The sequence below is a fragment of the Polaromonas aquatica genome, from assembly GCF_042659145.1.
In the GTDB taxonomy this organism is placed as follows: domain Bacteria; phylum Pseudomonadota; class Gammaproteobacteria; order Burkholderiales; family Burkholderiaceae_C; genus Polaromonas; species Polaromonas aquatica.
The window spans coordinates 219,936-276,443 of the sequence record NZ_JBHSRS010000018.1 but is presented as its reverse complement, the minus strand read 5'-3'; the positions used below and the strand labels follow the sequence as shown (position 1 = coordinate 276,443).

General features: G+C 61.4%; 52 protein-coding genes (2 of these 52 running past the window's edge). 39 read left to right on the top strand and 13 right to left on the bottom strand.

All coding sequences use genetic code 11. From position 1 onward, the window contains the following. The 3 genes in view from ACFQND_RS09745 to ACFQND_RS09735 are tightly spaced (at most 57 nt apart) and all read right to left on the bottom strand, a layout consistent with a single transcriptional unit that may run on beyond the window. Positions 1-63, bottom strand: the 5' portion of a protein-coding gene (locus ACFQND_RS09745; RefSeq protein WP_371437132.1) for an ABC transporter permease. It extends 777 nt beyond the left edge of the window; only the first 63 of its 840 coding nucleotides appear in the window; the start codon lies at positions 61-63; its stop codon lies beyond the left edge, outside the window. Further along, positions 60-1,103, bottom strand: coding sequence for an ABC transporter substrate-binding protein (locus ACFQND_RS09740; protein WP_371437131.1), 1,044 nt, complete (start codon positions 1,101-1,103; stop codon positions 60-62). Before ACFQND_RS09740 ends, ACFQND_RS09745 begins: the two co-directional genes overlap by 4 nt. Before the next feature lie 57 nt (positions 1,104-1,160). Beyond that, positions 1,161-1,634: a DUF3830 family protein gene (locus ACFQND_RS09735; RefSeq protein ID WP_371437130.1), complete on the bottom strand. Its 474-nt coding sequence runs from the start codon at positions 1,632-1,634 to the stop codon at positions 1,161-1,163. A 157-nt stretch (positions 1,635-1,791) separates the two neighbouring features. On the opposite strand from ACFQND_RS09735, the gene ACFQND_RS09730 reads away from it, so the two are divergent. Next, positions 1,792-2,712, top strand: a complete 921-nt coding sequence (locus tag ACFQND_RS09730) for a LysR family transcriptional regulator (RefSeq protein WP_371437129.1) — start codon at positions 1,792-1,794, stop codon at positions 2,710-2,712. A gap of 48 nt (positions 2,713-2,760) precedes the next feature. Here the strand turns inward: ACFQND_RS09730 and uvrA are convergent, their stop codons facing one another. After that, positions 2,761-5,760: an excinuclease ABC subunit UvrA gene (gene uvrA, locus ACFQND_RS09725; RefSeq protein WP_371437380.1), complete on the bottom strand. Its 3,000-nt coding sequence runs from the start codon at positions 5,758-5,760 to the stop codon at positions 2,761-2,763. A gap of 289 nt (positions 5,761-6,049) precedes the next feature. Between uvrA and ACFQND_RS09720 the strand changes: the two genes are divergently transcribed. From ACFQND_RS09720 to ACFQND_RS09660, 13 genes are all read left to right on the top strand, one after another. Then, positions 6,050-7,279 (top strand): MFS transporter, encoded by a 1,230-nt coding sequence (locus ACFQND_RS09720; protein WP_371437128.1) that lies wholly within the window; start codon positions 6,050-6,052, stop codon positions 7,277-7,279. A gap of 26 nt (positions 7,280-7,305) precedes the next feature. After that, positions 7,306-7,812, top strand: a complete 507-nt coding sequence (gene ssb / locus ACFQND_RS09715) for a single-stranded DNA-binding protein (RefSeq protein WP_371437127.1) — start codon at positions 7,306-7,308, stop codon at positions 7,810-7,812. 208 nt (positions 7,813-8,020) lie between these two features. Further along, positions 8,021-8,707 carry a GntR family transcriptional regulator gene (locus ACFQND_RS09710; protein ID WP_371437126.1) on the top strand — a complete coding sequence of 229 codons (687 nt, stop codon included), beginning with the start codon at positions 8,021-8,023 and terminating at the stop codon, positions 8,705-8,707. 227 nt (positions 8,708-8,934) lie between these two features. Next, the gene (locus ACFQND_RS09705; protein WP_371437125.1) at positions 8,935-9,873 is read left to right on the top strand and encodes a fumarylacetoacetate hydrolase family protein; all 939 of its coding nucleotides are present in this window, start codon (positions 8,935-8,937) and stop codon (positions 9,871-9,873) included. A 55-nt stretch (positions 9,874-9,928) separates the two neighbouring features. After that, positions 9,929-10,951 carry an ABC transporter substrate-binding protein gene (locus ACFQND_RS09700; protein WP_371437124.1) on the top strand — a complete coding sequence of 341 codons (1,023 nt, stop codon included), beginning with the start codon at positions 9,929-9,931 and terminating at the stop codon, positions 10,949-10,951. A 10-nt stretch (positions 10,952-10,961) separates the two neighbouring features. Next, on the top strand, positions 10,962-11,537 hold the full coding sequence (locus ACFQND_RS09695; RefSeq protein WP_371437123.1) for a VOC family protein: 576 nt from the start codon (positions 10,962-10,964) through the stop codon (positions 11,535-11,537). Positions 11,538-11,588: 51 nt separating this feature from the next. After that, on the top strand, positions 11,589-12,356 hold the full coding sequence (locus ACFQND_RS09690) for an ABC transporter permease (RefSeq protein WP_371437122.1): 768 nt from the start codon (positions 11,589-11,591) through the stop codon (positions 12,354-12,356). Between the two features lie 44 nt (positions 12,357-12,400). Further along, the gene (locus ACFQND_RS09685) at positions 12,401-12,802 is read left to right on the top strand and encodes a VOC family protein (protein ID WP_371437121.1); all 402 of its coding nucleotides are present in this window, start codon (positions 12,401-12,403) and stop codon (positions 12,800-12,802) included. Between the two features lie 11 nt (positions 12,803-12,813). After that, a complete protein-coding gene (locus ACFQND_RS09680) occupies positions 12,814-13,605 on the top strand; it encodes an ABC transporter ATP-binding protein (protein ID WP_371437379.1) in 792 nt (263 codons plus the stop codon). Between the two features lie 31 nt (positions 13,606-13,636). Beyond that, the gene (gene dapA, locus ACFQND_RS09675) at positions 13,637-14,536 is read left to right on the top strand and encodes a 4-hydroxy-tetrahydrodipicolinate synthase (protein WP_371437120.1); all 900 of its coding nucleotides are present in this window, start codon (positions 13,637-13,639) and stop codon (positions 14,534-14,536) included. Between the two features lie 9 nt (positions 14,537-14,545). After that, positions 14,546-15,418 (top strand): alpha/beta hydrolase, encoded by an 873-nt coding sequence (locus ACFQND_RS09670; RefSeq protein ID WP_371437119.1) that lies wholly within the window; start codon positions 14,546-14,548, stop codon positions 15,416-15,418. 108 nt (positions 15,419-15,526) lie between these two features. Then, the gene (locus ACFQND_RS09665) at positions 15,527-16,264 is read left to right on the top strand and encodes a sulfite exporter TauE/SafE family protein (RefSeq protein ID WP_371437378.1); all 738 of its coding nucleotides are present in this window, start codon (positions 15,527-15,529) and stop codon (positions 16,262-16,264) included. Positions 16,265-16,567: 303 nt separating this feature from the next. Beyond that, positions 16,568-17,977 carry a MipA/OmpV family protein gene (locus ACFQND_RS09660; RefSeq protein ID WP_371437118.1) on the top strand — a complete coding sequence of 470 codons (1,410 nt, stop codon included), beginning with the start codon at positions 16,568-16,570 and terminating at the stop codon, positions 17,975-17,977. A gap of 89 nt (positions 17,978-18,066) precedes the next feature. Here ACFQND_RS09660 and mnmA read toward each other — a convergent pair whose 3' ends face one another. From mnmA to ACFQND_RS09645, 3 genes are all read right to left on the bottom strand, one after another. Next, positions 18,067-19,308, bottom strand: coding sequence for a tRNA 2-thiouridine(34) synthase MnmA (gene mnmA, locus ACFQND_RS09655; protein WP_371437117.1), 1,242 nt, complete (start codon positions 19,306-19,308; stop codon positions 18,067-18,069). Positions 19,309-19,391: 83 nt separating this feature from the next. Beyond that, complete coding sequence (locus tag ACFQND_RS09650) at positions 19,392-19,898, bottom strand: NUDIX hydrolase (RefSeq protein ID WP_371437116.1); 507 nt, start codon at positions 19,896-19,898, stop codon at positions 19,392-19,394. Continuing rightward, positions 19,895-20,914, bottom strand: a complete 1,020-nt coding sequence (locus tag ACFQND_RS09645) for a LysR substrate-binding domain-containing protein (protein WP_371437115.1) — start codon at positions 20,912-20,914, stop codon at positions 19,895-19,897. Before ACFQND_RS09645 ends, ACFQND_RS09650 begins: the two co-directional genes overlap by 4 nt. Positions 20,915-21,054: 140 nt before the next feature. On the opposite strand from ACFQND_RS09645, the gene ACFQND_RS09640 reads away from it, so the two are divergent. From ACFQND_RS09640 to ACFQND_RS09615, 6 genes are all read left to right on the top strand, one after another. Continuing rightward, positions 21,055-22,569: a CoA-acylating methylmalonate-semialdehyde dehydrogenase gene (locus ACFQND_RS09640; RefSeq protein ID WP_371437114.1), complete on the top strand. Its 1,515-nt coding sequence runs from the start codon at positions 21,055-21,057 to the stop codon at positions 22,567-22,569. Between the two features lie 219 nt (positions 22,570-22,788). Then, complete coding sequence (locus ACFQND_RS09635; RefSeq protein WP_377413263.1) at positions 22,789-23,904, top strand: Re/Si-specific NAD(P)(+) transhydrogenase subunit alpha; 1,116 nt, start codon at positions 22,789-22,791, stop codon at positions 23,902-23,904. Between the two features lie 86 nt (positions 23,905-23,990). Further along, positions 23,991-24,320 carry an NAD(P) transhydrogenase subunit alpha gene (locus tag ACFQND_RS09630; RefSeq protein ID WP_377413261.1) on the top strand — a complete coding sequence of 110 codons (330 nt, stop codon included), beginning with the start codon at positions 23,991-23,993 and terminating at the stop codon, positions 24,318-24,320. Then, a complete protein-coding gene (locus ACFQND_RS09625) occupies positions 24,317-25,792 on the top strand; it encodes an NAD(P)(+) transhydrogenase (Re/Si-specific) subunit beta (protein ID WP_377413258.1) in 1,476 nt (491 codons plus the stop codon). The genes ACFQND_RS09630 and ACFQND_RS09625 overlap by 4 nt, the downstream gene beginning before the upstream one ends. 243 nt (positions 25,793-26,035) lie before the next feature. Beyond that, the gene (locus ACFQND_RS09620; RefSeq protein ID WP_371438871.1) at positions 26,036-27,724 is read left to right on the top strand and encodes a long-chain-fatty-acid--CoA ligase; all 1,689 of its coding nucleotides are present in this window, start codon (positions 26,036-26,038) and stop codon (positions 27,722-27,724) included. 114 nt (positions 27,725-27,838) lie between these two features. Next, entirely contained in the window at positions 27,839-28,609 is a 771-nt protein-coding gene (locus ACFQND_RS09615; protein WP_371439159.1) for a 5'-methylthioadenosine/adenosylhomocysteine nucleosidase, read from the top strand. Between the two features lie 73 nt (positions 28,610-28,682). On the opposite strand, the gene corA is transcribed toward ACFQND_RS09615, so the two are convergent. Both corA and ACFQND_RS09605 read right to left on the bottom strand, forming a co-directional pair. After that, positions 28,683-29,669 (bottom strand): magnesium/cobalt transporter CorA, encoded by a 987-nt coding sequence (corA, locus tag ACFQND_RS09610; protein ID WP_371439150.1) that lies wholly within the window; start codon positions 29,667-29,669, stop codon positions 28,683-28,685. Between the two features lie 239 nt (positions 29,670-29,908). Next, positions 29,909-31,144 (bottom strand): patatin-like phospholipase family protein, encoded by a 1,236-nt coding sequence (locus ACFQND_RS09605; protein ID WP_371439149.1) that lies wholly within the window; start codon positions 31,142-31,144, stop codon positions 29,909-29,911. Positions 31,145-31,353: 209 nt separating this feature from the next. Here ACFQND_RS09605 and hpf point away from each other — a divergent pair, with 209 nt between their 5' ends. The 3 genes from hpf to hprK all read left to right on the top strand — a co-directional run bounded on the left by hpf (position 31,354) and on the right by hprK (position 33,311). Beyond that, complete coding sequence (gene hpf, locus ACFQND_RS09600; RefSeq protein ID WP_371439148.1) at positions 31,354-31,695, top strand: ribosome hibernation-promoting factor, HPF/YfiA family; 342 nt, start codon at positions 31,354-31,356, stop codon at positions 31,693-31,695. Between the two features lie 152 nt (positions 31,696-31,847). Next, positions 31,848-32,321 carry a PTS sugar transporter subunit IIA gene (locus tag ACFQND_RS09595; protein ID WP_371439147.1) on the top strand — a complete coding sequence of 158 codons (474 nt, stop codon included), beginning with the start codon at positions 31,848-31,850 and terminating at the stop codon, positions 32,319-32,321. A 39-nt stretch (positions 32,322-32,360) separates the two neighbouring features. Beyond that, complete coding sequence (hprK, locus tag ACFQND_RS09590; RefSeq protein ID WP_371439146.1) at positions 32,361-33,311, top strand: HPr(Ser) kinase/phosphatase; 951 nt, start codon at positions 32,361-32,363, stop codon at positions 33,309-33,311. Positions 33,312-33,543: 232 nt separating this feature from the next. Here hprK and fur read toward each other — a convergent pair whose 3' ends face one another. After that, entirely contained in the window at positions 33,544-33,996 is a 453-nt protein-coding gene (gene fur, locus ACFQND_RS09585) for a ferric iron uptake transcriptional regulator (protein ID WP_371439145.1), read from the bottom strand. 123 nt (positions 33,997-34,119) lie between these two features. Here fur and ACFQND_RS09580 point away from each other — a divergent pair, with 123 nt between their 5' ends. The 6 genes from ACFQND_RS09580 to ACFQND_RS09555 all read left to right on the top strand — a co-directional run bounded on the left by ACFQND_RS09580 (position 34,120) and on the right by ACFQND_RS09555 (position 40,064). Then, positions 34,120-34,704 (top strand): outer membrane protein assembly factor BamE, encoded by a 585-nt coding sequence (locus ACFQND_RS09580; RefSeq protein WP_371439144.1) that lies wholly within the window; start codon positions 34,120-34,122, stop codon positions 34,702-34,704. 20 nt (positions 34,705-34,724) lie between these two features. Beyond that, on the top strand, positions 34,725-35,531 hold the full coding sequence (gene dapB, locus ACFQND_RS09575) for a 4-hydroxy-tetrahydrodipicolinate reductase (protein WP_371439143.1): 807 nt from the start codon (positions 34,725-34,727) through the stop codon (positions 35,529-35,531). Between the two features lie 7 nt (positions 35,532-35,538). Further along, the gene (locus ACFQND_RS09570; protein ID WP_371439142.1) at positions 35,539-36,276 is read left to right on the top strand and encodes a MotA/TolQ/ExbB proton channel family protein; all 738 of its coding nucleotides are present in this window, start codon (positions 35,539-35,541) and stop codon (positions 36,274-36,276) included. Between the two features lie 2 nt (positions 36,277-36,278). Further along, positions 36,279-36,728 (top strand): ExbD/TolR family protein, encoded by a 450-nt coding sequence (locus ACFQND_RS09565; protein ID WP_371439141.1) that lies wholly within the window; start codon positions 36,279-36,281, stop codon positions 36,726-36,728. 117 nt (positions 36,729-36,845) lie between these two features. Further along, on the top strand, positions 36,846-39,524 hold the full coding sequence (gene leuS, locus ACFQND_RS09560; protein WP_377413249.1) for a leucine--tRNA ligase: 2,679 nt from the start codon (positions 36,846-36,848) through the stop codon (positions 39,522-39,524). A 33-nt stretch (positions 39,525-39,557) separates the two neighbouring features. Then, a complete protein-coding gene (locus tag ACFQND_RS09555; RefSeq protein WP_371439139.1) occupies positions 39,558-40,064 on the top strand; it encodes an LPS-assembly lipoprotein LptE in 507 nt (168 codons plus the stop codon). 44 nt (positions 40,065-40,108) lie between these two features. Here the strand turns inward: ACFQND_RS09555 and rocF are convergent, their stop codons facing one another. Next, the gene (gene rocF / locus ACFQND_RS09550) at positions 40,109-41,032 is read right to left on the bottom strand and encodes an arginase (protein WP_371439138.1); all 924 of its coding nucleotides are present in this window, start codon (positions 41,030-41,032) and stop codon (positions 40,109-40,111) included. Then, on the bottom strand, positions 41,029-42,102 hold the full coding sequence (locus ACFQND_RS09545; protein WP_371439137.1) for an ornithine cyclodeaminase: 1,074 nt from the start codon (positions 42,100-42,102) through the stop codon (positions 41,029-41,031). Before ACFQND_RS09545 ends, rocF begins: the two co-directional genes overlap by 4 nt. A gap of 177 nt (positions 42,103-42,279) precedes the next feature. Here ACFQND_RS09545 and ACFQND_RS09540 point away from each other — a divergent pair, with 177 nt between their 5' ends. From ACFQND_RS09540 to ACFQND_RS09505, 8 genes are all read left to right on the top strand, one after another. Further along, a complete protein-coding gene (locus ACFQND_RS09540) occupies positions 42,280-42,702 on the top strand; it encodes an Lrp/AsnC family transcriptional regulator (RefSeq protein ID WP_371439136.1) in 423 nt (140 codons plus the stop codon). A gap of 120 nt (positions 42,703-42,822) precedes the next feature. Beyond that, positions 42,823-43,011, top strand: a complete 189-nt coding sequence (locus ACFQND_RS09535; protein ID WP_371439135.1) for a hypothetical protein — start codon at positions 42,823-42,825, stop codon at positions 43,009-43,011. Between the two features lie 87 nt (positions 43,012-43,098). Further along, positions 43,099-44,196: a DNA polymerase III subunit delta gene (gene holA / locus ACFQND_RS09530; RefSeq protein ID WP_371439134.1), complete on the top strand. Its 1,098-nt coding sequence runs from the start codon at positions 43,099-43,101 to the stop codon at positions 44,194-44,196. Further along, positions 44,154-46,292: an acyltransferase family protein gene (locus tag ACFQND_RS09525; RefSeq protein ID WP_371439133.1), complete on the top strand. Its 2,139-nt coding sequence runs from the start codon at positions 44,154-44,156 to the stop codon at positions 46,290-46,292. The genes holA and ACFQND_RS09525 overlap by 43 nt, the downstream gene beginning before the upstream one ends. Next, positions 46,293-47,579 (top strand): glutamate-5-semialdehyde dehydrogenase, encoded by a 1,287-nt coding sequence (locus tag ACFQND_RS09520; RefSeq protein WP_371439132.1) that lies wholly within the window; start codon positions 46,293-46,295, stop codon positions 47,577-47,579. 161 nt (positions 47,580-47,740) lie between these two features. After that, positions 47,741-49,036 carry a glutamate--cysteine ligase gene (gene gshA / locus ACFQND_RS09515; RefSeq protein ID WP_371439131.1) on the top strand — a complete coding sequence of 432 codons (1,296 nt, stop codon included), beginning with the start codon at positions 47,741-47,743 and terminating at the stop codon, positions 49,034-49,036. A 262-nt stretch (positions 49,037-49,298) separates the two neighbouring features. After that, on the top strand, positions 49,299-51,167 hold the full coding sequence (locus ACFQND_RS09510; protein WP_371439130.1) for a potassium transporter Kup: 1,869 nt from the start codon (positions 49,299-49,301) through the stop codon (positions 51,165-51,167). Positions 51,168-51,462: 295 nt separating this feature from the next. Then, on the top strand, positions 51,463-53,364 hold the full coding sequence (locus ACFQND_RS09505) for a potassium transporter Kup (protein ID WP_449301352.1): 1,902 nt from the start codon (positions 51,463-51,465) through the stop codon (positions 53,362-53,364). Positions 53,365-53,605: 241 nt separating this feature from the next. Here ACFQND_RS09505 and ACFQND_RS09500 read toward each other — a convergent pair whose 3' ends face one another. Beyond that, on the bottom strand, positions 53,606-54,871 hold the full coding sequence (locus ACFQND_RS09500; protein ID WP_371439128.1) for a zinc-binding metallopeptidase family protein: 1,266 nt from the start codon (positions 54,869-54,871) through the stop codon (positions 53,606-53,608). A gap of 262 nt (positions 54,872-55,133) precedes the next feature. On the opposite strand from ACFQND_RS09500, the gene ACFQND_RS09495 reads away from it, so the two are divergent. Both ACFQND_RS09495 and ACFQND_RS09490 read left to right on the top strand, forming a co-directional pair. Further along, positions 55,134-55,325 carry a 4-oxalocrotonate tautomerase gene (locus ACFQND_RS09495; protein ID WP_371439127.1) on the top strand — a complete coding sequence of 64 codons (192 nt, stop codon included), beginning with the start codon at positions 55,134-55,136 and terminating at the stop codon, positions 55,323-55,325. Between the two features lie 53 nt (positions 55,326-55,378). Beyond that, on the top strand, positions 55,379-56,508 hold the 5' portion of the coding sequence (locus ACFQND_RS09490; protein WP_377413243.1) for a DHA2 family efflux MFS transporter permease subunit. 346 nt of this gene lie beyond the right edge of the window; the window shows 1,130 of its 1,476 coding nt (coding positions 1-1,130); it begins with the start codon at positions 55,379-55,381; its stop codon lies beyond the right edge, outside the window.

The following is a 56,508-nucleotide window of genomic DNA, read 5'->3' as shown; positions in this document are numbered from 1 at the left end:
AAGGCCCGGGAGAGCGAGCAATGCATTCTCAGTCCGGTCGCCCATGGCCCATTTCACACTCATTTTTTAGCGATGGTCTTGTTCCACTTTTCCACCCAGGCCGAGCGGTTGGCCTCTATGGTCGGTGCGTCAAAACGCAGCAGGCCCTTCACGCCGCTGGCGCCATAGGCCACGCCGGCAGCCACGTCAGCAGGCAGGACGGCCTTGGCATTGGTGGGCGAGTAACGCAGTTCGGTGGCAAAGCATTGCTGGGCATTTTTCGACAGCGACATGTCGATGAACTTGAGTGCCAGGGCCTGGTTGGGGCGCTTGGCGACGAGGTTGGTCGTGATGTAGCTTGCCGGCGTTCCCTCGGCGCCCTGGGTGAACTTGACCGGCAGGTTGGCCTTGGTCAGGGTATAGGCATAGTCCGATGCGTAGGCTGCAAGCCAGGCGGCGTTCTGTGCAAACTCCTGCTGGATTTCCGGCGAGGTGGACACGATGGTCGCGCCGCCGTCCAGCAGTTTCTTGACGGCATTCAGGCCGGGCTGGATGTTGCTGAGGTCGCCGCCTTCTACCTTGTTCAGCATGAGGAAGCCCAGCATGCCGTAGCCGTTGGAGATGTCGGTCAGGACCAGGTGCGGGGTGAGCTTGGGGTTCATCAGCTCTTTCCAGCTCGCAGGCGGTGTGCGCATGCTGTTCTGGTTGTAGATCATGCCAATGGCCGCAACAGAATAGGCGGGCCCTTCACCCTTGGCCAGGCCGGCCTTGGCGAAATCATAAAGATCAGCCGCGTTGACCAGCTTTTTGGGGTCGACCGGCGACAGCAGGCCTTCCGCAGCGGCAACGATTTCCTGGCCGCCCGAGAAGTTGATGACGTCGAATTGCGGCGCGTTTTTCTGGGCGCGGAGTTGGGCGAAGGCATCTGCCGAGTAGGCGGTGACCACCTGCACATGGGCGCCGGTTTCTTTTTCGAAGGGCGTGATGACGCACTTGCGGTGCGCCGTCTCATAGGCGCCACCGAATGAATTGATCCTCAACGTGTTGTCCTGTGCTGCGGCATGTCCTGCTGCAAGACACAGTGCAACTGCGGCGAAACTCACTGGATTCAGATGGCGCTTCATGATTTATTTCCTTCTCATTGCGTGGGTGGGGTGGCCGGGTAACCGGCCGGGTAAAGATTAGAGGCGACCGATTTCCACGGTTTTGACGCCTTCCTTGCGGATCAGGCGGCATTGTTCGGCCACGGCGTCGAGGCCTTCGGTCATGCGTCCGAAGTAGGTGCACGGAATCCAGCCGGTGGGGCCGAAGGTGCGGCCGCCGACGCCGTAGAACAGGCCGATTTCCCAGAATTCGCTGGGGTCTATCTTGAAGAAGTTCTTGGGCTGGTAAAACCAGAGGAGCTCGCCGACTTCCGGGATAACCGTCTGGTTTTCAGGGGGCAAGGCCTTGGGGTCGAAGTTTCGCGCTTCTTCCGGCAGGCCCATCATGATTTCGGGGCCGGAGAACATGGCGTGCGATGCAGGCCACTGGATGGGCTTTTCAAGCGCGCCCCACAAGGCGGCACAGGTCTCGGGTGCAGCGTCCCAGTACATCGTGATGGTGCCCTGCACGTTGGCGTCTACAAACTTCAAATACAGCTTTTTATCGGTCATGTTAAGGTCAGGCGGGTTGTAACTGCAGTCAGTTTATAGACTCCAAATTCTCATGCAATTTTCAATCTGCATATCGGCGATAAAATATATTTATTGCTCTATGGCCTGACACAAACAGCTGTCCAGCTTCCTGAATCACCCCTGCACGAGAACGTCAATGCGGCTTTTGGATATGACCACGTTTGCCGTTCTTGTGCGGAACCGGCATTTCGGCCGGACTGCGGAAGAAATGAACACGACCCAACCGGCCGTGTCATCCCGCCTTGCCGCCATGGAGGCCGAGCTGGGCTGCCGCCTCATCCACAGGGCCGGCAGCGAGTTCCGCCTCACACCCGAAGGGGAGCAGGTCCTGGTCGCTTTTCAGGGCGTCCTGCGCAGCATGGACCTGCTGAAGGCCAGCCTTAAAAACCCGCAGCATGAGGCGAACGTGGTTGTGCGCATAGGCGCCATAGACTCCGTGATCGCAACCTGGATGCCGGACATGGTCGAGTCATTGCACCTGCGCATGCCCAATCTCAAGGTGGAGCTGACGGTCGAGAGCACCAAGCGCCTGATCTACGGAATGAACAAGGGTGAGTTCGACCTGATATTCGCGGTGGACCCGGCTATAGGTGACGGGTTCCGAAGCTTTGTCAGTTGCGTCTGGCAAATGATCTGGGCGGCTTCGCCAAAGATAGTGGACCCGGACCGCATCCACAGCGTGGACGAGCTGGCAAACATGCCCATCATCACCTTTCCAAAGAACACGCCGCCCTACCGGCAGATTGCGCCGTATTTCCAGGACGAACAGGTGCTGGCATCCAAACTCACCAGTTCCAATTCGCTGTTTGCGATCATCAAGATGTGCATGGACGGGCTCGGTGTTGCCGCGATTCCAAGTGTGGTGATCGAGCGCGAACTGGGCTCCGGGCTGCTCAACCCGATGCAGGTGGCAAAACGGTTTCCACCCCTGCCCATCATCGCGACCTACCAGTCCTCGACAGAGCAGGAGATCATCCTGCGGGTGGTTTCCCAGGCGCAGGAAAGTGCCCGCAAATTTTGCGGCCGCGTGAATCCTTCCACGGCCTGGCTGGCTTGAGAACCGGCCTGTTTACGAGCCCCGCATGGGCCGCGATCTACCCGTGAGCTATAGCAGCCGTTGCAGGTAACGCCCGGTGTGGCTGTCCGGATTGGCCGCAATGGCCTCCGGCGTGCCCACGCCCACCACCGTGCCACCACCTGCGCCGCCCTCGGGCCCCATGTCTATCAGCCAGTCGGCGGTCTTGATGACGTCGAGGTTGTGCTCGATCACCACAATCGTGTTGCCCGCATCGCGCAGCTGGTGCAGCACCTTGAGCAGCAGGTCGATGTCGGCAAAGTGCAGGCCGGTGGTCGGCTCGTCAAGGATGTAGAGCGTGCGGCCTGTATCGCGTTTGGACAGTTCGAGTGCGAGCTTGACACGCTGCGCCTCACCGCCCGACAGCGTGGTGGCCGCCTGGCCCAGCTTGATGTAACTCAGGCCCACATCCAGCAAGGTGTGCAGCTTGCGCGCAATGTTGGGCACGGCCTTGAAAAACTCGGCTGCCGCTTCAACCGTGAGGTCGAGGATTTGTGCGATGTTTTTGCCCTTGTACTGCACTTCCAGGGTTTCGCGGTTGTAGCGCATGCCCTTGCAGACGTCGCAAGGCACATACACGTCGGGCAGGAAGTGCATTTCAACCTTCACCACGCCGTCGCCCTGGCAGGCTTCGCAGCGGCCGCCGGCCACGTTAAAGCTGAAGCGCCCCGCGCCGTAACCGCGTTCACGCGCGGTGTTCATCTCTGCCAGCAGTTCGCGGATAGGCGTGAACAGGCCGGTGTAGGTGGCCGGGTTGCTGCGCGGCGTGCGGCCAATCGGTGACTGGTCCACGTTGATGACCTTGTCGAAGTGCTCTATGCCTTCAATGCTTTCATGCGCTGCGGGCTCTTCATGCGCGCGGTAGATCGTGCGTGCCACGGCAGCGTACAAGGTGTCGTTGACCAGCGTGGATTTGCCCGAACCCGAAACGCCGGTCACGCAGGTCAGCAGGCCCACCGGAAACTCCACGCTCACACCCTTGAGGTTGTGGCCGGTGGCATTGATGACGCGCAGAGCCTGCATGTCGCCCAGCGTCGCCTGGTGCACCGCTTCGCGCGCGGCGCGGCGCTCGGCGGCCGGGCTTTGCGGAAAGCGCGAAACCTTTTTTTTCTCGGTGCTTTCCATGGCCTTCACGGTTGGCAGCCAGGGCGTGCGGTGTTTGGGCACGGCAATCTTCAGGGTCTGCGCCAGGTATTTCCCTGTCAGCGAATCGGGGTTGTCCCGGACCTCTTCGAAGGTGCCCTGCGCCATCACGCGGCCGCCATGGATGCCGGCACCCGGCCCCATGTCGATCACATGGTCTGCGGCGCGGATCATGTCTTCGTCATGCTCGACCACCAGCACGCTGTTGCCGATGTCGCGCAAATGCTTGAGCGTGCCTATCAGCCTGTCGTTGTCACGCTGGTGCAGGCCTATGCTGGGTTCGTCGAGCACGTACATCACACCCGTCAGGCCCGAGCCGATTTGGGAGGCGAGCCGGATGCGCTGCGACTCGCCGCCGGAGAGTGTCTCGGCGCTGCGGTCCAGGCTCAGGTAATTCAGGCCCACGTCGTTGAGGAATTTCAGGCGCAGGCCGATTTCACGCACCACCTTGTCGGCAATCTCGGCCTTGGCGCCGCGCATCTGCAAGGCCGTGAAATAGGCAAAACTTTCGCGCAGCGTGATGTGGCTGATTTCGTAAATCGCCTTGCGCTCGCTGCTGCCGTCTACCCCGGGCGCACTCACCAGGTACACATGCCGCGCTTCCTTGCGCAGCCGCGTGCCGCCGCAGTCGGGGCAGGGCTGCACGCTGCGGTAGCGGGCGAGTTCCTCGCGTACGGCGGCGGAGTCGGTCTCGCGGTAACGGCGCTCAAAGTTGGTGATCACGCCTTCGAAAGGGTGTTTTTTATTGACCTTTTTGCCAGCGGAGTTGCCGGACTCCATGATGTAGCTGAACCTGATCTCTTCATCACCCGAGCCGTGCAGCACCACCTGCTGCACGTTTTCAGGCAGGTTCTCAAACGCCGTGTCGATATCAAACTGGTAGTGTTTGGCCAGGCTTTCGAGCATGGAGAAGTAATAACCATTGCGCCTGTCCCAGCCCTTGACGGCGCCGCTGGCCAGGCTCAGGGACGGGAAGGCCACGACGCGCGCCGGGTCAAAAAACTCCCGGTGGCCCAGGCCGTCGCAGCTCGGGCAGGCGCCCACTGGCGAGTTGAAGGAAAACAGGCGCGGTTCCATCTCGCTGAGCGAGTAGGTGCACACCGGGCAGGAGAATTTGGCGCTGAAGAGGTGTTCCTTGCCGGTATCCATCTCCAGTGCAATGGCCTTGCTGTCCGCCAGCCGCAGCGCGGCTTCAAAACTTTCGGCCAGCCGCTGCTGCATGTCGCCGCGCACCTTGATGCGGTCGATCACCACATCGATGTTGTGCTTCTCTGTTTTCTTGAGCTTGGGCAGGTCGTCAAACTCATAGGCTGTGCCGTCAACACGAAAACGCACATAACCCTGGGCCTGCATCTCGGCAAACACATCGACAAACTCGCCCTTGCGGTCACGCGCGACGGGGGCAAGAATCATCAGCCTGGTGTCTTCGGGCAGGGCCAGCACGGCATCGACCATTTCGCTGACGCTTTGCGCCTGCAGCGGCAGATCATGCTCGGGGCAATAAGGCGTGCCGGCGCGGGCAAACAAGAGGCGCAGGTAGTCGTGGATTTCGGTGACCGTGCCGACGGTGGAACGCGGGTTGTGGCTGGTGGCTTTCTGCTCGATGGAGATCGCCGGCGACAGGCCTTCGATCACGTCCACATCGGGTTTGTCCATCAGCTGCAGGAACTGCCGGGCATAGGTGGACAGGCTTTCGACATAACGGCGCTGCCCCTCGGCATACAGGGTGTCAAAGGCCAGCGATGACTTGCCCGAACCGCTCAGGCCGGTGATGACGACCAGCTGGTTGCGCGGAATGTCCAGGTCGATATTCTTGAGGTTGTGCGTGCGTGCCCCGCGTATGCTGATGCGCTGGGCTGCGAGCAGCTTGGCTCCCACGCTTTTCACGGCGTGCAGGTCGCTGCCCTTGCCATCGGAAGGATAGACCGAACCTGCCCGGGGCGGCTCGTCGCTGCGTTCGTTGGCAAGGTATTTGCTGTCGTCAGGAGAGTTCAATGGAGTACAGGCGCCGCAAAACTCTCCATCATAGACCGAAGCACCGTTTCAAGCACAATAGATGCTTGCGCAGCGCCCGGATGACCGGTTTTGCCCCAAGTTGGCGGGTCTGCCTCCATTTTTAGACCCTTTTAGCCCTTCATACCTCTTGACTGCGCCTTCCGCCCCCCTGTCGTTCCCCATGACCGCCACCGAGCGGCGCGCCAGCGCTTCCCTGGCCTCGATTTTTGCCCTGCGCATGCTGGGGCTGTTCCTGGTGTTGCCCGTGTTTGCGCTTGAAGCAGCGAAATACCCAGGGGGCGATGATCCCGCCCGGGTCGGCCTGGCGATGGGTATTTACGGCCTGACCCAGGGCATCCTGCAAATCCCTTTTGGCATCGCCTCGGACTGGTGGGGCCGCAAGCGCGTGATGATTGCCGGCCTGCTCATGTTCGCGCTGGGCAGTTTTGTCGCCGCCTGGGCGCCCGACCTGAACTGGCTGGTCGCCGGCCGTTCGCTGCAGGGCGCGGGCGCTATTTCGGCCGCAGTAACGGCGATGCTGGCAGACCTTACCCGTGACGAGGTGCGCACCAAGTCCATGGCGCTGGTGGGCGGCAGCATTGCGCTGATGTTCGCGTTGTCTCTTGTGCTGGCGCCCATGCTGGCGGCATATATAGGCCTGCACGGCCTGTTTGCGTTGACTGGTTCGCTGGCACTGGCTGCCATCGCGGCCGTTGTTTACTGGGTGCCGCCCGAGCCGCTGGTGCACAAGGACCGCCCGCGTGGCAGCGTGGCCGAGGTGCTGAAGGACCCCGCCCTGCTGAGGCTGGATTTCGGAGTGTTCATGCTGCATGCCGTGCAACTGGCCATGTGGGTGGCGATTCCCGCTTTGCTGGTAGGGGCCGGGCTGGACAAATCGCGGCACTGGCAGGTGTACCTGCCCGCCGTGCTGCTGTCCTTTGGGGTGATGGGCATGACGCTGTTCCCGCTGGAAAAACGCGGTTACCTGCGTGCGGTGTTCCTGGGCGCCATTGGCATGATTTTCCTGGTGCAGCTCGGCCTGCTGTGGACGAGCAGCCTGGCTTCGCCCAGCCTGGGACTGCTGGGCGCGCTGCTGTTTTTGTTTTTTTGCGGCTTTAATGTGCTGGAGGCCACCCAGCCCAGCCTGGCTTCGCGCGTGGCGCCGGCGCATGCCCGCGGCGCGGCACTCGGGGTCTACAACACGCTGCAGTCGCTGGGGTTTTTTGCCGGCGGCGCGGCGGGAGGCTGGATCATCAAGACGCACGGTGCGCAGGGTCTCTTTATGACCTGCGGCGGCCTGATGCTCTTGTGGCTGCTGGTCGCCTGGCCCATGAGGGCGCCGGGCCGGCATGCCGCGCAAAGCCGTCCCGAGATGAATGGTGCCGCCCGGGCACACACAGTTAAACTGTGAAGCTGTAAAGATTAGGAGAACACGTCATGGCCTCAGTCAACAAAGTCATCATCGTCGGCAATCTGGGCCGCGACCCCGAAACCCGGTCATTCCCGAATGGTGACCAGGTGGCCAACGTCACCATCGCCACGACCGACCGCTACAAGGACAAGGCCAGCGGCGAGATGAAGGAAATCACCGAATGGCACCGCGTCAGCTTTTTCGGCCGCCTGGCCGAGATTGCCGGGCAGTACCTGCGCAAGGGTTCGCAGGTCTATGTCGAGGGCAGCCTGCGCACCCGCAAGTGGACCGACAAGGACGGCATTGAAAAATACAGCACCGAAATCCGTGCCGACTCCATGCAGATGCTGGGCAGCCGCCAGGGCATGGGCGGTGGTGGCTCCGGTGGTGACGATGGCGGTGGCTACGACGCCCCACCAAGCCGCGCTGCTGCTGCGCCCCGCGCCCCTGCTGCCGCCCCAAGGCAGGCGCCCGCAGCCCCGGCCAAGGCCGCCAGCGGGTTTGACGACATGGATGACGATATTCCCTTTTAAATACGAAAAAGCAGCTTCTGCTTGTCAGTCTCTGGGTTCGTAGCCATAACGGCTACGAGCTCTTTTTTTGCCTGTCAGTGGCACCAGCGGTCTCGATCAGTGATTGAATCGTATGGGATAATTTGTTTTTGTCGACAATTCGACGCCAATCTAAGGCTGTTGGGGCGGGTTGAATGCTCTCAATAGCTTATGCCTTGAGGGAATTGCAATGGAAAGCGAAGCCGGAAAGACGTTGTCGCAAACGATCTCGGATTGTCTGGCCGAAGAAATTGTGCTGCGCCGCCTGAAGCCGGGCGAGCGGATGGATGAGCAATCCATTGCTACCCGCTTTGGCGTTTCGCGCAGCCCGGTAAGGGACGCGTTGCGCCAGCTGGCATCGACCAAACTGGTTGAGTACCTCCCGCGCAGGGGGTTTTCGGTTGCCGCCGTCAAGTCTTCCGATCTGGACGGACTGTTTGAGGTATCCGGTGAAATCGAGGCGCTTTGTGCCAAGCTGTGCGCGCTGCGGGCGGCGCCGTCGGAGCGCAAGCGTATCGAGTTTGTCCACCGGCAGGCTTCTCATGCAGTATCGGAGGGGGATGCCAAGGCATATGCCGCACTTAATGAAGAGTTTCATGCGCTCATCTACGCGGGTGCCCGAAACAAGACGCTTCAGGAGCTGGCGCTGAGCTTGCGGCAACGGCTGGCGCCATTTCGCTCGCGTGGCTTTTTTGTGTCCGAGAACCGCATGCAGCACTCCCACGGTGAGCATGATGCGCTGGTTGTAGCGCTACTGGCGCACGATGGTGCTGCAGCTGCGCAGGCCATGCACAACCATGCGGCCAATTCGGCAATGAATGTGTTGCAGCATTTCGATGCGGATACCCAGGGATCCGCTTCTGGCACGGCGGCTTAGCAGTCAGAACCGGGCCAACTAGGCGAGGGGTTTTTGCGCACGGCGCATCCATCCCCTTGGCCGGGTTTCGCGTGAACCGGCCCATTTCCCTTTCTCCAGCCATTCAGGGTAATCCCTTGCCATCTTCTTGAGTTTTATATTTTAAAATTGCACACAATTATTGAATAGTGAGTGCAAATTAATTTGCACCACAAGTTTTGCCCAATTAATAAATAGGAGTCATGGAAATGTCCTGGATCGCACTTGCCACCTATCGCCGGGCAGACCGGCTTGCCACCGCGCTGGTGATTGACAACCAGCTCTACGACCTGGATGCTGCCTTGGCCGCAGGTCTGCCAGCTGTCCGGCCTGAATGGGCTGCGGGCGGGATTGAAGCCATGCTCAAGGACTGGGGACGTGCCCAGGCATGGCTCAAGACGGCTACGCCGGTGGCCGCCTCGCTGGCCGCTTCGGGTGCCGTCAAGCCGGTGGAAAACGGCCGTTCCAGCGTGGCTGCCCCTTATGTGCCGCAGCGCATGTTTTGCGCCGCGTCCAACTACGCCTCGCACGCCAACGAAATGGGCACGGTGCTGGCGGCCAAATCGCAGAGCAAGCCGTATATGTTTTTGAAGTTGTCCAACACCGTCATCGGAGACGGTGAGGTCATCCAGATGCCGCCCGAGACCAGCAAGCTGGACTGGGAAGTGGAGCTGGCCGCGGTCATCGGCAAGCGTTGCCGCCGCATTTCGGTGGACGATGCGCTGGATGCCGTGGCCTGCTACACCATCGTCAACGACATTTCTGCGCGCGACCTCAATGTCCGCAGCGACTATCCCTTCAAGCACGACTGGTTCCAGGGCAAATGCCATGACACCTTCGCGCCCATCGGCCCCTGGCTTGTGCCGGCCTGGCAGATTCCCGATCCGCAGGCGGTGCAGTTGCGCCTGGATGTGAACGGTGAGCCCATGCAGGAGGACAGCACGGCCAACATGATCTGGACCTTGCGCGAGCAAATCGCCTATCTCTCGACCATCGTCACGCTGGAGCCGGGCGACGTGGTCGCCACCGGCACGCCCACCGGCGTGGGCATGGGGCGGGGTGTTTACCTCAAGGCCGGCGACCGGGTTGTCGCCAGCATCCATGGCATTGGAAGCCTCTCGAACCAGGTGCAAGCAGAGCGCGTCTAAGCGCCCGCACCGGTTCAATTTCCGCGCACGACACACAACAACGTATGGAGACAACATGCATATTTCCGCGACAAAGCTTAGTGCCTCCCTGTGGGGCATAACCCGGCATTTCACCCTGGCTGCTGCCGTGCTGCTGGCCAGCGCCAGCGCCGCCATCGCACAGGACAAGGTCACTTACAACATGGCCTGGTTGCCGCAAGGCAGTTCGGTCGGCGTGATTGTTGCGCAGGAACGCGGTTTTTTTCGCGAACTGGGGCTGGACGCCAGCATCGTACGTGGTTACGGCGGTAACCGGACCGCCAATGAGCTGGACCAGGGTCAGTTCGAGTTCGGTTATGTCGACCCGATCAGCCTGGTGCTCAATCGTGCCAACGGCGGCAAGATACGCATGGTGGGCGCCATCAATACTCGCTGGCCGGCCGGCATCTGCTTCAACACCAAGCGTCACCAGCCCAGGAGCCCTGCCGACATGAAGGGCCTGGTGCTGGGCGGCGGTTCGGCCTCCCCGGTACACAACGTGGTGCCGGCCTGGCTGGAACAGAACGGCCAGCCCAAGGACAGCATACGGCTGCTGCGCATGGACCCGGCGGTGGTGGATGCCGCGCTCATCGAAGGCAAGATCGATCTGGCCGAATGCTGGCGCGCCAGCAATCGTGCGGTTACGCAAAAGCAGGCCAACGCGGCCGGCGTGTCCCTGGGCTGGATAGAGTACAGCGACTTCGGCCTGGATGCTTATGGCAGCGGCTTCGCCACCAGCGAAGACGTCATCAAGAAGCGGCCCGACGTGGTGAGGAAATTCCTGCGCGCTTCCTACCGCGGTTATGAGTTTGCCATTGCCAACCCCGAACAGGCCGCCGACATCATGCTCAAGGCTTTCCCCAACACGGACCGCGCCGTGGCGCTGGCGCAGATCAAGGACATGGGCGACCTGCTGATAGATTCGCAAGCAAAGGACAAGGGCCTTGGCTTTTTGCGCGAAGACCGCATGCGCGCCACTGTGCAGTTTGTCGACAAGGCTTTTGGCCTGAATGGCAAGGTCAAGCCGCAAGACGCCTATACCAACGAGCTGCTGAAGTAACGGAGGCGTGATGGCCAATCGTCCCCGTCCACAACGCTTGGGCCATGTCGTGCTCAATGTGCGAGACCTGCAGGCCTCGGTGCGCTTTTACACCGACATCGTTGGTTTGCAGCTGTCCGACTACATAGAAGACCAGATGGCCTTTCTGCGTTGCGGGCAGGATCATCATGATCTGGCGCTGGCGCAGATACCGGCAGACGGCGCGCAGCGCAGTGCCACCTATGTGCCGGGCCGGCCCGGGCTGGAGCACTTTGCCTACCAGCTCGGCTCGCTGGCCGAGATCGAGGCCGCGGCGCACTACCTGCAGGAAAAGGGGGTGGAGATCGTGCGCGGCATAGGCAAACACGGGCCGGGCGAAAACCTGTTCCTGGTGTTCAAGGATCCCGACGGCAACTACTGCGAGTTCTATGCCGAGATGGTGCAGGTGACGCCGGCACAACCTTACACACCGCGTGTCTGGAAGAACGATCTTGCGGCGTTCGATCAGTGGCATTTCGAAAAATTCGTGGTGCCGCCACCTGAGTGGGGTCCTGCCCGGCAGGACGATGCGAAGCGCACCGACGGCCAGGCCGGCGCTCAGGAATAAAACAGAAAAACAAACCGGGCCGACAAGACGGCCTTGAACCAGGAGACAAACTTGCAACAATCTTTCTCGCGCTCCGAGTCGTGGCGGCGCTTCACCGACCCGGCCCTTCTGTTTCTGCTGCTGGCCCTGCTGTGGGAGAAGGCGGTCGATGTCTTTGGCATCAAACGCTACCTGCTGCCACCGCTGTCGCAAGTGCTGGACAGCATGTGGACCAACCGCGCCAACCTGTTGCTGCAGTCATGGATCACGACCCAGGAGGTGCTGGCCGGCTTTGTGCTCGCCGTTGTGGGTGGCGTGGTGCTGGGGCTGGCCATACATGCCTTGCCGGTAGTACGGCGCACGCTGTACCCGCTGATTGTCGTGTTCCAGGGTCTGCCCAAGATTGCACTGGCGCCGCTGATGGTGATCTGGTTTGGTTATGGCGACACCTCCAAGGTGCTGATGGCCTTTTTGTTTGCCTTCTTCCCGGTGGTGATTGCCACTATGGGCGGGTTGGCGGGGACGCCTGCACACCTGATAGAACACTTTCGCGCGATCCGGGCACCGGCCTGGGTCACCTTCCGGCGCCTGCATGTGCCCTCGGCCCTGCCTTCCATCATGGACGGCTGCAAGTCGGCCATGCCGCTGGCGGTGATAGGCGCCATCGTCGGTGAATTCGTCGGCTCCGAGCATGGCCTGGGCCACCTGATCCTGGAAGCCAATGCCAATGCACGCACCGACTACCTGTTTGCCGCGCTGGTGGCCATATCCCTGGTTGCCGGCCTGCTGTATGTACTGGTCGAGCTCGCGGCCAAGCGCGTCTGGTGGCGAGGCTTGTAGCCCTTTCTTATCCCCCTGTTTATTTATCTGAGGAAACACACACCATGGCCAAACTACGTCATATCGCCCTTGCCGTTCCCGATCCTGAAAAGGCTGCCAGGTTCTACAGCGAGGTGTTCGGCCTCACCATCGTCGAACCCACGCACTCGCCGATTGCCTCGGGCGTTTACCTGTCCGACGGCACCATCTGCCTGGCGCTGCTGAACTACAAGACCGACGAGGCCGCGGGCCTGGAGCGCGGCAAGAACTGGGTCGGCACGCACCATTTTGGCTTCTGGGTCGATGACCTGGACGAGCAGCGCAAGCTGATCGAGGCCAACGGCGGCACCTTCTTCATGGACTTGCCGCATGACAAGAAAAGCCTGTATTACGAGATGAAGTTTCGCGACCTCGACGGCGTGGTGTTCGACATCTCCGAAGGCGGCTGGGTGGGAGCCAAAAAGTGAAAACCGGGGCCATGGACGGCGCTGCGTCAGCAGCGCTTACGCTGGACACCGCGATCAGCGTCAGCCGGGTCGGCAAGACTTTTAGCGCCCGCCACAGTGTGCGGGCGCTGGAGCAGGTGGATTTCACGGTGCAGCGCGGCGAGTTCGTCTCCATCCTGGGCCCCAGCGGCTGCGGCAAGAGTACCCTGCTGCGCATGGTGGCCGGGCTGATCCAGCCCGATAGCGGCGGCGAGGTGCATGTGCTCAAGCACCTGCAGACGCAGATGTCCGACGACGTGGGCGTGGTCTTCCAGACCCACAACATGTTGCCCTGGGAGACGGTGGAGGCCAATATCCGCCTCGCGGCCGAGGTGCGCAAGCTGCCCAAAAAAGACATCGACGAGCGCGTCGAGGCCTTGCTGCCCCTGCTCAAGCTGGAGAAGTTCCGCCACAACTACCCGCACGAACTTTCTGGCGGCATGCGCCAGCGTGCGGCGCTCGGCCAGATCCTGGTGATGCGCCCCAAGGTGCTGTTGCTGGACGAACCATTTGGCGCACTCGATGCCCTCACGCGCGACCAGCTCAACGTGGAGCTGCTGCGCCTGTGGCAGGAGATGCGGCAGACGGTGCTGCTGATCACGCACAGCATTTCTGAGGCGGTGTTCCTCTCGGACCGGGTACTGGTGATGTCGGAGCGGCCCGGTCGCATCATCGAAGACATGCGCATAGACCTGCCGCGTCCGCGCGACCCGCGCAAGACCAAGGAAGCGGTCGAGTTCGGCCACTACGTGGCGCAGCTGGGCCACCTGATGGGTGTCGACTGAGACACCCGCTGATTCATTTTTCGGAGTTCACTTGACTACTACATCCAAATTCCACGGGGTCGTGCCGGCCATGGCCACGCCCTTTACTGCAGACCACAAGCTCGACGAGGCGCGCGTCGGCGAGCTGATTGAAAGTTACATTCAGGCCGGCGTGCATGGCATCTCTGTGGCCGGCAGCCAGGGCGAGTTTTTCGCGCTGGACACGGCCGAGCATATCCGTTTGCTGGAGCTGTCCATGCGCGCCATTGACGGCCGTGTGCCGCTGTACGCCGGCACCGGCGGTACCAGCACGCGCCAGGCCATCGCGCTCACGCAGGCGGCCGAGGCCATGGGGGCCGACCTGGCGCTGGTCATCACACCTTACTTTGTGCAGCCCACGCAGGACGAACTGGTCGCCCATTACACGGCCGTGGCCAGGGCCACAAAGCTGCCGGTGATGCTTTACAACAATCCGCCGCGCACCAGCGTCAATGTTCTGCCCACCACCCTGGTGCGCTGCATGAACGCCGCCGACAACATCGTCGGCGTGAAGGATTCGGGCGGTGACCTGACCCAGTCCATAGAGTACCTGCTGACGGCGCCGCGTCCGGCACTGTTGTTCTCCGGCCGCGACACGATTGCGCTGTCCATGATGTTCCACGGTGCGCAGGGCACGATCTCGCCGGCTGCCAATGTCTTTCCCGAGCTGATGGTGCAGATGTACGACGCGCTGCGCGCCGGCAACCATGCCGAGGCGCTGCGCCTGTCCAATGTCTTTGCGCCGCTGCGCGCGGCCTGGGCCTGGGGCTCCTTCCCGGTTGTCATCAAGGAGGCGATGGCGCTGGCCGGCCGCAGCGCCGGCCCAACGCGCGCGCCCATCGCCGCGCTGAGCGAAAAAGTGCGCGCCGACCTGGCGGCCGTGGTGAACCAGATCGCAACCGCAAAACGCTAGGGTCCGGTCATGCATGCAGACGACGCGCTGGCGCAAGGCGAGCGGTATTACAACGCGCGCCTTGCCGTCGCGAATTACCGGGACATCTTTGCGCGCTGGGCGCACGACTCGGCTGTGCTGCGCGCGGCGGTGCCGTGCCGGCTTGATCTGCCCTATGGCACACAGGCCATGGAAACGCTCGACCTCTTCCTGCCGGCAGGCCGCCCGCGCGGCACGCTGATGTACATCCACGGCGGCTACTGGCGCTCGCTTGACAAGTCGGACGCCTCGATCGTCGCGCCGCCCTTCACCGCAGCCGGTTATGCGGTGGCGGTCGTGAACTATGCGCTGTGCCCGGCGGTGTCGGTGGAAACCATCGTCGATCAGGTGCGGCGGGCCGCCGCCTGGCTGCACGGCCACAGCGCCGACTGGGGCGCGCCGCCCGAGCGCCTGTTTGCCTGCGGGCATTCAGCCGGCGGTCACCTTGCCGCGATGCTGCTGGCAACCGACTGGCCAGCGCTTCAGCCCGGTTTGCCGGCCAGGACCATTGCGGGCACTGTCTGCGTGAGCGCGCTATACGACCTGCGCCCCTTGTTGCAAGTGCCCTCGGTGCTGGAGGCCACGCGCTTCACGCCCGAGAGTGCGGCCGCACTGAGTCCGGCGCTGCACCGTCCGCTCACCAAAGCGCCGCTGCTCACTGCCGTGGGCCTGGACGAAAATCCCGGCTTTCACGAGCAGTTCCTGGCCATCAGCCGGAGCTGGCACGGGGTTCATGCCGGCCATGTGGCCTGCCCAGGGCGCGACCACTTCACAATACTGGACGAATTGACGCACAACGATGGCGCGATCGCCCTGGCGGCCCTGCGCCTGATGCAGTCCCAGCATGCGACACTCTTGCAGTGATTTCAGAAAACACCCTTGATACCCTTTTCGCGATGCCCGTTCGCATAACGAGCAGCACCTCCGGCTGGCTTATGACGAAGCCTGTCGACCCGTCTAGCGCCCGCCATGCTGTTTGATACGATTTTGCTGCTGGTCGCGGCCTTTGTCGCTGGCGCCCTCAATGCGGTCGCGGGCGGCGGCAGCTTCCTGACGCTGCCAGCGCTGGTGCTGACCGGCATTCCCCCGGTCGTCGCCAACGCCACCGGTACGGTGGCCCTGCTGCCAGGCTATCTGTCGGGCGCCTGGGGTTTTCGCCACGATACGCAAGCGCCCCCCGGGCTGTCGATGCGTGCCTTGCTGGGCTTGTCGTTGCTGGGCGGCGGCCTGGGCGCCGCCTTGCTGCTGGTCACGCCGGATGTGACCTTTCGCCGGGTCGTGCCCTGGTTGCTGCTGCTGGCCACCGCGCTGTTCGCCTTTGGCCCGCAGATCACGCAGTCGCTAAAAGGCAGGGCTGGCAATCCGCTGGCGAGGGGCCTGAGCGTGCTGGCCGTCACCATCTATGGCGGCTACTTCAATGGCGGCCTGGGCATTCTGCTGCTGGCCTTGTTTGGCCTGCTCGGCCAGTCCGACCTGCATGCCATGAACGGGCTGAAAAATCGCGTCTCCGCCTTGCTCACCGTCATCGCGGCAGGACTGTATGCATGGGGTGGGCTGGTCGCCTGGCGCGAAGCCACCATCATGATGGGGGCAGCCCTGCTGGGTGGCTTCCTGGGCGCGCGTGGCGCACGGCGGCTGCCGGCGATGTGGCTGCGCCGGGGCATTGTGGCGACCGGGCTGACCATGAGCGCGCTGTTTTTTCTGCAATAGCGCGGCTTGCCCGCGGGAAGTGCTTTTTACATTTCGCTATCTATTTGGTAGCTGATGGTGAAAGTGGAGTGCCCGGGACAACGGGTTTTCATCTTTGAAATGCCGGTGTGGCGGGTATGCCATATTGCACACCTGAGTGCAGAGCGGCACCATGTGAATGTTTTTTCTTACAAACATGGCGCAAAGCACGGTATTTTCCTAGTTAGCATACAAACTCCCTGGGTGTCCGTGCTGCTGGGGAAAATAATCATCTTGCTGTGGCCCTGAAAAAGCTCCAAAAAGCTCTTAATCGATAGATCAATAATGAAAAGTCTCCTGCCTCTCCGTTTCCTGCTGTGCGCGACTGTGTTGCTGGCTGGTTCATTTGCAATGGCTCCCGCGCATGCGGACAGCGGCACCGAACCGCTGGCCGATATCCTGAATGCACCGGACAGTGCCGGCCTGGGTTTTGTCACGCGCATGGAGGCCTCGCCCTATAGGGACGGTGGCGTGCGTTACGACCTGCTGCCCCTGTACCTGTACGAGGGCGAGCGCCTGTTTTTGCATGCCAACCGCGCCGGTGTCAAGTTGTTCAATGAGGGCGGGCGCAACGATGGGCAGCGGCTGGACCTGTTTGTAGAGCAGCGGCTGGAGGGCTTTCCGGTGAACAACCCGCCGGCCAGCCTGGCCGGCATGGCTGCGCGTGATTCCGGGCTCGATATGGGGCTGTCTTACCAGTACCGCCAGCCGTGGGGAACACTCAAGGCTGAATATGTCCACGACATAGGGCAGACCTACAAAGGCGGCGAAACCCGCCTGGGTTATTCCTACGACTGGCGTTCCGGCCCATGGACCTTGCGGCCCAACCTGACGGTTTCTTTTCGTGATGCCAAGCTCAACAATTATTACTACGGCGTCCTGCCAGGCGAAGCGACGGCCACGCGTCCGGCTTATGCGCCCGGCTGGGGCATCAGCACCTCGGTGGGCCTGTATGGCTCCTATGACATGTCGCAGCGCTGGCGCCTGCTGGCGGGTGTCTCGGCAACGGTGCTGGGCAATTCGGCGAAAGATAGTCCCATCGTGCAAAAGCGGGTGTTACCGGCCGTTTATGTGGGCGCGGTGTACGACTTTGGCGGCCATAAACGCGAGTGGGCGGAAAAGGATTCCCCGACCTATTTCAAGCTGATGTACGGCAAGGCTGCGGAACCCAGTTGCCACCTGGCGAAGATCATCACCGCACGCTGTTTTTCCACGGCCAGCAGCAACGCCACCTACATCAGCGGCATTCAGGTGGGCAAGCCCTTTATCCAGAACCTCAACGGCTGGCCGCTGGACTTTGTGGGTTATGTAGGCCTGACGAACCACGATGACCGCGGATTGCAGACCAATGGCGTCCAGCTGGATGTGTTCATGAAAGCCATCTACTCGGGCTTCCCCTGGAGCCACCGGGTCAAGACCCGGCTGGGCCTGGGTGTGGGCCTGTCAGCCGCACAACGTGTGCCTTACACCGAGGTGTCCAGCCAGGCCGGCAAAACAACCTCGCGCCTGCTGAATTACCTGGACCCGACGATTGACGTCAGCCTGGGTGACCTGTTTGGCTCACGTGCGCTCAAGGAGACCTATATCGGCTTTGGCGTGTCGCACCGTTCCGGCATTTTTGGCGCTTCGCGCCTGCTGGGCAATGTCAACGGCGGTTCCAACTACCTTTACACCTATATCGAGACGGCACTTTGACGGCATTCGTGTGCTATTAATAAAGTAGCTGGTTGCGCACATACTGATTGGGCTACAGGCCTTTTTATGCCCTAAAACAGCCCAAAAAATCATTTGGGCATGTTTTGCACATTGCTGCTGGCAATCACGCCACCACCCAGGCAGATGTCGCCGTCATAAAGCACGGCGGACTGCCCCGGTGTCACTGCCCACTGCGCCTGCGTGAAGGCCAGTTCGCAATCCGTTGCGGTAGCGCTGCGCAATTCGCAGGCTGCATCCGCCTGCCGGTAGCGGGTCTTGGCGGCCATCATGCCGGGCGTGGGCGCGCTGCCTGCCACCCAGCTGCAGTCCTGCGCGTGGAGCACGGTGGACTGCAGCCACGGGTGGTCGTGGCCCTGCACCACCCACAAGGTGTTGGTTTCCATGTCCTTGCGCGCCACAAACCAGGGTTCGTGTTCGCCCACGCCGCGCTGGCCGCGCGCCTGCGCTGCCTTGAGGTCCGCGCCTTTGGCTTTCACGCCGCCTATGCCCAGCCCCGAGCGCTGGCCCAGGGTGTAAAAGGACAGGCCCACATGCTCGCCCAGCACACGGCCCTTGTCGCTTTTGATGGGGCCGGGTGCCTTGGCGATGTAGCGGTTCAAAAAGTCGCGGAAAGGCCGCTCGCCGATAAAACAGATGCCGGTGGAGTCTTTTTTCCTGGCATTGGGCAGGCCGATCTCATCGGCAATGCGCCGCACTTCGGTCTTGCGCAGCTCGCCGACCGGAAACAGCGTTTTTGACAGTTGCGCCTGGTTCAGTCGGTGCAAAAAGTAGCTCTGGTCCTTGGCCGGGTCCAGGCCCTTGAGCAGTTGATACTGCCAATCGGAAGGGTGGGCACCATCGCGCGCGGTCGCGTGCGATTCATCAAGATGGCCAAGGGCCATGGAGCCAGGAGAAGCCGCAACGCGGCGAACCCTGGCGTAATGGCCGGTGGCGATTTTTTCGGCGCCCAGCCGCATGGCGTGGTCCAGGAAGGCCTTGAACTTGATCTCGGCGTTACACAAAATGTCCGGGTTGGGCGTGCGGCCGGCCTGGTATTCGCGCAGGAACTCGGCGAACACGCGGTCCTTGTAATCGGCGGCAAAGTTGACGTGTTCTATCTCGATGCCGATCACGTCAGCCACGGCGGCCGCGTCCACGAAGTCGATGTTGGACGAACAGAACTCGCTGTCGTCGTCATCTTCCCAGTTCTTCATGAAGATGCCTATGACCTCGTGGCCCTGCTGTTTGAGCAGGTGCGCCGTGACCGCAGAGTCCACGCCGCCGCTCAAACCCACCACTACCCGCTGTTTAGCCTTTGATACTTCCGCCATGGGGCAATTATCCCCGGGGACGCAATACGGCGTGGCTGTGCGGGTTTTTCGTGCTGCCCCCGTTGTGCGAGCGCAGCCAGCCATCAAGGTTGTAGCAGGACGGAGGGGTCGGTGGTGATCAGTTCCAGCGGATAGCGCCGTCCGGCCAGGTAGTCTTCCATGCAGGTCAGCAGCAGCGGGCTGCGGTGTCTGTCGACACAGGCCCGGATTTCATCAGCCGTCAGCCATACCGTACGCACGATGCCAACGTCCAGTGCCCGGCCTTCGACCTGCTCGCCCAGTTCGCCGCAAAACGCAAAACGGAGATAGGTGATGTCCGTTGGCTCAGCCTGCCCCGGCGTGACCTGATCAAAGCGGGAGAGGTAGACGCCCACAAGCGCCGTGGGGGTGAAGTGAAAGGCGGCTTCTTCCAGTGTTTCGCGCGCGCAGGCCTGCACCGGGCTCTCGCCGGGGTCGAGGTGGCCGGCCGGGTTGTTGAGCTTCAGGCCATCGCGGGTTTCCTCTTCGATAAGCAGGAATTTCCGGACGCCGTTGAAATCGCGTTCAATCACCGCAGCAGCCGTGACGCTGGGTTTCCATCGTGTGTTCATGGCGTGATTATCCGTGCCGTTCTTGACCGGCTTGTGACTCCCTGGCTGGGCTGCCCGGTGCCGCCGAATCCCTGCGCAAAGCTTGCGCGCAGGTGTTCCACAAAACACTGGACTGCCTTGGGCACCTGTGGCGCCCAGGGGCGCAGGGCGTAAATACGCTCGCCAAAAAATCCCTGCACCTGCCAGTCGGGCAGCACCTGTACCAGTTTTGCGTGCTTTTCGCGGGCCGGTGGAAGACTGAAGTCGGGCAGCAGGCCTATGCCCAGGCCTGCGAGAAGCGCATCACGCAGCACTTCGCTGTTATTGGCCTTGAAGATGCCGTTGATGTTGACGCCCACTCTTTCATCTGGCTTGCGTTTGCCGGCTCGTGAGGCGCCCGTGTTGCGTGCGAATGTCCAGCTGCTGACATGGCCGCCGCCAAGGTAAAGCAGGCAGTCATGCGACGCCAGGTCGGACGGGTGCTCAGGCACACCGCGCCGCTTCAGGTAGTCAGGGCTGGCCATCAGGACCGAGCGTGTTTCGCACAGCGCCCAGGCAACGTGCGTTTCCGGCGGTGTGCTGGTATGGCGTATGGCCAGGTCAAACCCTTCGTTGGCCAGGTTCACAAAACGGTCCGTTAGTTCCAGTTCGATGTTGATTTCCGGAAAACGCTGGAGGAACGCCGCCACGCAGGGCGCCAGGTGTTGCCGTCCCAGTGCAACCGGGGCCGTCACGCGTATCAGGCCGCGTGGCGTGCCGACCAGGTCCCGCGCGGCGCTATAACTTTCGCTGATCCGCTCAAATGCCGGCTGCATGTCATTGACCATTTGCTGCCCGGCTTCTGTCAGGCCGACGGAGCGTGTGGTGCGGCGTACCAGCGAGACGCCCGCGGACCGTTCCAGCTCGCTGATGCGCATGCTGGCCGAAGCCTTGGAAACACCCAGGCGGCGCGCGGTTTCGGTAAAACTTTTTGTGCCGGCCAGCACCGTCAGGAGGTGCAGGTCGGCCACAAGCGATGAGAGCTGGTCGGAGGACATATGTGTTTGTATTGTTCAGATATATGAACAATGTAATCACAAAACGGGGGATTATCAAATCGGGTTCGAGGTCCTAGACTCGAGGCCGAGCAGAATTTTTGTCTGCAACAGCCGCAAACCATCCCACCAAAGGACCGTACATGTCTTCACCCTTCGCAACGATTGGCCACTACCTGAACGGGCGTGCCACCTTGCCCGCAGGCCGCAGCCAGGAAGTTTTTAACCCGGCCACGGGCGCCGTTTCCGGCCATGTTGCGCTGGCCAGCGCCGCCGACGTGGATGCCGCAGTGGCTTCGGCGCAAGCAGCATTTCCGGCATGGAGTGACCTGCCGCCGCTGCGTCGCGCGCGTGTCATGTTCAAGTTCCTGGAGCTGCTCAACGCCAACAAGGACAGGCTGGCCCACATGATCACGGCCGAGCACGGCAAGGTATTCACCGACGCACAGGGCGAAGTAGCGCGCGGCATTGACATTGTGGAGTTTGCCTGCGGCATTCCGCAATTGCTCAAGGGCGACTTCACCGACCAGGTCTCCACCGGCATCGACAACTGGACCCTGCGCCAGCCGCTCGGCGTGGTGGCCGGCATCACACCCTTCAACTTTCCAGTGATGGTGCCGATGTGGATGTTCCCGGTGGCGATTGCGGCAGGCAACTGCTTTGTGCTCAAGCCCAGCCCGATTGACCCCAGCCCCAGCCTGTTCATGGCGGAGTTGCTCAAGCAGGCCGGTTTGCCCGATGGCGTTTTCAACGTGGTGCAGGGCGACAAGGAGGCGGTGGATGCCCTGCTGGTGCACCCGGACGTCAAGGCTGTGTCCTTTGTCGGCTCCACACCTATCGCCAACTACATCTACGAGACCGGCGCTCACCACGGCAAACGTGTGCAGGCCCTGGGCGGTGCGAAGAACCACATGGTGGTCATGCCCGATGCCGACCTGGAGCAGGCGGTTGATGCGCTGATCGGTGCGGGCTATGGTTCGGCTGGCGAGCGCTGCATGGCGATCTCGGTGGCCGTGCTGGTGGGCGATGTGGCGGACAAACTGGTCCCCATGCTGGAGGCCCGCGCCAAAACGCTGGTCATCAAGAACGGCGTGAACCTGGATGCCGAAATGGGCCCCATCGTGACGGCCGCCGCGCACCAGCGTATCACCGGCTACATAGACACAGGTGTGAAAGAAGGCGCAAAGTTGCTGGTGGACGGCCGCACATTCACCGGTGCGGATGCCGGTGCCGGTTGCGACAAGGGCTTCTGGATGGGTGGTACGCTGTTTGACCATGTCACACCCGACATGCGCATCTACAAGGAAGAGATCTTTGGCCCGGTGCTGGGTTGCGTGCGTGTGAAGGATTTTGCCGAGGCCGTGAACCTCATCAATGCCCACGAGTTCGGCAACGGCGTGAGCTGCTTTACCCGTGACGGCCATGTGGCGCGCGAATTCTCGCGCCGCATCCAGGTCGGCATGGTCGGCATCAATGTGCCGATTCCGGTGCCCATGGCCTGGCATGGTTTTGGCGGCTGGAAGAAAAGCCTGTTTGGCGACATGCATGCCTACGGCGAAGAAGGCGTGCGTTTTTATACCAAGCAAAAGTCCATCATGCAGCGCTGGCCCGAGAGCATTGGCAAGGGTGCAGAGTTTGTAATGCCGACCGCCAAATAGTTTTCGTTGAGCCTTCGGGTTATCCCTAGGTTGCTGACCCTGCGCCCCGCTGCCTTCTGGCACGCGGGGCGCAGTGCCTTATTGGTATGAAAAACGATAGACTGCCGTGCCCAGATTTTTCAAAAATCTCATGTAAGCTTCACGACAGCTATAAATCTGCGTGCAAGCGCACGCAGATGATGTAGATCCGCTAAAAACTAATACATTGAGGAGAGACCCATGCTGATTGGGGTACCCGCCGAAATTACGGCAGGAGAAACACGCGTAGCGATCACGCCGGAGACGGCCAAAAAGCTCAAGGCCCAGGGCCACACAATACGTGTGCAATCCGGTGCCGGTGTTGCAGCCAGCGTTCCCGACGAGGCCTACATCGCAGTGGGTGCAGAGATCACCGACGCGGCAGGTGCTTACGCGAGCGACATCGTGCTCAAGGTCCGCTGCCCGCTGGACAGCGAAATGGCACACGCCAGGGCAGGCGGCGTGATGGTCGGCATGTTGAACCCCTTTGACGCGGCCGGCCTGCAGCGCCTGGCTGCGGCACAGCTCACCTCCTTTGCGCTGGAAGCCGCACCGCGCACCAGCCGCGCGCAAAGCATGGACGTCTTGTCCTCGCAAGCCAATATCGCCGGCTACAAGGCCGTGATGATGGCCGCTGAAAAATACCAGCGCTTTTTCCCCATGCTGATGACCGCCGCCGGCACGGTCAAGGCCGCGCGTGTCGTGATCCTGGGCGTCGGCGTGGCCGGCCTGCAGGCGATTGCCACGGCCAAGCGCCTGGGCGCCGTGATTGAAGCCAGCGACGTTCGTCCCAGCGTGAAAGAGCAGGTCGAATCCCTGGGCGGAAAATTCATCGACGTGCCTTATGAAACCGACGAAGAGCGCGAAGCCGCTGTCGGCGTGGGCGGTTATGCCAAGCCCATGCCGCCAAGCTGGCTGGAGCGCCAGAAAGCCGAAGTGGCCAAGCGTGTGGCGCAAGCCGACGTGGTGATCACCACGGCCTTGATTCCTGGCCGCGCCGCGCCCGTGCTGGTCACCGAAGACATGGTCAAGTCCATGAAACCCGGCAGCGTGATTGTTGACCTGGCCGCGCCGCAGGGCGGCAACTGCCCGCTGACAGAGCCCGGCAAAACCGTGGTCAAGCACGGTGTCACCCTGATCGGCGAGACCAACGTGCCGGCACTGGTTGCCGCCGATGCCAGCGCGCTGTATGCGCGCAACCTGCTCGACTTCCTCAAGCTCATCATCACCAAGGAAGGCGCGCTGAATATCGACATGGCAGACGATATCGTGGCGGCCTGCCTGATGACGCAGGCCGGTGAAGTACGGCGCAAGTAGCGCGAACAGCCCCTGGCTGCTGTAGTCAAAACAAACCCATAAATTATTCAGGGCCGGCGGCAGCGCCGCCTCAATAGGAGAAGACCATGGATGCAGTGTCACCCACCATCATCAACCTGATTATTTTTGTCCTCGCCATTTACGTGGGCTACCACGTGGTGTGGACAGTCACACCCGCCTTGCACACGCCGCTGATGGCGGTGACCAACGCGATTTCCGCCATCGTCATCGTGGGCGCCATGCTGGCCGCCGCGCTGACCGAAACGCCGCTGGGCAGAACCATGGGCGTGCTGGCCGTGGCGCTGGCGGCCGTGAACGTCTTCGGTGGTTTCCTGGTGACGCGCCGGATGCTGGAAATGTTCCGGAAAAAAGAGAAAAAGGCGCCGGCCGCAGCTGATGCAGGAGCCGCGAAATGAGCATGAACATCGTCACGCTGCTGTACCTGGTGGCTTCCGTTTTCTTCATCCAGGCACTCAAGGGCCTGTCGCATCCCACCACCTCCTTGCGCGGCAACCTGTTCGGCATGGCCGGCATGACGATTGCCGTGCTGACCACGGGCGCGCTGATCGTCGAGCTTTCGGGCGGCAAGTCTCTGGGCATGGTCTATGTGCTGGGCGCGCTGGTCGTCGGCGGCGGCATAGGCACGCTGATGGCCAAGCGTGTGGAAATGACCAAGATGCCCGAGCTGGTCGCCTTCATGCACAGCATGATCGGCCTGGCCGCCGTCTTCATCGCCGTCGCCGCCGTGGCTGAACCTTGGGCCTTCGGCATCACGCCGCCGCCCCAGCCCGTGATGGTGGCCGCCGGTGCTGCGCTGGTGCAGGTACTGGTTGCCCTGCCGATTCCCACCGGCAACCGCCTCGAGCTGTTCCTGGGCGCGGCCATAGGCGCCATCACCTTCAGCGGCTCCGTGATTGCCTTCGGCAAGCTCAGCGGCAAATACAAGTTCCGTCTGTTCCAGGGCGCGCCCGTGACCTTCTCCGGCCAGCACATGCTGAACCTGGTGCTGGGCCTGGTCACGCTGGGCCTGGGCGTCGCATTCATGCTGACCGGCAACTGGACGGCCTTTTTTGCCATGCTGGCCCTGTCTTTCGTGATGGGCGTACTGATCATCATCCCTATCGGCGGTGCCGACATGCCCGTGGTGGTGTCCATGCTCAACAGCTATTCGGGCTGGGCCGCGGCAGGCATTGGCTTTTCGCTGAACAACTCCATGCTGATCATTGCCGGCTCGCTGGTCGGCTCGTCCGGCGCCATCCTCTCGTACATCATGTGCAAGGCGATGAACCGTTCGTTCTTCAATGTGATCCTGGGCGGCTTCGGCGGTGAGGCTGCATCTGCAACGGCAGGCGCAAAAGAGCAGCGGCCCGTCAAGTCGGGCTCTGCTGACGATGCCGCTTTCATCCTGGGCAATGCCGAAACCGTCATCATCGTGCCGGGCTACGGCCTGGCGGTGGCGCGTGCGCAGCATTCGGTCAAGGAGCTCGCACAAAAACTCACGGACAAGGGCATCACCGTCAAATACGCGATTCACCCTGTTGCCGGCCGCATGCCAGGCCACATGAACGTGCTGCTGGCCGAGGCCGAAGTGCCGTACGACCAGGTGTTCGAGATGGAAGACATCAACGCCGAATTCGGCCAGGCCGACGTGGCCATCATCCTGGGCGCCAACGACGTGGTGAACCCTGCTGCACACGTCAAGGGCAGCGCGATTTACGGCATGCCCATCCTGGAGGCTTACAAGGCCAAAACCGTCATCGTCAACAAACGTTCGATGGCAGCCGGTTATGCCGGCCTGGACAATGAATTGTTCTACATGGACAAGACCATGATGGTGTTTGGCGATGCCAAGAAGGTCATTGAAGACATGGGCAAGGCCATCGAGTAGCTTGTACACCCCTGTCGGCGCTCACCTTGTGTAGCGCCATCTCCCCTTGCAGGGGACGGCGCCTGCGACCCGGCCAAGCCGGTTCCGCGGCCCCTGTTTGCGAAGAGTCAATGCTCAGGCGTCGCCCGAATTAGAGGGCTTACCCTTCTGGCAGACCGGTTTTCCTAGGGAAAACGCAATAGCCCCGCAGAGGGCCAGGCGTCAAAATCAGCGGCAGTCAACACAGGAATGGAGAAGACAAACATGAATGCAGCAATCCAGGACCGTCCCTGGCTCAAGGCCTACCCGCCCGGAGTTCCCACAGATATCGACGCATCGCAGTATTCGTCGCTTGTGGGGCTGATGGAGGAGAGCTTCAAGAAAAACAGCGACAAGGTGGCCTACAGCTTCATGGGCAAGGACATCACGTTTGGCCAGACCGACAGCCTGTCCGTTGCCTTTGGCGCCTACCTGCAGGGCCTGGGGCTGGCCAAGGGCGACCGCGTGGCCATCATGATGCCGAATGTGCCGCAGTACCCGGTGGCTGTCGCCGCGATATTGCGCGCGGGTTTTGTGGTGGTCAATGTCAATCCGCTGTACACCCCGCGTGAACTGGAGCATCAGCTCAAGGATTCCGGCTCCAAGGCCATTGTCATCATCGAGAACTTTGCCAACACGCTGGAGCAATGCATTGCCGCCACGCCGGTCAAGCACGTGGTGTTGTGCGCCATGGGTGACCAGTTGGGCATGCTCAAGGGCGCGCTGGTCAACTATGTGGTGCGCAACGTCAAGAAGATGGTGCCGCCTTTCAACCTGCCCGGCGCGGTACGTTTTAACGATGCGGTAGCCCGTGGCACGCGTGCCACGCTCAAGCGCCCCGACATCAAGCCCGATGACGTGGCCGTGCTGCAGTACACAGGCGGCACAACCGGTGTCTCCAAGGGCGCCGTGCTGCTGCACCGCAATGTGATTGCCAACGTGTTGCAGTCCGAGGCCTGGAACGGCCCGGCCATGGCCAGCATGCAGGCCGGCGTGCAGCCGGTTTACGTGTGCGCCCTGCCGCTGTACCACATCTTCGCTTTCACCGTGAACATGATGCTGGGCATGCGTACCGGCGGCAAGAACATCCTGATTCCGAACCCGCGTGACTTGGCTGCCGTGCTCAAGGAGCTGGCAAAACACAAGGTCAACAGCTTTCCGGCCGTCAACACCTTGTTCAACGGCCTGGCGAACCACCCCGACTTCAACACCGTGGACTGGTCGCACCTGAAGGTGTCGCTGGGCGGCGGCATGGCAGTGCAAGGCGCGGTGGCCAAGCTGTGGCTGGAAAAAACCGGTTGCCCGGTTTGCGAAGGCTATGGCCTGTCCGAGACCTCACCCTCGGCCAGCTGCAACCCGACCAACAGCAAGGCCTTCACCGGCACCATAGGCGTTCCGATTCCCGGCACGTACTTCAAGCTGCTGGACGATGACGGCAACGAAGTGCCGCAGGGCCAGCCCGGCGAGATCGCCATCAAGGGCCCGCAGGTCATGGCCGGTTACTGGCAGCGCCCGGACGAGACCGCCAAGGTCATGACGCCCGATGGCTATTTCAAGTCGGGTGACATCGGTGTGCTGGACGACAACGGTTTCTTCAAGATCGTTGACCGCAAAAAGGACATGATCCTGGTCAGCGGTTTCAACGTCTACCCGAACGAGATTGAAGACGTGGTGGCAAAGCTTGAGGGCGTGATGGAAGTCGCTTGCGTAGGCGTGGCCGATGAAAAATCGGGTGAAGCCGTCAAGCTGGTCATCGTCAAGAAAAACCCTGACCTGACGGAGGCGCAGGTGCGGGCCTATTGCAAGGAAAACCTCACCGGCTACAAGCAGCCCAAGGTGGTGGAGTTCCGCACCGACCTGCCCAAGACGCCGGTGGGCAAGATTTTGCGCCGTGAATTGCGCGACAAAAAATAGGGGTCCATAACCCATCGGTTTTAGAGCCTGCAAAGGTTTTCTGGAAAGGCGGCGCAAGTCGCCTTTTTTTTCGTCCGCTTCCCGTGGTTCCGCCATAACAGGCAAAATCCGGGCATGTCCCCGAAGCCCTCCACGACCGCCATCCTCAGCGCACTTCCCGAAGAACAGGACGGCCTGATCGCGCTGCTGCATCAACCCCGCAGAACGACCCATGCCGGCCGCGAATTCTGGCAGGGCGACCTGCATGGCCAGCCGGTGGTGCTGGCGCTCTCCCGCATCGGCAAGGTTGCCGCGGCGACGACCGCCACCGCGCTGATCGAACGCTTTGGCGTGAGCCGCATTGTTTTCACCGGCGTTGCCGGCGGCATGGGCCTGGGTGTCAAGGTCGGCGATGTGGTGGTGGCGGAGGATTTTGTGCAGCACGACATGGATGCTTCTCCGCTGTTTCCCCGATACGAGATTCCGCTGTATGGCCAGAGCCGCTTCAAGGCCGACAGGGCGCTGACCACCCTGCTGCTCGAGGCCGCAGATTCCGCCTTGCGGCACATCAACGACGGTGACGATCCATGGGCCTTTCCGGATGCGCGGGTGCACCATGGGCTGATGGCCAGCGGCGACCGTTTTGTGTCCGGCGCGCAGGAGGTGCAGCAGTTGCAGTCCGCCCTGCTTGCCAGCGGCCACCCGGTGCTGGCGGTTGAAATGGAGGGGGCGGCGATTGCGCAGGTCTGCCAGGACTATGGCCTGCCGTTTGCTGCCGTGCGCACCATCTCTGACCGCGCCGATGACCAGGCGCATGTGGATTTTCCGGTGTTTGTGCGGGAGGTGGCCAGCTACTATGCACGCACCGTGGTTGAAAAGTTTCTTGGCTTGCTATCAAAACAATAGCTGACTGCGCGCATATCCAGCCGGCCGGCGGCACTTTCCTTGCATAAAAGGCTTTCCTGAGGCCTTTTCAACCCTATTGCAACCAGCCCCGTTTCCGGAAGTAGTACATGGGCACCACGGCGCTGGCCGCCATGAGCGCCAGCGCATACGGGTAGCCGAGTCCCCAGTCCAGCTCGGGCATGAGCTTGAAGTTCATGCCGTAGACGCTGGCAATCAGCGTGGGTGGCAACAGCGCGACGCTGGCGACCGAGAAGATCTTGATGATCTTGTTCTGGTTGATGTTGATGAAACCGACCGTCGCATCCATCAAAAAGTTGATCTTGTCGAACAGGAAGGCGGTGTGCGAGTCCAGTGAGTCGATGTCCCGCAGGATCTGCCGCGCTTCTTCAAACTGCTCGGCGTTGAGCATCTTGCTGCGCATCATGAAACTCACTGCACGGCGTGTGTCCATCATGTTGCGGCGTATGCGGCCGTTCAAATCCTCGTGGCGTGCAATCGCGCCCAGCACCTCGCCGGCCAACGCGTCGGTCACGTCGCCTGAAAGCACCTTGGTGCTGACTTTTTCGAGCTCGACGTAAATGCCTTCGAGCGTGTCGGCTGAATATTCGGCGTCGGCGTCAAACAGCTTGAGCAGCACTTCCTTGGCATCCTCGATCAGGCCGGGTGCGCGGCGTGCGCGCATGCGCAGCAAGCGGAACACAGGCACGTCCTCATCGTGGATGGAAAACAGCACGCCCTTGCTTTTCAGGTCGTCGTTGACGAGGTTGAGGATGAAGGCGACCCGCACTGTGCGCGGCTCGGTGTCGTCGGCAATCAGGAAGTCGGAGCGGATGTGCAGCTCGCCGTTGTCTTCCTCGTAAAAACGTGCGGACTCCTCGATGTCCTCGTCCATCGCATCTTCCGGGATCGACAGGCCGTAGTACTGCTTGATCCAGCGTTTTTCTTCAAGGGTGGGGGATTCCAGGTCAACCCAGATAGGCTGGAATTTGGAGAGCTCTTCGAGTGACTCGATTTCTTCCTGGAAGAGTCGCCCGTTGGCGAGCGTGAAAATATTGAGCATGACGGGGTACCTGACGTCCTGGGGGCTGGGCGGCCTGTTGGTTCACGGGCTGCACGGAGCCTTTTGGGTATTTGGGCCATGTGCATGCCTTTTGCATGAGGGGGTGAAGGTGCTATCGCTTTCAACCCCGTCAATGACGTCATGCGCCAGTCTGCGGTGTTGAAAGCTAGCGACTAGGGCTGCTTTCCAAGGATTTCTCCATAGTGAATCTGCCGCGATTATGGCACCTGGGCATTGATTTATCTACCGCTGCCAAGCCCGAAGAACGCCAGCAGCTCTTCCTTGCGTGCATAGGCATCGTGCTCGCCAAGCGCCATCAGGGCTTTGACAAAGCCGGGCTCAAACAGCAGGTAACTGGCGAGTGCGGCGCCGCCAGGGCTGCCCTTGTCACCCAGCGCGCCCAGCCCTGCAAGGGCGTTGTAGGTGGCGGCGGGCAACTCGCCGGCATGTGCCTGCGCAAGCGCGTCCAGTGATTGTGAAGGCGAAATTGCCAGCACATCCACCGGCCGGTAAGGCATGATGGCCGCGATGTCGTGCGGCATCTGGCGCATGGTTTTGCTCACGCGCTGGGCCTGCTCCACATCGGCCTGCAGGGTGTCCTGGAAAACGCTGGCCATGGCATGCCCGGCAATGGCACCCAGGGTGGGCCGGCTGCCGGCAGATACGGCGGATGCTTCCGGCGTTGAGGCGAACCCGGCGCGCTCCGGCTGGCCTACGCCTATCACCATGACCTTGCTGGCTCCCAGGTGGATGGCCGGCGACAGGGGTGAGCTCTGGCGCATCGAACCATCGCCAAAAAACTCGCGGCGTCCGTCCACCCACAACGGCGTGGACGGGAAAATAAAAGGCAGGGCGCTGGAGGCCATCAAATGCTCGATCGTGATGGGCTGGAATTCGGCGCGGCGGCCGGGGCGGCTCCACGATTCCACCTGCCGGCCCCCGGCCAGCTGGCAAAAAGTCCAGTGCACGCCACTGGTATAGCTGGATGCCGTTACCGCCAGCGCATTCAGGGTGTTGTCCTGCAGCGCCTGCTCGATACTGCCCAGCGATATAGCCTTGTGCAGGGTGTCCACCAGCGGCGTGTTGTTCAGGAAGGCCTGCTGTGCCCGGACCTGCTGCGACAGGAAAAGCGCTGCGGCAATGCGGCTGGAGCGTATCCATGCAGGTACCTTGAGCTGGTAGACCTGCGACGAACGCAGGGTGCTCCAGAAGTTGGCCAGGTGCGCGAAGGCATTCAGGCCCTCGCCAACCCGGCTTGCAAGGTAAGTGGCATTGAGCGCGCCGGCCGATGTGCCGACCAGTATCTTGAAGGGAAAGGGCGGATCGCTGGCGTTGCTGGCCAGGCCGAGCATGCTGGCCAGCGCATGCAAAACGCCTGCCTGGTAGGCGGTGCGTGCGCCGCCGCCCATGAGCACCAGTGCGCAGCACTCCTCGTCCGGGTCCGTCAGCGCGGGGATGATGGTCTCAAGAGACATGGCGTGGAAAGAGCTTGGACAAACAAGTTACAAATAATACCCAGAAGACTGGCTGCAAACAGTTGCATTTTTTTGTGCGTCGCACGATTGCATTTGCCGCGCTTCGGGCGCATAGTCATTCCAAGAGCCTTATCCCGTCGCCACCTGGCCAAGCCCCGGACAGGTGGTTTTTTCAACCAGTTCCAGCTTTTTGGAAAAGGAGTCTCTTTATGAATTTGACGATCAGCGGTCACCATCTTGAAGTTACACCCGCATTGCGCGGCTACGTAACAGCCAAGCTGGACCGGATTACCCGGCATTTCGACCAGGTAGTGGACGTAAAAGTCCTGTTGACGGTAGATAACATGAAGGAAAAGGAAAGACGCCAGCGAGCCGAGTGCAATGTGCACGTTAAAGGCCGCGATTTGTTCGCCGAAAGCTCACACGCTGATTTGTACGCCGCAGTCGATGAGTTGACTGACAAACTGGACCGCCAGGTCGGGCGCTACAAGACCAAAACCCAGGATCACCACCATCTGGCCACCAAGCGCCAGGAGCAGGCCGAAGCCTGAGAACCCAAATCGGGTGTGGCCTGATTCAGGCCAGCACTGCCAGTATGATTGGAAGCCGCCGGAGCTCTGGCGGCTTTTTTTATGCCCTCATTTGGGCCTCTTTGGCACTGAACCCGCTGTAAAGTGCATAATTCGGCGACTAAAAGAGCGTTATGAACCGTCTTTCGCAAATTTTGCCCCCTACCCAAGTGCTGGTCAGTGTTGACGCGACCAGCAAAAAGCGTGCTTTTGAAGAAGCCGGGCTGCTGTTCGAAAACCAGCACGGGCTGAACCGCGCGCTGATTACCGACAGCCTGTTCGCCCGCGAGCGTCTGGGCTCGACCGGCCTGGGTCACGGGGTAGCCATTCCGCATGGGCGCATCAAGGGTCTCAAGGCCCCCATGGCGGCAGTGTTTCAGCTGCATACGCCTATTGGCTTTGATGCCCCGGACGAGCAGGCCGTGGCCCTGCTGATTTTCCTGCTGGTGCCCGAGGCGGCTACGCAGAAACACCTTGAAATCCTGTCCGAAATTGCCGAGCTGCTGAGCGATAGCGTGCTGCGTGAAAAGCTCAAAACCAGCACCGATGCGGCAGCGCTGCACACGCTGATCGCCTCCTGGCGTTCTGCCCAGCAAGTCGGCCCCTGATTGCGGCCGCCTGGATTTTTTTGTGAGTAAGCTGCAGGCATGAAGCCCACCGCCATCAGTGCCGACGTGCTTTTCGAAGACCACCGGGCCGCGCTGAAATGGGAGTGGGTCGCCGGCCTGGGCGCTTCCGAGCGGCGCTTTGACGAAGTCGCGGTGCGCGCAGCGCGTTCCGGCGCCGACCTTGTGGGCTACCTCAATTACATCCATCCTTACCGCGTGCAGATACTGGGCGAGCGCGAAGTCGCCTACCTGACCACGGTTAGCGCCGAAGACTGCGCTCGCCGCATTTCCCGCATCATCACGCTGGAGCCGCCTGTGCTGATCGTGGCCGATGGCCAGGCCGCACCGGACACGCTGTTGTCCATGTGCGAGCGTGCCCAGCTGCCGATGTTCGCCACGCCGGAGTCGGCCGCCTTTGTGATTGACGTGCTGCGGGCCTACCTGTCCAAACACTTTGCCGACCGCACCTCCATGCATGGCGTGTTCATGGACATCCTGGGCATGGGCGTGATGATCACCGGCGAATCCGGCCTGGGAAAAAGCGAGCTGGGGCTGGAGCTGATCTCGCGCGGCCACGGCCTGGTGGCCGACGATGCGGTGGATTTGTACCGCATCAACCAGACCACGATTGAAGGCCGCTGCCCGGACCTGCTGCAAAACCTGCTCGAAGTGCGCGGCATAGGCCTGCTCGACATCAAGGCCATTTTTGGCGAGACGGCGGTGCGCCGCAAGATGCGCCTGAAGATGATCGTGCACCTGGTGCGCCGCGAGACCCTGGAGCGTGAGTACGAGCGTATCCCCTACGAGCCGCTGACCCAGGACGTGCTGGGCATTCCGGTGCGCAAGGTCATCATCCAGGTGGAGGCCGGCCGCAATATTGCCGTGCTGGTCGAGGCCGCAGTGCGCAACGCCATCCTGCAACTACGCGGCATCAATACCTACCAGGAATTTGTTGAACGCCATCGCCGTGCCATGGAGCAGGATGACTAGCTCCCACGCTTTTCACTGCGTGTAATACGCAGCCCCCCGAGGGGGCCGCTGCGCCTGCGGCCCGGCAAAGCCGGTTCCGCGGCCCCTGCTGGCACAGAGCCCTGGCAAGCTTCCGATGATCGCCATGGGTGCTCTCGCTACGGTTTCTTCACACCCTGGCATCCAGTTTGCTATTAAATTGATAGCTTTTTGTGCCTGTCAATAGAGGGGCTACAGGCCTTTTTCTTACGGCTCAGGAATGGTGGTGCCGCACCGGTGTGCCGTTGCGGTTGGGGCACTGGTCCTTGGTGCAGTTCGCGTAAATCGACAGCGAGTGGTCGGTGATCGTGAAGCCCTTGTCCTTGGCGACCGCGTGCTGGCGCCTTTCAATTTCGGCGTCGTAAAACTCTTCCACCTTGCCGCAATCCAGGCAGACCAGGTGATCATGGTGCTGGCCTTCGTTGATTTCGTAAACGGCCTTGCCGGACTCGAAATTGCTGCGGTTGAGCAGGCCAGCCTGCTCGAACTGGGTCAGCACCCGGTAAACCGTGGCCAGGCCGATGTCGGAGCGGTCCTCGAGTAAAACCCGGAAGACGTCCTCGGCCGTCATGTGGCGTTGTTTGCCTGTCTGGAATATTTCAAGGATTTTCAGGCGCGGCAAGGTCGCCTTGAGGCCGGTGTTCTTCAGTTCGTTGATGTTGCTCATGGATTTCCCCCCGGAGAAGATGCGGCTGCGGCCCCGGCAGCCTCAGATGGAGGCCCCGGCTTTACGCGGGGAACAGGGTACCCAGCCGCTACAATGGTCGATCATATCGCTACACCCTACCCCATGTCTGCAAATCATCGTTACAGCATCCGATCTGCGCTTAAAGTTCCGGCGCTCTGCGCCACGGTGTGCCTGGTGCTGGCGGGCTGCAGCAGCCTGAACTCCGCCTCCGTCAACCCTGTGAACTGGATCACGCCCTACAGGGTTGACGTGATCCAGGGCAATTTCATTTCCAGGGAGCAGGTGGATTTCCTCAAGGCGGGCATGACGCGTGCGCAGGTCAAGGACGTGCTCGGCACGCCCCTGTTGTCCAGCCTTTTCCATGCAGACCGCTGGGACTATGTGTTCACCCTGAAGCGGCAGGGCGTGGAGCCCCAGTCATTCAAATACACGGTATTTTTCAAGGGTGACCTGCTGGAACGTTTTGAAGGCGACACCATGCCGAGCGAGGCGGAATTCATCGCCAAGCTGAATTCCAGCCGCAAGCTGGGCAAGGTGCCGGTCCTGGAGGCTACGGACGAGCAACTCAAGGACGCCGAAAAAGCCTCGGCCGCCAAAGCCGCTTCCGCAACGGCCAACGCCGCTGCAAGCGCACCGGCCGCAGCAGCGCCTGCGAGCTACCCACCGCTCGAAAGCCCGAAACGGTGAGCACGGGCAGCATGACAAACATGAAACAACACAAAATTGCGGTAGCCGGTGCCAGTGGGCGCATGGGGCAGATGCTGATTGATGCCATCCGGCAAAGTGGTGACTGCGAGCTCAGTGGGGCGCTTGATGTGGCGGCCAGCCCGGGCATAGGTGCCGACGCTGCTGCGTTCTCGGGCCATACCAGCGGCGTGCTGATCCATTCCGATATTCGCCAGGGCCTGAAAAACGCCGATGTGCTGATTGACTTCACCCGTCCCGAAGGCACCATGGCGCACCTGGCCGTTTGCCGCGAACTCGGCGTCAAGCTGGTCATAGGCACTACCGGTTTCTCCGAAGCGCAGAAAGCTGAAATCGCTGCCGCGGCGAAAGACATCGCCATCGTCTTCGCCCCGAACATGAGTGTGGGCGTCAACGTCACGCTCAAGCTGCTGGAAATGGCGGCCAAGGCCATGTCCACCGGCTACGACATTGAAATCATCGAGGCCCATCATCGCCACAAGGTCGACGCGCCCTCCGGCACCGCTCTGAAAATGGGCGAAGTGATCGCCGATGCGCTGGGGCGTGACCTGAAGGAGTGCGCAGTTTACGCACGCGAAGGCGTTACGGGCGAGCGCGACCCATCGTCCATTGGTTTTGCCGCGATACGCGGTGGCGATATCGTGGGCGACCACACCGTGCTGTTTGCGGGCACGGGCGAGCGCATAGAGATCAGCCACAAATCATCCAGCCGGGCCAACTATGTACTGGGCAGCCTGCGGGCAGCGCGTTTCCTGGAAAACCGCACGTCGGGCCTGTTCGACATGTTCGATGTCCTCAACTTGAAGTGACCCGCCGATGAACCTTTTCGGTGTTGTGACCCAGGGTGGTGTTATCAGCCAGGTGGTGGCGATACTGCTGCTGGCCATGTCGGTGGCGAGCTGGGTTGTGATCCTGTGGAAGGCCTGGCTGCTGAAGCGCGCTGTGGGCGATGTGGCGCGCAGCATTGCGGCCTTCTGGCAATCGGCGTCGATAGATGAAGCCGCTGGCAAGGTTGCCGCGTTTGACCGCGAGGCGCTGGTTTTGCCGCTTATCTCCGCCACAAAAATCGATACGCGCGGAACACTCGCCACGGCCGGCGACAAATCGCAGCAACTGACCCGTGTCCTGCGTGACGCGCTGCATGCCGTGCTGCACAAGCTGCAGTTTGGCCAGGTGTTGCTTGCCACGGTGGGTTCTACCGCGCCTTTTGTCGGTTTGCTGGGCACCGTCTGGGGCATTTACCACGCGCTGATCGGCATCGCATCAGCCGGGCAGATCACCATCGACAAGGTGTCGGGGCCGGTCGGCGAGGCACTCATCATGACCGCCGCAGGGCTGGCGGTGGCCATCCCGGCTGTACTGGCATACAACATCTTCGGCCGCTTCATCAGCCGGATTGAAGCCGACCTTGAGGGCTTTGCGCGCGATTTGCGTGAGTTGCTGGCCCCCACGCCTGTCGCTTCGCGTGCTACGCTCTCCCAGGAGGGGGTTGGCTTCCCTGAGGGGGGGGCGCCGGAAAATCTGCTGGCAGCCAGCCCACAGCCAGCGAACTAGACATGGCTTTTGGTCGTCTCGAACGTACCCAGGGCTCGCAGCCCATGAGCGAGATCAATGTCACGCCGCTGGTTGACGTGATGCTGGTGCTGCTGGTGATCTTTATCCTCACTGCCCCGCTGCTGGCGTCCTCCATCAAGCTGGATTTGCCGAAAACCGATGCCGCCAAACCCGCCGATGCGCCGAAATTCGTGACCCTGGTGGTTGACAAGGCCGGGCAAGTGTTCCTTGGCGACAAGCCTGTGGCCATAGAGGAACTGCGCAGCAGCCTGACCCGGACGGCCGCGCAGAACCCGGACACCGAAGTCCAGTTGCGCGCCGATGAAGCCGTGCCTTATGGCAAGGTGGTTGAAGTCATGGGTGTGGCGCAAAAAGCCGGCTTGAGCCGAATTGGTTTTGTGGCGGACGTTCCTGCGGGCACGCCCTCCCCAGCGACAGCCGGCAAGCCCTGAGCCGCGGCCTGCTCCTCTGCTTGCCGCCAGCGCCTAAAATCCCTTCTTTCCGCAGCCATGCGGCTGCCTGCCTGCATTTCCCCGTTTTAGTGCCCCGTTTTCCGCTTTTTCCTCTCCATGCAAGAAAAATACAACCACCTCGACGTTGAGCGCGATGCGCAAACCCACTGGACTGCCGGTAATGCCTACCGCGTCGAAGACCGGGCCAACCCCAAAAAGCCCAAGGGCAAGTATTACGCCTGCTCCATGCTGCCTTACCCCAGCGGCAAGCTGCACATGGGCCATGTGCGCAACTACACCATCAACGACATGCTCACGCGCTATTTGCGCATGAAGGGCTACAACGTGCTGATGCCCATGGGCTGGGATGCCTTCGGCTTGCCGGCCGAAAACGCAGCCATGAAAAACGGCGTGCCGCCGGCGCAGTGGACCTACGACAACATCGCCTACATGAAAAAGCAGATGCAGGCGATGGGGCTGGCCATTGACTGGTCGCGCGAAGTCGCCACCTGCGACCCGAGTTATTACAAGTGGAACCAGTGGCTGTTTTTGAAGATGCTTGAAAAAGGCATTGCCTACCGCAAGACCCAGGTCGTGAATTGGGACCCGGTGGACCAGACCGTGCTGGCCAACGAGCAGGTGATTGACGGCAAGGGCTGGCGCACGGGCGCAGTGGTTGAAAAACGCGAGATCCCGGGCTACTACCTGAAGATCACCGACTACGCCGAAGAACTCCTCAACAGCGTCAGCAACAAGCTGCCCGGCTGGCCCGAGCGCGTCAAGCTGATGCAGGAGAACTGGATAGGCAAGAGCGAAGGCGTGCGTTTTGCCTTTACGCACGACATCCGGGATGCCTCGGGCCAGCTGATCGGCGACGGGAAGATGTATGTCTTCACCACGCGCGCCGACACCATCATGGGCGTGACCTTTTGCGCGGTGGCGCCTGAACATCCATTGGCGCTGCACGCTGCAGTAGCCAACCCGAAAGTCGCCGCTTTTATCGAAGACTGCAAATCTGGCGGCACGACCGAAGCCGAGCTGGCCACGCAGGAGAAAAAGGGCGAGCGCACCGGCCTGTTTGTCACGCATCCGCTGACCGGTGAGCCCGTCGAGGTGTGGGTCGGCAACTATGTGCTGATGAGCTACGGCGACGGCGCCGTCATGGGTGTGCCTGCGCATGACGAGCGCGATTTTGAGTTTGCAAAGAAGTACGGCCTGCCGATCAAACAGGTCACGGATGTCAAGGGCCAAAACTACAGCCTGGAAGCCTGGGCCGACTGGTATGGCGACAAACAGCAGGGTGTGGCCATCAATTCCGGCAAGTACGATGGCCTGGCCTACAAGCCCGCTGTTGATGCTGTTGCTGCCGACCTTGCAGCCAAGGGCCTTGGCGAGAAAAAAACCACCTGGCGCCTGCGCGACTGGGGTGTGAGCCGCCAGCGCTACTGGGGCACGCCGATTCCCATCATCCATTGCGAGGAGCACGGCGCGGTGCCTGTGCCGGAAAAAGACCTGCCCGTGGTGCTGCCGCAGGACTGCGTGCCCGACGGCTCGGGCAATCCGCTGCACAAGCATGAAGGTTTTCATGCCGGCGTGGTTTGCCCGGTCTGCGGTAAACCCGGCCGCCGCGAAACCGACACCATGGACACCTTTGTCGATTCGTCCTGGTATTTCATGCGTTATTGCGACCCGAAGAACGACGACAAAATGGTCGCGGAAGGCGCCAATTACTGGATGCCCATGGACCAGTACATAGGCGGCATTGAGCACGCCATCCTGCACCTGCTCTATGCACGTTTCTGGACCAAGGTGATGCGTGACCTGGATCTCGTCAAGGTCGACGAGCCCTTTACCAAACTGCTCACGCAGGGCATGGTGCTGAACGACATCTACTCGCGCAAGGGCGAAAAGGGCGGCGTTGAGTATTTCTGGCCGAACGAGGTGGAAGACATCCACGACGATTCCGGCAAGGTGACGGGCGCCAGGCTCAAGGAAGCCAAGGGCGAGCTGCCCGCAGGCACGCTCATCGCCTACGAAGGTGTGGGCACCATGAGCAAGTCCAAAAACAACGGGGTTGACCCGCAGGACCTGATCGAGAAGTACGGTGCCGACACGGCCCGTCTCTACACCATGTTTACCGCGCCGCCCGAAGCCACGCTGGAGTGGAATGACGCCGGCGTTGAAGGCAGCTACCGCTTCCTGCGGCGTGTCTGGAATTTCGGTGTCAAGCTGTCTGCTATGAATTCAGGAGCTGGTGGCGCTCATTTTACGGCGGCTGGGGGCTCATTTGACAAAGAAACCAGGGCCCTGAGGCTGGAAATCCATACTGTGCTCAAGCAGGTGGATTACGACTACCAGCGCATGCAGTACAACACCGTGGTTTCGGGTGGCATGAAGCTGCTGAATGCGCTGGAGAACTTTAAGCCTGCTGAGTCAGGGGCTTCCGTGGCCGCCTTGCGCGAAGGTTTCGGTATTTTGCTGCGTTGCATCTACCCTGCGACGCCGCATCTTGCGCACGCGCTCTGGCAGGACCTTGGTTACGCGGCTGAACATGGCGACCTGCTCGATGCGCCCTGGCCCGAAGTCGATGCCAGCGCCCTGCAACAGGACGAGATCGAGCTGATGCTGCAGATCAACGGCAAGCTGCGTGGTTCCGTGACGGTCAGCGCCACGGCCGACAAGGCCGCGATTGAAGCCGCGGCGCTGGCAAGCGAGGCGTTTATCAAACAGGCCGCAGGCAGCGCTGCCAAAAAAGTCATTGTGGTGCCGGGCCGCCTTGTCAACATCGTTGTCTGATAGAACCATTCCAGGATCCCGTAAAGGAAACCCATGCAACGACGTCTCTGGCTGACCCTGATGGCAAGCGGTGCCGCGCTCAACCTGGCCGCTTGCGGCTTTGAGTTGCGCAAGGCGCCCAACTTTCCTTTCAAGACGCTTTACAGTCCTTTCCCGGAAGGCTCCGCGCTGGGTGTGGAGCTCAGGCGCTCGCTGGAGTCGGGCGGCACGGTGCAGGTGATCACCGACCCGCGCCTGATCGACCAGGCCGATGTGATCCTGGATCTTTTGGGTGAAGTGCGCGAGAAAATCGTGGTGAGCCGCAATGCGGCAGGCCTGGTGCGTGAATTCCAGCTGCGCATCCGCTTCAGGTTCAGGCTGCGCACGCCTAAAGGCAAGGAGCTGATTCCCGATGCGGAAATCGTGCAGCAGCGCGACATCAGCTTCAACGAGTCTGCGGTACTGGCCAAGGAAAGCGAAGAGGCCTTGCTGTACCGTGAAATGCAGAGCGACATCGTCCAGCAGGTCATGCGCCGCCTGGCTGCAGTGACCGAGCTGTAGTCCCCGCCAATCAGTGGCCCGATGCGGGCCGCATCAACGCCGCATCAACGCCGCATCAGCGTGCTTTTGCCGAACAGGCTTTCAACCAGTTCCAGCGCGACCTCGGCCGTGCCGTTGCGCACATCCAGCGCCGGGTTCAGCTCCATCACGTCTAGCGAGGCCATGCGGCCGGTGTCTGCAATCATTTCCATGCACAGCTGGGCTTCACGGTAGGTGGGGCCGCCCTTGACGGCGGTGCCCACGCCGGGTGCGATCACGGCATCCAGAAAGTCGACGTCAAAGCTTACATGCAGGTGGGTGTTTTCATCGATGCCGGCCAGCGCAGCTTTCATGGTGCGTTTCATGCCCATTTCATCGATGTAGCGCATGTCGAACACCTGCAGGCCGGACTGCCTGACAAAGTGCTTTTCGCCTTCGTCCACGCTGCGGATGCCGATCTGGCGGACGGCTGAAGGCTGTATGGCCGGGCAGGTGCCGCCTATGCCGGTCAGCTCGGGCGGGCCGTGGCCGCACAGGACGGCCACCGGCATGCCGTGTGTATTGCCGGTGGGGGTCAGGGCGTGGGTATTGAAGTCGGCATGCGCGTCCAGCCAGAGCACGCGCAGCGGGTGGCCCATTTGCCTGCAGTGGCGCGCCACGGCACTGATGGAGCCGATGGCCAGGCAGTGGTCGCCGCCCAGCAGCATTGGCATCTCGCCCGCGGTCAGAGCCGAATACACCGCGTCATGAACCGTGCGGTTCCACGCGGCCACTTCGGCCAGGTGGCGGTAGCCGTTGACGGGTGGCTGCCAGGGGTTGGCCGGGCCGATGAGGTTGCCGTGGTCGAGCACGCGCAGCCCGTGGCTTTCCAGTGTGGCCTGCAGGCCGGCAACGCGCAGGGCCTCCGGACCCATGGAGGCGCCGCGGGTGCTGGCGCCTATGTCGGTGGGGGCGCCTATCAGCCGGATCTGTTGCATCGGCCGTGTCATGCCGACGCCAATCCGGCCGCAGGCGTGGCGGCCACAGTGGCCGTAGAGGCCAGCAGCGCGAACAGGTCTTTGGGATTGTCCAGGTGAGGGATCAAGTCAATTTCCCGGGACTGGTTGTATTGCCGTTGCAGTTTATACAAATAGCGCAGCGCCGAGTAGTCCTCCAGCGCAAACCCGACCGAGTCAAAAATCGTGACCTCATCGGCCGAACCGCGGCCCGGTGCAGCACCGCCGAGCACATGGGCAAATTCCGTTACCGCAAAACCAGCGGGCATCTGCTGGATTTCGCCTTCCATGCGCGACTGCGGCTCGAACTCGACGAACACACGCGCATCGGGGCGGTGCAGGATATCGGGGTGCAGCTCGGTTTTGCCGGGGCAGTCGCCGCCTACGGCGTTCAGGTGCATGCCGGGGCTGACCATGTCGGGCGTCAGGATGGTGGCCTTGCGCTTGTCGGCCGTGAGGGTGCTCACTATGTCGGCGCCGCGCACCGCTTCGGCTGTAGAGCCACAGGGCCTGAACTGCACACCCGGCCATTGGAACGCGTGGAGATTGCGCACAAGCTTGGCGGTGGCCTGGCTGTCCACGTCAAACAGCCGGAACTCCCGGATGTCCAGCATGTGGTGGAAGGCAATGGCCTGGAACTCGCTTTGCGCGCCGTTGCCTATCAGCGCCATGGCGCGGCTGTCCGGCCGGGCCAGCCAGCGCGCAGCCAGGGCCGACATGGCGGCGGTGCGCAGGGCCGTGGTCACGGTCAGCTCCGACAGCAACAGCGGATAGCCGGTTTTAACATCGGCCAGCACCCCGAATGCGGTGACGGTCAGCAGGCCCAGTGACGTGTTTTGGGGGTGGCCATTGACGTATTTGAACGAGTACAGCCGGCCGTCGCTGATGGGCATCAGCTCGATTACGCCAGCAGGCGAGTGGACGGCATGGCGCATCGATTTGTCAAAGTCATTCCAGCGCCTGTAGTCCGCTTCGATTTCAGCCGCCAGGCCTTCGATAAAGGTGGCGACCCCCACGCGCTCCACGATGCGCTGTATGCCTTCGATGCCAATGTACGCCACCATGATGTTCTCCCCGTCGCCTCGGCAGGTCCGCAGGGCGGAAGCCCATGAACCCGGCCTTGGCCACAAACCATTGTGGGAGGTCTGTGAAACAAATAAAAGGCAGCATACTGATCAATTTGCTGGCCAATCTATACAAAAGATCAGAATTTTTTGACTTTATGCCAGTACCATGACGTGATGGACGACACAGATCGCCAGCTGATTTCCCTGTTGCGGGACAACGCCCGGGCCTCGGTGGCTGCGCTGGCCAAGGTACTGCGGGTGTCACGCGGCACGGTACAGAACCGCCTGGACAAGCTGCAAGCAGACGGCACCATCGTGGGCTACACGGTGCGCCTCAGGCCGCAGGCCGAGGCCCACCAGATACGGGCGCTGATGACCGTGGCCGTCGAGGGCAACCGCATTGACCATGTGCTGGCCGCCCTGCGCGGCGACCCGGCCGTGAGCGCCCTGCACACCACCAATGGCCGTTGGGATATCGTGGCCGAACTGCGCGCCGACAGCCTGGAAGCCTTTGATCGTGTGCTCGGGCGCATACGCCTGCTCGAAGGCATTGCCAATACCGAGACCAGCCTGCTGCTGTCCACCAGCAAGCTGTAGGCGCCATGGGCGTGGTCATGGATGCCCGGCAGGTCTGCCAAACGTTTTGCAACACTCTTTGGGGCAGGCCGGTGCTAGGATGAATTCGCAAGAAAACCTCTTGTCTTCAAGGAGTACATCATGGGTTTACTGAACGAAGTGATTGGTGCTGTGGTGGCCGTCGAAGGGGCTAAAAAGCTGGACCCGGGCGCCTCTTTGCTGACCGAAGGCATCGCGGCCATTGCAGGCTTCGAAGGGGTGAAGGCCGTCACGGAACATCTGGAGAAAAAGGAAGAAGGCGACGCCGAGTCGCCAGCCCCACCGGCTTGAGGCCTGTGCTGGGTGCGTGCGCTTCGAATTGCAGGGTTGCCTGGCGGGTGAGCGCAGGGGCTGCTGCCCAGCCGCTAAACTTGAGCCATGAACCTGGCACCCGCCCAACTCCCGGAGCACCTCAAGCGCGGGCTTAAAAGCCTTTACACCCTGCATGGCGACGAACCCTTGCTGGTGCAGGAGTTTGCCGATGCGCTGCGTGCCCAGGCGCGCCAGCAGGGCTACACCGAACGCACGGTGCACACCGTGGCCGGCGCACATTTTGACTGGAGCGAAGTGCTGGCCAGCGGCGGTTCGCTAAGCCTGTTTGCCGACAAACAGATTGTTGAAATCCGTATTCCCAGCGGCAAGCCCGGCAAGGATGGCTCGGTCGCGCTGCAGCAGATCGCCGAACGCGCCCAGGGCGATGAGTCCACGCTCACGCTGGTCATGCTGCCCAGGCTGGACAGCATGACCGCCAAGGGCGCCTGGTTTGGCGCGCTGGACAGCTTTGGCGTCACCGTCAAGTTCGACCCGATTGACCGCCGCAGCCTGCCGCAATGGATTTCGCAGCGCCTGCAGATGCAGGGCCAGCGCGTGGCTGCCGGTGAGGAAGGCCAGCGCACGCTGCAGTTTTTCTCCGACCGGGTCGAGGGCAACCTGCTGGCGGCGCACCAGGAAATCCAGAAGCTGGCGCTGCTCTATCCAGCCCAAAGCGGCGCAGGCGACGGCACCCTGAGTTTTGACCAGGTTGAAAACGCCGTGCTGAATGTGGCGCGTTACGACGTCTTCAAGCTCTCGGAAGCCGTGCTTGGCGGCCAGTCCGTGCGCGTGGCCCGCATGCTGGACGGCCTGCAGTCCGAAGGCGAGTCCGAAGTCCTGGTGCACTGGGCGCTGGCTGAAGACATCCGCAGCCTGAAGCGAGTCAAGGATGCGATTCAAGCAGGCAGGCCCATGCCCATGGCGCTGCGCGAGAACCGGGTCTGGGGCGTGAAGGAAAAACTCTTCGAGCGCGTCCTGCCCCAGCTGGGCGACACCACCCTGGCCAACCTGCTGACTGCCGCACACAAGGTGGACGGCATCGTCAAGGGCCTGAAACAACCCGACTGGCCCGCCAGCGGCTGGCAGGCCCTGCACCGCCTGGCTGGCATGGTGTGTGAGCAATGCCGTCCCCTGCCAGCGCAGTCGCCCAGGCGGTCTGCGTAAGACCTGACGTGACGGACATGGGGAAGGCCGGGCTCGCCGGGCCATTGCAGCGCGACGCTACGGCGATGGATTCTGCCTTTCGGGGGGATATCAATGCACTCAGGGCCTGGGCTGTGGTGGCCGTGGTGCTGTATCACTTCCAGGTCCCGGGTTTCTCCAGCGGTTTTGTCGGCGTCGATATCTTCTTTGTGATCTCGGGTTACCTGATCACCGGGCAGGCATTGGCCCAGATGGCGGCAGGGCGGTTTTCTTTTTCTGCTTTCTGGACAGCTCGGCTGAGAAGGATTTTTCCGGCTCTGCTTGCGGTGATCGTGACGACACTCGCCCTGGGCTGGTGGCTGACCATGCCGGACGAGTTCCTGAGGCATACGCGGCAGATGCTTTTTGCCGTGACCTTTCTCTCCAACATCACGTTTGGGGATGCACGCGGGTATTTCGATGCGGCGGCACATACCAAGCCGCTGCTGCATACCTGGTCGCTTTCCATAGAATGGCAGTTCTACCTTCTGCTGCCGCTTTTCCTGGCCGCGATCTGGCGCGTTTTGCCGGCACCCAAAAAGCCGGCCCGGATGACAGCGGCGCTGCTGGTTGTTGCGCTGGGTTCCATGGTCTGGTGTTTCTGGCTGGCAAGGGGTGATGCGGGTGCCGCATTCTTTTCCCTGAATGCACGCGCCTGGGAACTGCTGGCGGGTGGCGTGATTGCAGGCCTGCACAGGCTGCCCGGGCGCGGCGCGGCAAGTGTTTTTATGCATGCCGGTGGCGAGATGTTGCGGCGTGTGCTGGTGTTGCTGGGCTGGCTGATGGTCGGCCTGGCTGCGGTTTGCGGCCTGTCGTCGGAGTACTGGCCGGGCCTGTGGACACTGCTGCCGGTTGCGGGTTCCGCCCTTGTGGTCTGGGGCGGCCCGATTGCCCCGCTCAAGCGCCTGACAGGCAGTGCCCCCGTGCAGCGCATAGGCGACTGGTCTTATTCGATTTACCTGTGGCACTGGCCTTTGTGGGTGTTTTTGCAGCAGTGGGCCAGTTACCGAGGCATACCGGTGGAAGCGCCTTACAAGATCGGCGCCCTGGTCGTCGCACTGTTGCTGAGCTACCTGTCATACCGCCATGTGGAGCAACCGGCCCGCCTGCGCCGTGCGATGTGGACGCCGCGACGCCTCTGGCTGGGCTACCTGCTGGCGCTGGCCGTGTTGACCGTCTTTACGCTGGCCGCGGTCAAGTTTCATGGTTTTCCGTCTCGTGTCCCTGATTACCAGCAGCGTGTTGATCTGGCCAGGCGCACGAATACCCCGCGCGATGAATGCTTTCGCAATGCGCAATCAGAAAAACGCGCCAGGGAACAATTCTGTGAATTCGGCGCCGCAGCGACAACGCAGATGCCGAGTGCCATACTGTGGGGCGACTCGCTGGCCAACCAGTATCTGGAGCCCATCAGTGCCGGTGCATCGCACCTGGGCCTGCGCGGACTGATTGCCACGGAGAGTGGCTGTCGGGCTTATTTGCTGGCCAATGCAGGCCCGGGCAATACGCGTTCCGCCTGCGATCTGTTTAACCAGGAGGTGCTGGCTGTCCTGGATCACCAACTGGAGCCGCGCATCGTGATCCTCGCCCGTAACTGGGGCGGTGTGGATTCCGTTGCGGAGGAGTTTGCGTTGGTCCGGCATTTGATCGCTTCCGGCAAGACGGTGGTGCTGATCCTGCCTTTGCTGAATCCCGGTTTCGATGTGCCGGAGCGCTGGATGCGCGAGCAGTTTCGTGCCGGTGGGCCGGTGGATGAGCTGAGGATAAAAGCCACGCCAGAGCTGTTGCAGCAGGACGTCCGCGATGAAATCGCCAGGCAGGCGCAGGCCTTTGCCGGCAACCCGCGCTTCCTGACGGTGGACCTGGCGCCGAGGATCTGCAACCCGGAATACTGTTATCTTGTGAAGGGCGGTTACGCCAATTTCCGTGACACGCTGCATATCTCTAATGTCAACGCCAGCCAGTACAACGATATTTTCGCTAAAGTGCTGGATGCGGCGGTAAATGCCAGCCTTGGCCCGCCGGCCTTGAAAAACGCAGGGACGATGGCCATCTTGCCATCTCAATCGAGAAAATAAATGCAATCCGTAGTTGAACTCATGACCAGCCTGGGCGCCAAAGCCAAGGCTGCTTCGGCCCTGATGGCCAAGGCGAACACTGCCACCAAAAGCACGGCGCTGGTACGTCTGGCCGCCCTGCTGCGTGCCAATGTGCAGCAACTGCAAGCCGATAACGCCAAGGACCTGGCCCGCGCCGCAGCGGCCGGTTTGGCGGGTCCCATGCTGGACCGCCTCAAACTTGACCCCAAAACCATAGAAACAGTGGCTATCGGCTGCGAACAGCTGGCAGCCATGCCGGACGTGATCGGCGAGATCATAGGCATGAAACAGCAGCCCAGCGGCATCCGTGTCGGGCAGATGCGTGTGCCTATCGGCGTGTTTGGCATGATTTACGAAAGCCGGCCCAACGTCACGATTGAAGCGGCCTCGCTGGCCATCAAAAGCGGTAATGCCTGCATTTTGCGCGGCGGCTCCGAGGCCATAGAGTCCAACAAGGCGCTGGCTGTGCTGGTACAGCGCGCGCTGGTAGATGCCGGCCTGCCCGCCGACGCCGTGCAACTGGTGCCGACCACCGACCGCGACGCCGTCGGCCAGCTGATCGCCATGCCGCAGTATGTGGACGTCATCATTCCGCGCGGCGGCAAGGGCCTGATTGAGCGCATCAGCCGTGACGCCAAGGTGCCCGTCATCAAGCACCTGGACGGCAACTGCCATGTATATGTGGACGACCCTTGCGATATTGCCATGGCCGTGACGGTGGCCGACAACGCCAAAACGCAAAAATACAGCCCCTGCAATGCCAGCGAGGGTTTGCTGGTTGCCAAAGGCGTGGCCGAAGCGTTTTTGCCGAAAATAGCCGCGATTTATGCCGCAAAAGGCGTGGAAATGCGCTGTGATGATGCCGCAGCCCAGATACTGCGTGCGCAACCAGCTATTAATTCAGTAGCAAGTATCGCCCCCGCAACGGAGCAGGACTGGTACGAGGAATACCTGGCGCCGGTCATCAGCATCAAGGTGGTGGCGGGGCTGGACGAGGCGATTGAGCACATCAACAAATACTCCAGTCACCACACCGATGCCATCATCACGCGTGACCACATGCATGCCCAGCGCTTTTTGCGCGAGGTTGATTCGGCCAGCGTCATGGTGAATGCGAGTACCCGCTTCGCCGATGGCTTTGAGTTTGGGCTGGGGGCTGAAATCGGCATCAGCACCGACAAGTTCCACGCCCGCGGACCGGTGGGCATCGAAGGCCTGACCTCGCTCAAGTACGTGGTGCTGGGCAATGGGGAAGTGCGTAGTTGAGGGCTTGCCTGGGCGGGAGATACTGTCCGGGGCCTGGGGCAACAGCCTTTTGGATAGGGGCGGTTTTTCACCTTGCATAGCTGCTGCCCGTCCCAATATCCCTAGAATCCGGTCAGATATAACTGAACTAACTACAAAAACCTCTCTCCGAAAGTGGCCGCATGGTTCCGCATCTCATCACCGCCCTGAACGGCCCGATCAACGAACTTGAACAACGCATCCTGGATTCCATGCCGGCGATCGAGCGCTGGTTCCGGCTGGAGTGGATGGAGCACACCCCGCCGTTTTACAGCTCCGTCGACGTGCGCAATGCCGGTTTCAAGCTGGCACCGGTGGACACCAACCTTTTCCCCGGCGGCTGGAACAACCTGACCCCCGAGATGCTGCCGTTGGCGGTGCAGGCCGCCATGGCGGCGATTGAAAAAATCTGCCCCGAAGCGCGCAACCTGCTGGTGGTGCCCGAAAACCACACGCGCAACAGCTTTTACCTGTCGAACGTGCTGCAACTCAAGCGCATTTTTCACCAGGCCGGGCTGAATGTACGTTTTGGTTCGCTCAGCAGCGACATCAAGGAGCCGACCACGCTGAACCTGCCGACCGGCGAGAGCATCACCATAGAGCCGCTGATCCGCACCGACCGCCGTCTCGGGCTGAAAGACTTCGATCCCTGCACCATCCTGCTGAACAACGATTTGTCGGCCGGCATTCCGGGCATCCTGGAAGACCTGAACGAGCAGTACCTGCTGCCGCCGCTGCACGCCAGCTGGTCGGTGCGCCGCAAGTCGCGGCATTTCAAGGCCTACGAGGAAGTCTCCAAGCGCTTCGGCAAGCTGCTGGGCATAGACCCCTGGCTTATCAACCCGATGTTTTCGCATTGCGGCGAAGTCAACTTCGCCGAAGGTACGGGCATGGACTGCCTGACCAGCAACGTTGACGCGTTGCTAGGCAAGATCAAGCGCAAGTACAAGGAATACGGCATCAACGAAAAGCCTTTTGTGGTCGTCAAGGCCGACAACGGCACCTACGGCATGGGCATCATGACGGTGCGCGACGTGAAAGACCTGGACGCGCTCAACCGCAAGAGCAAAAACAAGATGAGCACCACCAAGGACGGCCAGCCGCTGTCCGAGGTCATCATCCAGGAGGGCGTGCTGACCAACGAGCGCGTCAACGACGCTGTGGCCGAGCCGGTGGTCTACATGATGGACCGCTACGTGGTGGGCGGCTTCTACCGCGTGCACGCCGAGCGCGGCGTGGATGAAAACCTCAACGCCCCCGGCGCCAGCTTTGTGCCACTGGCCTTTGCCGACAGTGGGCGCCTGCCGCAGCCGGGTGAAAAACCGGGCTCCAGCAGTCCCAACCGCTTTTACATGTACGGCGTGATAGGCCGGCTGGCCATGCTGGCGGCCAGCTATGAACTGGAAGCGACCGACCCGGATGCCGAGGTTTACGACTGACCTGACGCGGCTGAAACAGGCTCTCAGCCAGTTTCAGGCATGCTTTTAAGGTCCTGGCCTCCGTCCAGCGGGCGCTGCAAGCTACTAAAACGATAGCAAAAAAGAAACGACTGCGGTTGTTCCGGGTTGTTGCCCTGCAACACAAGCGCTGTTTGCCGGGGCTGGATGCACCGGCAAACTTGCAAGTGCTGCGCCCAAGGGGAAAATGGCCTTCCCTCAGCAACTATTCCCGCCGCTGCAGAGCGAAAGACGGGAAGCCTTTGTGTCAATATCAAAATCATCATTGTCTGCGCTTACCCTGGGTGCCATTGGCATTGTGTATGGTGACATTGGCACCAGCGTGCTTTACGCGGTCAAAACGGTTTTTTCTTCCGGTTATGTGCCGCTTAACATCGACAACATCTTCGGCATCCTGTCGATCTTTTTCTGGACCCTGACGGTCATCGTGTCCATCAAGTACGTGATGTTGGTGCTGCGCGCCGATAACCATGGTGAGGGTGGTACCGCCGCCCTGCTGGCGCTGGCCTCGAATGCGGTCAAACACAAACCTGCGTTGCGCCGCCGCCTGCTGTTGATAGGCATGTTCGGGGCGGCGCTGTTTTATGGCGATGGCGTCATCACGCCGGCCATCTCCGTGCTTTCTGCGGTTGAAGGCCTGGAGATTGTTTCGCCGGCCTTCACCCGGTATGTGATCCCCCTGACCCTGCTGATTCTTTTTGCGCTGTTCCTGGTGCAAAAACGCGGCACCGGCGGCATAGGCAGGTTTTTTGGACCCATCACGCTGCTCTGGTTTGTCGCCATCGGCGTGCTGGGGGCAGTGCAGATCGTGGGCAACCCCGCAATCCTGAAGGCGCTGAGCCCCTGGTACGCGCTGAAGTTCATGTTTGCCAGCCCGGGTACCACCTTTGTCATCCTCGGGGCGATTGTGCTCTGCGTCACCGGCGCCGAGGCGCTGTATGCCGACCTGGGCCATTTCGGCAAGCGCCCGATACGGCTGGCCTGGTTCGGCATCGTCATGCCGGCGCTGACGCTGAACTATTTCGGCCAGGGCGCGCTGTTGCTGAGCAACCCCGCCGCGGTCAAAAACCCGTTTTACATGATGATGCCCGAATGGGCCCTGCTGCCCATGGTCGGCCTGGCCACGGCTGCGACGGTGATTGCTTCCCAGGCACTGATTTCGGGCGCGTTCAGTGCCACCAAGCAGATTGTCCAGCTCGGTTACCTGCCGCGCCTGTACATGGTGCACACCAGCATCAAGGAAACCGGCCAGATCTACATCCCCTTCATCAACTGGGCACTGTTTGTCGCAATTGCCATGGCAGTGGTGTTTTTCAAGTCCTCGGATTCGCTGGCCACCGCCTACGGCATCGCCGTGTGCGGCAACATGCTGATCACCACCATCCTGACCTTCTACGTCATACGTTATGGATGGCAATACCCGCTGGCACTGTGCATTGCGGCCACCGGCGTCTTTTTTGTGATCGACTTTGCCTTTCTCGCGTCCAACGCGCTCAAGTTCGTCGAAGGCGGCTGGTTCCCCATCATGATCGCCGGCGCCATCTTCACGCTGATGGTGACCTGGAAAGAGGGCCGTTACATACTCAACAAAAAGCTGCGCGCGGACGCGATTGACCTCAAGAGTTTTCTTGAGGCTGTTTTTGTCAGCCCGCCAGCGCGGGTCGAGGGCACAGCCGTGTTCCTGACCGTCGAGCCTGGAACCGTGCCGAATGCCCTGCTGCACAACCTCAAACACAACAAGGTGCTGCATGACACCAACCTGTTTGTGACCGTACGCAACCATGAAGTGCCCTGGATAGGCCTGGACAAGCGGCTGGAGATTGAGTCCCTGGGCCGGCATTGCTGGCAGATCGTGATTCACTACGGCTTCAAAAACGATCCGGATGTGCCCAGCGCCCTGCAGCAGATGCGCGGACGGGGCTGCGAAACCGAGCCCATGACCACCAGCTACTTCCTGTCGCGCGACACGGTGGTGCCCACCATAGGCGACGGTATGGCGCAATGGCGCGAAAAACTGTTTGCGCAGATGCACAGGAATGCCGGCTCGGCGGCGGATTTCCTGAATTTACCGAATAACGCCGTGGTTGAGCTGGGCAGCAAGGTTGAAATCTGATTCCGTTTCCAAATCATCCGTGCACTTCTGGAAGCTTCGCTGGCCGTACGTTTGTACTGTCTGCGCTTCGCCTTCGCGTTCACGAATGATGTGAAAACGGAATGAGGGCTTTTGCCGGCCTTGCCTGGGGCAGGGAATGTTACAAGTTGTTGCGCTGCAACAAATCCCGGATTTGTTGAATTTAGAGTTGCCGGCCGGCTTGCAAGCCGGTTGCCCTGGCGCAAAATAGCGTTCCCAAAGGTAACCATTCCCGCCGCGGCGGACCCCGATGACCTGCGCCGCGAAGGCCAGGCCCATGCCGGTCGGCCGCCATAGACGGGAAGTTTTTGTGTCAAGTAAAAAATCACCCCTCTTGGCGCTCACCCTGGGCGCTGTCGGTGTCGTCTATGGCGACATCGGAACCAGCGTCCTGTATGCCGTCAAGGAGGTCTTCGGTCCCGGGCATGTGCCATTCACGACCGACAACGTCTATGGCATCCTGTCCATCATTTTCTGGACCCTGACCGTCATCGTGTCCATCAAATACGTGGTGCTGGTGCTGCGTGCAGACAACAACGGCGAGGGCGGCCTGATCGCCATGCTGGCTCTGGCATCCAACGCGGTCAAGGACAAACCCAGGCTGCGCCGCATGCTGCTGGTGGTTGGCATTTTTGGCACCTCGCTGTTTTACGGTGATGGCGTGATCACACCGGCAATCTCGGTGCTGTCGGCGGTTGAAGGCCTGGAGGTGGTGTCGCCGGCCTTTACCCGGGGGGTGATTCCGATCACTCTGGTGATCCTGTTTGGCCTGTTTGCGCTGCAAAAGCACGGCACCGCCGGCATAGGCAAATTTTTCGGTCCCATCACGCTGGTCTGGTTCGCCACGATTGCCCTGCTCGGCATTTCGCAAATCGTGAACAACCCGGTCATCCTCAAGGCGCTCAGCCCCTACTACGCGCTGATGTTCATGTGGGTCAACCCCGGCACCACCTTCATCATCCTGGGTGCTGTGGTGTTGTGCGTGACCGGTGCAGAGGCCTTGTACGCGGACCTGGGACACTTCGGCAAGCGGCCAATACGGCTGGCCTGGTTTTCCATCGTCATGCCCTGCCTGGTGCTCAACTATTTCGGCCAGGGCGCGCTGCTGCTCAGCAATCCGGCGGCCGTCAAGAACCCGTTTTACATGATGGCGCCGGAGTGGCTGCTGCTGCCGCTGGTAGGCCTGGCCACCATGGCCACGGTGATCGCCTCGCAGGCCCTGATCACAGGCGCGTTCAGCGTGACCAAACAGGCTATCCAGATGGGTTATTTGCCGCGCCTGAACATCCAGCACACCAGCGTGCGCGACACCGGGCAGATCTACATGCCGTTTGTGAACTGGTGCCTGTTCGGCACCATCGTGCTGGCGGTGGTGATGTTCCGCTCCTCAAGCAACCTGGCTGCGGCCTACGGCATTGCGGTGTGCACCGACATGCTGATCACCACGATCCTGACTTTTTTTGTGGTTCGTTACAGCTGGAAATACCCGCTCAGCCTGTGCATTGCCGCAACCGGCGTTTTCTTTGTCGTGGACTTTGCCTTTTTTGCCTCCAACCTGATGAAGCTGTTTGCCGGTGGCTGGTTCCCGTTGCTGATAGGTGGCGCGGTGTTCACACTGATGATCACATGGAAGGAGGGCCGGCATATCCTCACCGAAAAGCTGCGTGCCGATGCGATCGACCTGCCCGGTTTCCTGGATGCCGTGTTTGTCAGCCCGCCAGCGCGGGTGGCAGGCACCGCCGTGTTCATGACCAGCGAGCCCGGCACCGTGCCCAACGCGCTTTTGCATAACCTGAAACACAACAAGGTGCTGCATGAACAGAACCTGTTTGTCACGGTGCGCAACCACGAGGTGCCGTGGATAGGCATGAACAAGCGACTGGAGATTGAGTCGCTGGGCCACGACTGCTGGCAGGTCAAGGTTCACTACGGCTTCAAGAATGACCTGGACCTGCCCAAGGCCCTGCAACAGATCAAGGGACGTGGATGCGAGCTGGAGGCCATGAACACCAGTTACTTCCTGTCGCGCGACACAGTCGTCCCGACAATTGGTAGCGGCATGGCGCACTGGCGCGAGAAGCTGTTTGCACAAATGCACCATAACGCGAGCGGTGCGGCGGACTTCCTGAACCTGCCGAACAACGCGGTGGTGGAGCTGGGCAGCAAGGTCGAGATCTGAGCGTGGCTTTCGCCCTGGCAGCCTTGAGCATGGGTTGGCGGGTTGAGTGGCGTCGGTTAATTGCTATAAATTAGATAGCTAGTTGCGCCCATCCCTCGGCGGCTAGCGGCCAATTTTTCTTGAATTTTGTAACTACTCAGATCCTCTCGCCGTTCTGGCTGAGCCTGTCTAAGCCTTGCCACTTACAAGCAAAGCCCTTCGACAGGCTCAGCCCGAACGGTTTGTACGGTGACCAGAGTAGTTACTGAATTTGGCCTTGCATCTGCCCCTCAAGCTGCTGCTGCGCGGTCCGCACCAGCCCCGCGTCGCCCGGCAGCCAGCTGGCGGACGTCACCAGCAGATGTATGAAATGCAGCTTGGCGACGACCTCGCGCGGCAAGACAAAGGGGTAAAAATCCGGCTGCCCCATGCTGCGCGACATTTCATTGAGCATGGTGGTCAGCCGCGTCCAGTCGTTCAGGAAATCCAGAAAGTGCTGCGCTTCAGGATGCTCAGGCTGGTACAGCGCGTCCAGCGTGAAGGGTGTGAATTCAAGCTGCGCACTCCCGGTTGGCAGGCCAAAACCCAGCGCCGTGTCAATGGTGTCGCGCATGTGCAGGTAGTGCGCCCAGCATTCGGCCCAGTCTTCCCAGGGGTGGGTGCTGGCATAGGCGCTCACATAGTGCAGCCACCACTGGTCGGGCGGCCCCTGTTCATAGTTCAGGCGCAGGCTGGCCAGGTAGTCCTGGTTTTCGTCGCCAAAAAGCTGGTGAAAACCTTCCATCCACGGTGTGCCGCAGACCAGCCGATCCCAGTAGTAATGCCCCACTTCATGGCGGAAGTGGCCGAGCAGGGTGCGGTAAGGCTCATGCATGGTCTCGCGCACGGCCTCGCGCACCGCATCGTCCGCCTCCTGCAGGTTGAGCGTGATCAGGCCGGTGTTGTGACCTGTCATGACGTGCGGGCCGTTGTCGGGCGAGCGCAGGATGTCGAACATGATGCCGCGTGCCGTGTCTTCGGTCATGCGCGACGCGACCGGCAGGCCCAGTGCCAGCAGGGCCGACACCAGCCGGCGCTTGGCCAGCTCCACCCGGCCCCATAAAACCCCGTTGTCAGGGTGTTCGGGGTCGTTGAGGTCAGGGATGGTGCGGTTAAGCCTGCAGGCGCGGCATAACAGGGGGGTGGCGCCGGCATCGTCAACCTGTCCATTCGACGGGACCAGCCAGTTGCATGCGGCCGGGGTCTGCAGGTTGGCGCAGCGGGTGTAGGCCAGTGCCGGGGGCGGCAGTATCCCATCGCCGGCGTGCCCGGAAAGCGCCGCCGGCTCCGTTTGCCAGATGACCCAGCTACCCGGCGCGGTGCCCGGCATCAGAGGCAAAAGGCGTGCCTGTTCCGGGTCATAGCCCAGCGGCGTGCCGCAGGCCAGGCACTCGCTGTTCCGGAAAAAAACCGGGCAGCCGCACTGGCAGCGGTAGGCGCGGCCCGCGAGTGTGGGGAGATGAGGTTGGGAGCCGGGGGTTGGGGACATAAATTAAACGACGATGGCTCCGGGTTGGCGCGTATCCGAAAACACATTTCAGTGTGCCACGTTCGACCCGCGTCACAGCGCCGGTTTGCCGCCTCAGGCTGTCGGAAAGGGCCGACACCGCACTCCCGTCGCGCACGTTTTTTTAACCCTTGCAGCCGTGGACGGGCCGGGAGCTTTTATCATGCGTGTAGCGGCACCGGCGGCGCATCCTGTACCGGATGCCTGCAATGCTCTCCCACTCCAAAATCCCCAAAGGAAAACCATGCCCACATACCATGTCGAAATGCTGGAAGGCCGTACCGTCGAGCAAAAAAAGAAGCTGGCGGAGGCCATCACCCGTGTCAGTGTCGAAATTCTCGGCGGGGCGCCCGATGCGGTGGATATCATCATCAGCGACATCAAGCGCGAGAACTGGGCGACCGGCGGCAAGCTGTGGTCCGAGCCGCGCACCTGAGCTGATACGCCAGGGCAGCAGGGCAGACAGATACAACAACACGAAGCAATTCCTTGAGCCGCCTCTCCACACTACCTGAACTGCGAGCCCGTTACGGCGAGCGTTACCGCTGGCTGTTGCTGCTGTCCGTGATGATAGGCACGATGGCGTCCATCATGTCGTCCACCATCGTGAACGTGGCGATTCCCGACATGAGCCACCATTTTTTGCTGGGCCAGGGCCGGGTGCAATGGGTCAGTTCCGGTTTCATGGTGGCATCGACAGTGGCCATGCTGACCACGCCCTGGCTTTTGGCGCGTTACGGTTATCGCCGTACCTATGTCAGCACCATGCTGCTGCTGCTGGCCGGCGGCATGCTTGGCGGCCTTGCCAACAACTTCAGCCTGGTGCTGGTCGCGCGCGTGATGGAAGGGCTTGCGGCGGGGGTGGTGCAGCCGATACCGGCCATTATCATCATGCGCGCCTTTGCCCCGCACGAGCAGGGCCGGGCCAGCGGGCTGTTCGGCATGGGCGTGGTGCTGGCGCCCGCCGTGGGCCCCAGCGTTGGCGGCATCCTGGTGGACCTGTTTGGCTGGCGCTCCATCTTCTTCCTGGTGGTTCCGCTGTGCCTGCTGTCCCTCTGGATGGCCTATCGCTACGTACCCAATACCGGCCCGGGCGGCGTGGCCGCCGACAACAGCAGCGACATGATCGACTGGCGCGGCCTGCTGCTTGCCGGGGCCGGCACCCTGTGCCTGCTCAATGGCATGGTGGCATTGCATGGAAACAACCCGCTGGAAGCACTGGTCTTGCTGGGTGCGGCGGCGGCTGCGCTGATGGCCTTTATCTGGTGGCAGCGCCGCATGACGGATACGGGCCGCGCGCCATTGATGAACCTGGCGCTGTTTCGCAACCGGCAGTTCGCGATGGGAAGCGTGGTCGCCTTTATTTACGGCACTGCGCTGTTTGGCTCGACCTACCTGCTGCCGGTCTACATGCAGCTGGGCCTGAACCTTTCTGCCTCACATGTGGGCACCATCCTGTTGCCCGCCGGGCTGGTGCTTGCCATCACCATAGCCGGTGTGGGGCGGCTGGCCGACAGGCAGCCGACATGGCTGCTGGTCTGCACGGGCTTGGGCCTGTTGGCGGCCTCGTTTGGCCTGATGCTGACGGTGACATTGACTTCCACCATGTGGCTGCTGGT

Excerpts from the sequence above, each read along its gene's own strand:
- ACFQND_RS09740 (WP_371437131.1), bottom strand. The coding sequence starts at position 1,103 with ATGAAGCGCCATCTGAATCCAGTGAGTTTCGCCGCAGTTGCACTGTGT.
- ACFQND_RS09735 (WP_371437130.1), bottom strand. The coding sequence starts at position 1,634 with ATGACCGATAAAAAGCTGTATTTGAAGTTTGTAGACGCCAACGTGCAG.
- ACFQND_RS09730 (WP_371437129.1), top strand. The coding sequence starts at position 1,792 with ATGCGGCTTTTGGATATGACCACGTTTGCCGTTCTTGTGCGGAACCGG.
- ACFQND_RS09720 (WP_371437128.1), top strand. The coding sequence starts at position 6,050 with ATGACCGCCACCGAGCGGCGCGCCAGCGCTTCCCTGGCCTCGATTTTT.
- ssb (WP_371437127.1), top strand. The coding sequence starts at position 7,306 with ATGGCCTCAGTCAACAAAGTCATCATCGTCGGCAATCTGGGCCGCGAC.
- ACFQND_RS09710 (WP_371437126.1), top strand. The coding sequence starts at position 8,021 with ATGGAAAGCGAAGCCGGAAAGACGTTGTCGCAAACGATCTCGGATTGT.
- ACFQND_RS09705 (WP_371437125.1), top strand. The coding sequence starts at position 8,935 with ATGTCCTGGATCGCACTTGCCACCTATCGCCGGGCAGACCGGCTTGCC.
- ACFQND_RS09700 (WP_371437124.1), top strand. The coding sequence starts at position 9,929 with ATGCATATTTCCGCGACAAAGCTTAGTGCCTCCCTGTGGGGCATAACC.
- ACFQND_RS09695 (WP_371437123.1), top strand. The coding sequence starts at position 10,962 with ATGGCCAATCGTCCCCGTCCACAACGCTTGGGCCATGTCGTGCTCAAT.
- ACFQND_RS09685 (WP_371437121.1), top strand. The coding sequence starts at position 12,401 with ATGGCCAAACTACGTCATATCGCCCTTGCCGTTCCCGATCCTGAAAAG.
- ACFQND_RS09680 (WP_371437379.1), top strand. The coding sequence starts at position 12,814 with ATGGACGGCGCTGCGTCAGCAGCGCTTACGCTGGACACCGCGATCAGC.
- ACFQND_RS09670 (WP_371437119.1), top strand. The coding sequence starts at position 14,546 with ATGCATGCAGACGACGCGCTGGCGCAAGGCGAGCGGTATTACAACGCG.
- ACFQND_RS09660 (WP_371437118.1), top strand. The coding sequence starts at position 16,568 with ATGAAAAGTCTCCTGCCTCTCCGTTTCCTGCTGTGCGCGACTGTGTTG.
- mnmA (WP_371437117.1), bottom strand. The coding sequence starts at position 19,308 with ATGGCGGAAGTATCAAAGGCTAAACAGCGGGTAGTGGTGGGTTTGAGC.
- ACFQND_RS09650 (WP_371437116.1), bottom strand. The coding sequence starts at position 19,898 with ATGAACACACGATGGAAACCCAGCGTCACGGCTGCTGCGGTGATTGAA.
- ACFQND_RS09645 (WP_371437115.1), bottom strand. The coding sequence starts at position 20,914 with ATGTCCTCCGACCAGCTCTCATCGCTTGTGGCCGACCTGCACCTCCTG.
- ACFQND_RS09640 (WP_371437114.1), top strand. The coding sequence starts at position 21,055 with ATGTCTTCACCCTTCGCAACGATTGGCCACTACCTGAACGGGCGTGCC.
- ACFQND_RS09635 (WP_377413263.1), top strand. The coding sequence starts at position 22,789 with ATGCTGATTGGGGTACCCGCCGAAATTACGGCAGGAGAAACACGCGTA.
- ACFQND_RS09630 (WP_377413261.1), top strand. The coding sequence starts at position 23,991 with ATGGATGCAGTGTCACCCACCATCATCAACCTGATTATTTTTGTCCTC.
- ACFQND_RS09625 (WP_377413258.1), top strand. The coding sequence starts at position 24,317 with ATGAGCATGAACATCGTCACGCTGCTGTACCTGGTGGCTTCCGTTTTC.
- ACFQND_RS09620 (WP_371438871.1), top strand. The coding sequence starts at position 26,036 with ATGAATGCAGCAATCCAGGACCGTCCCTGGCTCAAGGCCTACCCGCCC.
- ACFQND_RS09615 (WP_371439159.1), top strand. The coding sequence starts at position 27,839 with ATGTCCCCGAAGCCCTCCACGACCGCCATCCTCAGCGCACTTCCCGAA.
- corA (WP_371439150.1), bottom strand. The coding sequence starts at position 29,669 with ATGCTCAATATTTTCACGCTCGCCAACGGGCGACTCTTCCAGGAAGAA.
- ACFQND_RS09605 (WP_371439149.1), bottom strand. The coding sequence starts at position 31,144 with ATGTCTCTTGAGACCATCATCCCCGCGCTGACGGACCCGGACGAGGAG.
- hpf (WP_371439148.1), top strand. The coding sequence starts at position 31,354 with ATGAATTTGACGATCAGCGGTCACCATCTTGAAGTTACACCCGCATTG.
- ACFQND_RS09595 (WP_371439147.1), top strand. The coding sequence starts at position 31,848 with ATGAACCGTCTTTCGCAAATTTTGCCCCCTACCCAAGTGCTGGTCAGT.
- hprK (WP_371439146.1), top strand. The coding sequence starts at position 32,361 with ATGAAGCCCACCGCCATCAGTGCCGACGTGCTTTTCGAAGACCACCGG.
- fur (WP_371439145.1), bottom strand. The coding sequence starts at position 33,996 with ATGAGCAACATCAACGAACTGAAGAACACCGGCCTCAAGGCGACCTTG.
- ACFQND_RS09580 (WP_371439144.1), top strand. The coding sequence starts at position 34,120 with ATGTCTGCAAATCATCGTTACAGCATCCGATCTGCGCTTAAAGTTCCG.
- dapB (WP_371439143.1), top strand. The coding sequence starts at position 34,725 with ATGAAACAACACAAAATTGCGGTAGCCGGTGCCAGTGGGCGCATGGGG.
- ACFQND_RS09570 (WP_371439142.1), top strand. The coding sequence starts at position 35,539 with ATGAACCTTTTCGGTGTTGTGACCCAGGGTGGTGTTATCAGCCAGGTG.
- ACFQND_RS09565 (WP_371439141.1), top strand. The coding sequence starts at position 36,279 with ATGGCTTTTGGTCGTCTCGAACGTACCCAGGGCTCGCAGCCCATGAGC.
- leuS (WP_377413249.1), top strand. The coding sequence starts at position 36,846 with ATGCAAGAAAAATACAACCACCTCGACGTTGAGCGCGATGCGCAAACC.
- ACFQND_RS09555 (WP_371439139.1), top strand. The coding sequence starts at position 39,558 with ATGCAACGACGTCTCTGGCTGACCCTGATGGCAAGCGGTGCCGCGCTC.
- rocF (WP_371439138.1), bottom strand. The coding sequence starts at position 41,032 with ATGACACGGCCGATGCAACAGATCCGGCTGATAGGCGCCCCCACCGAC.
- ACFQND_RS09545 (WP_371439137.1), bottom strand. The coding sequence starts at position 42,102 with ATGGTGGCGTACATTGGCATCGAAGGCATACAGCGCATCGTGGAGCGC.
- ACFQND_RS09540 (WP_371439136.1), top strand. The coding sequence starts at position 42,280 with ATGGACGACACAGATCGCCAGCTGATTTCCCTGTTGCGGGACAACGCC.
- ACFQND_RS09535 (WP_371439135.1), top strand. The coding sequence starts at position 42,823 with ATGGGTTTACTGAACGAAGTGATTGGTGCTGTGGTGGCCGTCGAAGGG.
- holA (WP_371439134.1), top strand. The coding sequence starts at position 43,099 with ATGAACCTGGCACCCGCCCAACTCCCGGAGCACCTCAAGCGCGGGCTT.
- ACFQND_RS09525 (WP_371439133.1), top strand. The coding sequence starts at position 44,154 with ATGCCGTCCCCTGCCAGCGCAGTCGCCCAGGCGGTCTGCGTAAGACCT.
- ACFQND_RS09520 (WP_371439132.1), top strand. The coding sequence starts at position 46,293 with ATGCAATCCGTAGTTGAACTCATGACCAGCCTGGGCGCCAAAGCCAAG.
- gshA (WP_371439131.1), top strand. The coding sequence starts at position 47,741 with ATGGTTCCGCATCTCATCACCGCCCTGAACGGCCCGATCAACGAACTT.
- ACFQND_RS09505 (WP_449301352.1), top strand. The coding sequence starts at position 51,463 with ATGCCGGTCGGCCGCCATAGACGGGAAGTTTTTGTGTCAAGTAAAAAA.
- ACFQND_RS09500 (WP_371439128.1), bottom strand. The coding sequence starts at position 54,871 with ATGTCCCCAACCCCCGGCTCCCAACCTCATCTCCCCACACTCGCGGGC.
- ACFQND_RS09495 (WP_371439127.1), top strand. The coding sequence starts at position 55,134 with ATGCCCACATACCATGTCGAAATGCTGGAAGGCCGTACCGTCGAGCAA.